General features: G+C 64.0%; 55 protein-coding genes and 1 tRNA gene (2 of these 56 only partly in view). 34 read left to right on the top strand and 22 right to left on the bottom strand.

Annotated elements, in window-relative coordinates; translation table 11 throughout:
* The 4 genes from WN72_RS45430 to WN72_RS45415 form a co-directional block, all read right to left on the bottom strand.
* Positions 1–741: the 5' portion of an ABC transporter substrate-binding protein gene (locus tag WN72_RS45430; RefSeq protein WP_027564134.1), read on the bottom strand. Its footprint begins 390 nt before the window's first position; 741 of the gene's 1131 nt are visible here — the first part of the coding sequence; it begins with the start codon at positions 739–741; the stop codon falls past the left edge of the window.
* Between the two features lie 55 nt (positions 742–796).
* Positions 797–1675 carry a shikimate dehydrogenase gene (locus tag WN72_RS45425; protein WP_027564135.1) on the bottom strand — a complete coding sequence of 293 codons (879 nt, stop codon included), beginning with the start codon at positions 1673–1675 and terminating at the stop codon, positions 797–799.
* Between the two features lie 143 nt (positions 1676–1818).
* Positions 1819–2757: a LysR family transcriptional regulator gene (locus tag WN72_RS45420; protein WP_027564136.1), complete on the bottom strand. Its 939-nt coding sequence runs from the start codon at positions 2755–2757 to the stop codon at positions 1819–1821.
* A gap of 387 nt (positions 2758–3144) precedes the next feature.
* On the bottom strand, positions 3145–3321 hold the full coding sequence (locus WN72_RS45415) for a hypothetical protein (RefSeq protein ID WP_035730623.1): 177 nt from the start codon (positions 3319–3321) through the stop codon (positions 3145–3147).
* 167 nt (positions 3322–3488) lie between these two features.
* On the opposite strand from WN72_RS45415, the gene WN72_RS45410 reads away from it, so the two are divergent.
* The 9 genes from WN72_RS45410 (at position 3489) to WN72_RS45370 (ending at position 12411) form a co-directional block, all read left to right on the top strand.
* Positions 3489–4217, top strand: a complete 729-nt coding sequence (locus WN72_RS45410) for a LuxR family transcriptional regulator (RefSeq protein WP_027564137.1) — start codon at positions 3489–3491, stop codon at positions 4215–4217.
* A gap of 88 nt (positions 4218–4305) precedes the next feature.
* The gene (locus WN72_RS45405; RefSeq protein WP_027564138.1) at positions 4306–4965 is read left to right on the top strand and encodes an acyl-homoserine-lactone synthase; all 660 of its coding nucleotides are present in this window, start codon (positions 4306–4308) and stop codon (positions 4963–4965) included.
* A 1-nt stretch (position 4966) separates the two neighbouring features.
* On the top strand, positions 4967–5185 hold the full coding sequence (locus tag WN72_RS45400) for a hypothetical protein (protein WP_092212087.1): 219 nt from the start codon (positions 4967–4969) through the stop codon (positions 5183–5185).
* A gap of 490 nt (positions 5186–5675) precedes the next feature.
* Entirely contained in the window at positions 5676–6593 is a 918-nt protein-coding gene (locus tag WN72_RS45395; protein ID WP_027564140.1) for a branched-chain amino acid ABC transporter permease, read from the top strand.
* Positions 6590–7534, top strand: coding sequence for a branched-chain amino acid ABC transporter permease (locus WN72_RS45390; RefSeq protein WP_027564141.1), 945 nt, complete (start codon positions 6590–6592; stop codon positions 7532–7534). The genes WN72_RS45395 and WN72_RS45390 overlap by 4 nt, the downstream gene beginning before the upstream one ends.
* Positions 7527–8294, top strand: a complete 768-nt coding sequence (locus WN72_RS45385) for an ABC transporter ATP-binding protein (protein WP_027564142.1) — start codon at positions 7527–7529, stop codon at positions 8292–8294. The genes WN72_RS45390 and WN72_RS45385 overlap by 8 nt, the downstream gene beginning before the upstream one ends.
* Positions 8287–9000, top strand: coding sequence for an ABC transporter ATP-binding protein (locus tag WN72_RS45380; protein WP_027564143.1), 714 nt, complete (start codon positions 8287–8289; stop codon positions 8998–9000). The genes WN72_RS45385 and WN72_RS45380 overlap by 8 nt, the downstream gene beginning before the upstream one ends.
* A gap of 139 nt (positions 9001–9139) precedes the next feature.
* On the top strand, positions 9140–10015 hold the full coding sequence (locus WN72_RS45375; protein WP_092212089.1) for a helix-turn-helix transcriptional regulator: 876 nt from the start codon (positions 9140–9142) through the stop codon (positions 10013–10015).
* A 104-nt stretch (positions 10016–10119) separates the two neighbouring features.
* Positions 10120–12411, top strand: coding sequence for a TonB-dependent siderophore receptor (locus WN72_RS45370; RefSeq protein WP_244553642.1), 2292 nt, complete (start codon positions 10120–10122; stop codon positions 12409–12411).
* A gap of 4 nt (positions 12412–12415) precedes the next feature.
* Here WN72_RS45370 and WN72_RS45365 read toward each other — a convergent pair whose 3' ends face one another.
* Positions 12416–12772 carry a hypothetical protein gene (locus WN72_RS45365; RefSeq protein WP_092212091.1) on the bottom strand — a complete coding sequence of 119 codons (357 nt, stop codon included), beginning with the start codon at positions 12770–12772 and terminating at the stop codon, positions 12416–12418.
* Between the two features lie 384 nt (positions 12773–13156).
* On the opposite strand from WN72_RS45365, the gene WN72_RS45360 reads away from it, so the two are divergent.
* Both WN72_RS45360 and WN72_RS45355 read left to right on the top strand, forming a co-directional pair.
* On the top strand, positions 13157–13621 hold the full coding sequence (locus WN72_RS45360; protein WP_092212093.1) for a MarR family winged helix-turn-helix transcriptional regulator: 465 nt from the start codon (positions 13157–13159) through the stop codon (positions 13619–13621).
* A gap of 15 nt (positions 13622–13636) precedes the next feature.
* A complete protein-coding gene (locus tag WN72_RS45355; protein WP_092212095.1) occupies positions 13637–15082 on the top strand; it encodes an MFS transporter in 1446 nt (481 codons plus the stop codon).
* Positions 15083–15091: 9 nt separating this feature from the next.
* On the opposite strand, the gene WN72_RS45350 is transcribed toward WN72_RS45355, so the two are convergent.
* Positions 15092–16528: a glutamine synthetase family protein gene (locus WN72_RS45350; RefSeq protein ID WP_092212097.1), complete on the bottom strand. Its 1437-nt coding sequence runs from the start codon at positions 16526–16528 to the stop codon at positions 15092–15094.
* Between the two features lie 130 nt (positions 16529–16658).
* Complete coding sequence (locus tag WN72_RS45345; RefSeq protein ID WP_092212099.1) at positions 16659–18017, bottom strand: aromatic ring-hydroxylating dioxygenase subunit alpha; 1359 nt, start codon at positions 18015–18017, stop codon at positions 16659–16661.
* A gap of 128 nt (positions 18018–18145) precedes the next feature.
* Between WN72_RS45345 and WN72_RS45340 the strand changes: the two genes are divergently transcribed.
* The 4 genes from WN72_RS45340 (at position 18146) to WN72_RS45325 (ending at position 21368) form a co-directional block, all read left to right on the top strand.
* On the top strand, positions 18146–18931 hold the full coding sequence (locus tag WN72_RS45340; protein ID WP_092212101.1) for an IclR family transcriptional regulator domain-containing protein: 786 nt from the start codon (positions 18146–18148) through the stop codon (positions 18929–18931).
* 60 nt (positions 18932–18991) lie between these two features.
* Positions 18992–19324 carry a PRC-barrel domain-containing protein gene (locus WN72_RS45335; protein WP_027564151.1) on the top strand — a complete coding sequence of 111 codons (333 nt, stop codon included), beginning with the start codon at positions 18992–18994 and terminating at the stop codon, positions 19322–19324.
* A gap of 84 nt (positions 19325–19408) precedes the next feature.
* Positions 19409–21145: a YbaL family putative K(+) efflux transporter gene (gene ybaL, locus WN72_RS45330; protein ID WP_092212103.1), complete on the top strand. Its 1737-nt coding sequence runs from the start codon at positions 19409–19411 to the stop codon at positions 21143–21145.
* Positions 21096–21368 (top strand): hypothetical protein, encoded by a 273-nt coding sequence (locus WN72_RS45325; protein ID WP_092212105.1) that lies wholly within the window; start codon positions 21096–21098, stop codon positions 21366–21368. Before ybaL ends, WN72_RS45325 begins: the two co-directional genes overlap by 50 nt.
* Before the next feature lie 25 nt (positions 21369–21393).
* Here the strand turns inward: WN72_RS45325 and WN72_RS45320 are convergent, their stop codons facing one another.
* The 3 genes from WN72_RS45320 to WN72_RS45310 form a co-directional block, all read right to left on the bottom strand.
* Complete coding sequence (locus tag WN72_RS45320) at positions 21394–22074, bottom strand: transglutaminase-like domain-containing protein (RefSeq protein WP_092212107.1); 681 nt, start codon at positions 22072–22074, stop codon at positions 21394–21396.
* Positions 22075–22188: 114 nt separating this feature from the next.
* On the bottom strand, positions 22189–22584 hold the full coding sequence (locus tag WN72_RS45315; protein WP_092212109.1) for a group II truncated hemoglobin: 396 nt from the start codon (positions 22582–22584) through the stop codon (positions 22189–22191).
* A gap of 200 nt (positions 22585–22784) precedes the next feature.
* Complete coding sequence (locus WN72_RS45310; protein ID WP_027564156.1) at positions 22785–23693, bottom strand: helix-turn-helix transcriptional regulator; 909 nt, start codon at positions 23691–23693, stop codon at positions 22785–22787.
* Positions 23694–23843: 150 nt separating this feature from the next.
* Between WN72_RS45310 and WN72_RS45305 the strand changes: the two genes are divergently transcribed.
* The 5 genes from WN72_RS45305 to boxB all read left to right on the top strand — a co-directional run bounded on the left by WN72_RS45305 (position 23844) and on the right by boxB (position 30352).
* Positions 23844–25385 carry a benzoate-CoA ligase family protein gene (locus WN72_RS45305; RefSeq protein ID WP_027564157.1) on the top strand — a complete coding sequence of 514 codons (1542 nt, stop codon included), beginning with the start codon at positions 23844–23846 and terminating at the stop codon, positions 25383–25385.
* A 252-nt stretch (positions 25386–25637) separates the two neighbouring features.
* The gene (locus WN72_RS45300; protein WP_027564158.1) at positions 25638–26450 is read left to right on the top strand and encodes an alpha/beta fold hydrolase; all 813 of its coding nucleotides are present in this window, start codon (positions 25638–25640) and stop codon (positions 26448–26450) included.
* 18 nt (positions 26451–26468) lie between these two features.
* Positions 26469–26993 carry a DUF309 domain-containing protein gene (locus WN72_RS45295; RefSeq protein ID WP_027564159.1) on the top strand — a complete coding sequence of 175 codons (525 nt, stop codon included), beginning with the start codon at positions 26469–26471 and terminating at the stop codon, positions 26991–26993.
* Between the two features lie 118 nt (positions 26994–27111).
* On the top strand, positions 27112–28800 hold the full coding sequence (gene boxC / locus WN72_RS45290) for a 2,3-epoxybenzoyl-CoA dihydrolase (RefSeq protein WP_092212111.1): 1689 nt from the start codon (positions 27112–27114) through the stop codon (positions 28798–28800).
* Between the two features lie 100 nt (positions 28801–28900).
* The gene (gene boxB, locus WN72_RS45285) at positions 28901–30352 is read left to right on the top strand and encodes a benzoyl-CoA 2,3-epoxidase subunit BoxB (protein WP_027564161.1); all 1452 of its coding nucleotides are present in this window, start codon (positions 28901–28903) and stop codon (positions 30350–30352) included.
* A 109-nt stretch (positions 30353–30461) separates the two neighbouring features.
* On the opposite strand, the gene WN72_RS45280 is transcribed toward boxB, so the two are convergent.
* The 3 genes from WN72_RS45280 to WN72_RS45270 are packed head-to-tail and all read right to left on the bottom strand — an operon-like array spanning position 30462 to position 33538.
* The gene (locus WN72_RS45280) at positions 30462–31280 is read right to left on the bottom strand and encodes an enoyl-CoA hydratase/isomerase family protein (RefSeq protein WP_027564162.1); all 819 of its coding nucleotides are present in this window, start codon (positions 31278–31280) and stop codon (positions 30462–30464) included.
* A gap of 16 nt (positions 31281–31296) precedes the next feature.
* The gene (locus WN72_RS45275; RefSeq protein ID WP_027564163.1) at positions 31297–32457 is read right to left on the bottom strand and encodes an acyl-CoA dehydrogenase family protein; all 1161 of its coding nucleotides are present in this window, start codon (positions 32455–32457) and stop codon (positions 31297–31299) included.
* Between the two features lie 16 nt (positions 32458–32473).
* On the bottom strand, positions 32474–33538 hold the full coding sequence (locus WN72_RS45270) for an acyl-CoA dehydrogenase family protein (RefSeq protein ID WP_092212114.1): 1065 nt from the start codon (positions 33536–33538) through the stop codon (positions 32474–32476).
* 244 nt (positions 33539–33782) lie between these two features.
* On the opposite strand from WN72_RS45270, the gene WN72_RS45265 reads away from it, so the two are divergent.
* Complete coding sequence (locus tag WN72_RS45265) at positions 33783–34568, top strand: SDR family NAD(P)-dependent oxidoreductase (RefSeq protein ID WP_027564165.1); 786 nt, start codon at positions 33783–33785, stop codon at positions 34566–34568.
* Between the two features lie 151 nt (positions 34569–34719).
* Here WN72_RS45265 and WN72_RS45260 read toward each other — a convergent pair whose 3' ends face one another.
* Positions 34720–34992: a GlsB/YeaQ/YmgE family stress response membrane protein gene (locus WN72_RS45260; RefSeq protein ID WP_027564166.1), complete on the bottom strand. Its 273-nt coding sequence runs from the start codon at positions 34990–34992 to the stop codon at positions 34720–34722.
* Positions 34993–35111: 119 nt separating this feature from the next.
* Positions 35112–35714, bottom strand: a complete 603-nt coding sequence (locus WN72_RS45255) for a YidB family protein (RefSeq protein WP_027564167.1) — start codon at positions 35712–35714, stop codon at positions 35112–35114.
* A 165-nt stretch (positions 35715–35879) separates the two neighbouring features.
* Here WN72_RS45255 and WN72_RS45250 point away from each other — a divergent pair, with 165 nt between their 5' ends.
* Both WN72_RS45250 and WN72_RS45245 read left to right on the top strand, forming a co-directional pair.
* Positions 35880–36887, top strand: a complete 1008-nt coding sequence (locus WN72_RS45250; RefSeq protein WP_092212119.1) for a 2-dehydropantoate 2-reductase — start codon at positions 35880–35882, stop codon at positions 36885–36887.
* 17 nt (positions 36888–36904) lie between these two features.
* A complete protein-coding gene (locus WN72_RS45245; protein ID WP_092212121.1) occupies positions 36905–37108 on the top strand; it encodes a hypothetical protein in 204 nt (67 codons plus the stop codon).
* A gap of 154 nt (positions 37109–37262) precedes the next feature.
* Here WN72_RS45245 and WN72_RS45240 read toward each other — a convergent pair whose 3' ends face one another.
* Positions 37263–37880, bottom strand: coding sequence for a hypothetical protein (locus WN72_RS45240; protein ID WP_167380585.1), 618 nt, complete (start codon positions 37878–37880; stop codon positions 37263–37265).
* Between the two features lie 230 nt (positions 37881–38110).
* Here WN72_RS45240 and WN72_RS45235 point away from each other — a divergent pair, with 230 nt between their 5' ends.
* A complete protein-coding gene (locus WN72_RS45235) occupies positions 38111–39628 on the top strand; it encodes an AMP-binding protein (protein WP_092212123.1) in 1518 nt (505 codons plus the stop codon).
* A gap of 65 nt (positions 39629–39693) precedes the next feature.
* Here WN72_RS45235 and WN72_RS45230 read toward each other — a convergent pair whose 3' ends face one another.
* Positions 39694–41385 (bottom strand): caspase family protein, encoded by a 1692-nt coding sequence (locus tag WN72_RS45230; RefSeq protein ID WP_092212125.1) that lies wholly within the window; start codon positions 41383–41385, stop codon positions 39694–39696.
* 28 nt (positions 41386–41413) lie between these two features.
* Positions 41414–41935 carry a DUF1353 domain-containing protein gene (locus WN72_RS45225; protein ID WP_167380586.1) on the bottom strand — a complete coding sequence of 174 codons (522 nt, stop codon included), beginning with the start codon at positions 41933–41935 and terminating at the stop codon, positions 41414–41416.
* A gap of 180 nt (positions 41936–42115) precedes the next feature.
* On the opposite strand from WN72_RS45225, the gene WN72_RS45220 reads away from it, so the two are divergent.
* The 3 genes from WN72_RS45220 to WN72_RS45210 are packed head-to-tail and all read left to right on the top strand — an operon-like array spanning position 42116 to position 44158.
* Positions 42116–42754 (top strand): RraA family protein, encoded by a 639-nt coding sequence (locus WN72_RS45220; RefSeq protein ID WP_027564171.1) that lies wholly within the window; start codon positions 42116–42118, stop codon positions 42752–42754.
* Between the two features lie 28 nt (positions 42755–42782).
* The gene (locus tag WN72_RS45215) at positions 42783–43154 is read left to right on the top strand and encodes a dimethylsulfonioproprionate lyase family protein (protein ID WP_027564172.1); all 372 of its coding nucleotides are present in this window, start codon (positions 42783–42785) and stop codon (positions 43152–43154) included.
* 47 nt (positions 43155–43201) lie between these two features.
* Complete coding sequence (locus tag WN72_RS45210; protein ID WP_092212129.1) at positions 43202–44158, top strand: tripartite tricarboxylate transporter substrate-binding protein; 957 nt, start codon at positions 43202–43204, stop codon at positions 44156–44158.
* 38 nt (positions 44159–44196) lie between these two features.
* Here the strand turns inward: WN72_RS45210 and WN72_RS45205 are convergent, their stop codons facing one another.
* The gene (locus WN72_RS45205; protein WP_092212131.1) at positions 44197–44931 is read right to left on the bottom strand and encodes an adenylate/guanylate cyclase domain-containing protein; all 735 of its coding nucleotides are present in this window, start codon (positions 44929–44931) and stop codon (positions 44197–44199) included.
* 298 nt (positions 44932–45229) lie between these two features.
* Between WN72_RS45205 and WN72_RS45200 the strand changes: the two genes are divergently transcribed.
* Together WN72_RS45200 and WN72_RS45195 are read left to right on the top strand one after the other, a co-directional pair.
* Positions 45230–46465 carry a YcaO-like family protein gene (locus WN72_RS45200; RefSeq protein WP_092212133.1) on the top strand — a complete coding sequence of 412 codons (1236 nt, stop codon included), beginning with the start codon at positions 45230–45232 and terminating at the stop codon, positions 46463–46465.
* Between the two features lie 94 nt (positions 46466–46559).
* Positions 46560–48599 carry a BTAD domain-containing putative transcriptional regulator gene (locus WN72_RS45195; RefSeq protein ID WP_167380587.1) on the top strand — a complete coding sequence of 680 codons (2040 nt, stop codon included), beginning with the start codon at positions 46560–46562 and terminating at the stop codon, positions 48597–48599.
* Between the two features lie 9 nt (positions 48600–48608).
* On the opposite strand, the gene WN72_RS45190 is transcribed toward WN72_RS45195, so the two are convergent.
* Positions 48609–49109, bottom strand: coding sequence for a hypothetical protein (locus WN72_RS45190; RefSeq protein ID WP_027564176.1), 501 nt, complete (start codon positions 49107–49109; stop codon positions 48609–48611).
* A gap of 29 nt (positions 49110–49138) precedes the next feature.
* Positions 49139–50668, bottom strand: coding sequence for a peroxidase family protein (locus WN72_RS45185; protein ID WP_167380588.1), 1530 nt, complete (start codon positions 50666–50668; stop codon positions 49139–49141).
* Positions 50669–51126: 458 nt separating this feature from the next.
* On the opposite strand from WN72_RS45185, the gene WN72_RS45180 reads away from it, so the two are divergent.
* Positions 51127–51525 carry a hypothetical protein gene (locus WN72_RS45180; RefSeq protein ID WP_092212138.1) on the top strand — a complete coding sequence of 133 codons (399 nt, stop codon included), beginning with the start codon at positions 51127–51129 and terminating at the stop codon, positions 51523–51525.
* Between the two features lie 232 nt (positions 51526–51757).
* Positions 51758–51834 (top strand) — tRNA-Arg (locus tag WN72_RS45175).
* A gap of 58 nt (positions 51835–51892) precedes the next feature.
* Here the strand turns inward: WN72_RS45175 and WN72_RS45170 are convergent.
* Positions 51893–52876, bottom strand: coding sequence for a GlxA family transcriptional regulator (locus WN72_RS45170; RefSeq protein WP_092212405.1), 984 nt, complete (start codon positions 52874–52876; stop codon positions 51893–51895).
* Positions 52877–52981: 105 nt separating this feature from the next.
* Here WN72_RS45170 and WN72_RS45165 point away from each other — a divergent pair, with 105 nt between their 5' ends.
* From WN72_RS45165 to WN72_RS45155, 3 genes are all read left to right on the top strand, one after another.
* Positions 52982–53623: an HD domain-containing protein gene (locus WN72_RS45165; protein WP_092212407.1), complete on the top strand. Its 642-nt coding sequence runs from the start codon at positions 52982–52984 to the stop codon at positions 53621–53623.
* Between the two features lie 115 nt (positions 53624–53738).
* Positions 53739–55199, top strand: a complete 1461-nt coding sequence (locus tag WN72_RS45160; protein WP_027564181.1) for a catalase — start codon at positions 53739–53741, stop codon at positions 55197–55199.
* A 187-nt stretch (positions 55200–55386) separates the two neighbouring features.
* Positions 55387–56134, top strand: partial view of an amidohydrolase/deacetylase family metallohydrolase gene (locus WN72_RS45155; RefSeq protein ID WP_092212140.1) — the 5' portion only. The gene runs 392 nt beyond the window's last position; 748 of the gene's 1140 nt are visible here — the first part of the coding sequence; the start codon lies at positions 55387–55389; its stop codon lies off the right edge, out of view.

The raw sequence follows: 56134 nt of genomic DNA, 5'->3' as shown, positions 1-56134 counted from the left end.
CGTGGTCTCGCCCATCAGCGGTGCGGTGACGCCCTGGCGCTTCAGCTCCTTGAGGATGCGCGCGCTCTCTTCCTCGTTGAGATAGACGAAGACAGCGTCGGGATTGGCCGCCTTGATCTTGCCGACGTCGGCGGCGAAGTCGGCCTGGCCAGCTTCGGTCGAGAGGTCGGCGACCACCTTGGAGCCGAGCCGGTCGAGCTCCTTGACGACGACGTCGCGGCCGCCGCGGCCAAAATCATTGTTGACCCAGACCACCGCGACCGACTTCGCCTTCATCTCGTCGTGGATGTATTTGGCGACCTTCGGCATCGAGGATTGCTGGCCGAACGAGGTGCGGAACAGGAACTTGTTGCCGGCCTGTGTCAGCTCGGCGGCTTCGCCGCCCATGATCTGCGCGATGCCGGCTTCGGCCGCGAGCGGGGCGGTGACCTTGACCGAGCCGGAATAGCCGGGCCCGAGCAGCACGTAGGGTTCAGCATCGAGCGCTTTTTGCACCTGGGCGCGGGCGACGCCGGGGTTGGACTGCGAGTCGGCGTGGGTGACCTCGAGCTTGCGGCCGAGCACGCCGCCCTTGGCGTTGATCTCCTCGATGGCGAGGTCGATGCCGTTCTTCCAGTTGGTGCCGACGGTGGCGCCGCCGCCCGAGAGTTCGGCGACGTCGGCGAGCTTGATCGCCTGGGCGAAGGCGCCCGCCGTCGTGATTGCGGTGAGCAGCGCGCCCACCAGTAGCGTTGATTTCATCGTCCTCTCCTCCCGGTTCAATTTTGCAAGCGGCCTTGTGTCCGTTCGCTTCGCTTCAAGCGGCCTGATACGCGGCGCTGCGCGCGGCCATCACGGCGTCAAAAGCCTCTCCCATGACTTCAGTCGAGGGGGCAAGGCCTGTGAACAGTTCGAATGCGTCAGCGGCTTGGTAGATCGCAAGCTCGCGGCCGGTCATGATCTTCGCACCCTTCTCTTGCGCTGCGGCAAGGAGCGGCGTGATCAGCGGAGAATAGACGGCGTCGGCGACCCACAGGTTTTCGCGCAAAAGCGCCGGCGCGACCGGGGTGTCCCGGTTCGGCAGCATGCCGACCGGCGTGCCGTTGACGAGGCCGGTTGCACCGTCGAGCGCCTCCTCGACACTTCCGGCCACCCGCGCGCCGCCATGCCTGGCCAGCAGCGCGGCGAGTTTCTCGGCCCGCGCCGGCTCGCTGTCGAAGATGCGGAGATCCGCAACCTTCAGGCTTGCCAGCGCAAAGGCGATCGCCTTGCCGACGCCGCCGGTGCCGATGACGGCCACGGCATTTCCGGCAGGAGCCAGCAGCGGTTTGACGGCGCGCGCAAAGCCTGTCGTGTCGGTATTGTGGCCGATCAGTCGGCCCTCCCTAACGACGACGGTGTTGACCGCCGCCATGGTCGCCGCAGCCGGTGCCAATTCGTCGAGCAGCGGCACCACGGCCTCCTTGTAAGGAAAGGTGACGTTGACGCCGGCGAAGCCGAGCCGGCGCACGCCCTCGAGCATCATGCTGAGGCCGGTCGCGTCCGCACCGGCGACCTCGATGAGCTGGTAATGGCCGCGCAGCCCAAGCGCCTCGGCGGCGCGCTCATGCATCGCAGGGGACGCGGAATGCGCGATCGGCGCGCCGATCAGGCCGGTGAGGAGCTTCTTGCTGGCGGCGTATCCGCGCTTTGACATGGTTCGCTATCGTCTCGTTGGGAGCGTTCGGTATCGGCCATTAGCGGGGAAACCCGCGCAATTCCAAGGGGCTTCCAACCGTAACGATAGCCTTTCCTCCGCCTAACACAATTACCCATTTATCCAGCAAACCTAACATCATGTTATTTCTTGCGTCCGCGTGCCGAGGCGGTCTTGCCGTTGCCGCGGGACGGCTCGACCGCGCGCATCTCGGCGCGCAGGGATTCGATGAAATATTCGACATGGAGCGACAGCGGTGCGCCGCGTTTGACTGCGATATAGGTATCGAAGCGCGTCGGCTCGGTGATCTTCAACAGCTCGATGCCGGGATAGCCGCCATGGGCCACGGTGAACTGGTCGATGATGGCGATGCCGAGCCCCGCCTTCACCAGCGCGCAGACCGTGGTGCCGAAGCGCGCGCGGATGGTGATGTTGTAGTCGAGCCGGTGGCGCGCGAAGATCTCGGCCATGATCCGGCCGTAGGGGTCGTTGGGATCGATGCCGATCAGCGGATAGCGGGTGATCTCGGCGGCGGAGACCTGCTTGCGGCCGGCCAGCTCGTGGCCGGGCGGCACGATGCAGTAGAGCTCGCCCGAGGCGAGCGGCATGAAGTCGAGCCCGGAATGCTCCAGGCGGTAGCTCATCGCCACGCACTCGCCGCGGCCGAGCAGGAGATAGTCGATCGCTTCCTCGAGCTTGAGGATGTTGATGTCGATGCCGAGATCGGGATAGCGACGCCGGACCCGCTCGATCGCGCGCGGCACCATCACCTGCGAGATGCTCGGCACCGAGCCGATGCGCAGCTCCGACAATCCGCCGCGGCCGATCTTGGAGATGATCTCGGAGAGATCGTCGACCTTCTTGTAGACGCCGTTGATCTGCTCGAAAATATTCTCGGCTTCCGGCGTCGGGAAGTAGCGCCCGTTCTGGCGCTGGAAGAAGCGAATGCCGAGCGAGCGCTCGGTGTATTTGACGAGGCGGCTGATCCCCGGCGCCGACACGTTGAGCAGCTTGGCCGCGCCGCCGATGGTGCCCGTCACCATCACGGCACGGATCACTTCCACCTGGCGCAGCGTCATCATGGTCGTGGCATCCGAGAGGATTGGCATCCGAAAGAGATCGTGGCGGCGATCATCTCACGAGAGCCGCGGTGTCATCCAGCGGCAAGTGTGTGGTGGTGTGGATGATGGCGCGTTGCGCTCGCTTACCCTCTCCTCTTGTGGGAGAGGGTGGCTCGCCGCGGAGCGGCGAGACGCGTGAGGGGGTATTTCTCCGCAACATTCAGATGCGGGTTTGGGTTCGTGGAGAGAGGCCCCTCATCCGGCGCTTCGCGCCACCTTCTCCCACAAGGGGAGAAGGAGGGATAACTTCGCGGTCAGAGTGTTTCGACTAAAATCTGCGCGTTCAAATGGAAGGGTGGCGTTGTCGCGCGATCTGTTCCATCGGCGTCGTTGCTTCAACTGCGTGGACTAGCTCGCCGGGCCTTCGGGCGAGGCGGTGTCTGCCGGTTTGGTGCGCTCGCTTTGCAGCACCTCGCGCGCGAACTCGATGATCTTCTGCTTGTTTGCCGTTTCACGGACGGCGAAAAACACGCGGTTCAATTCCAGGCCGAGCACGCTGTTGAGGGCGATGTCCTCGTCTTCCATCGTGGTTTTCCCGCTTCAGACGCTTGCAGGTGTATCTTGACGTCACTTCTTCCACAAGTAGATTAAACGTTCAGAGCGCGTGGGCACCGGAAAACTACGGGAGCGGCGAATTGAGGGAGCCCCCAAATACGTGCTATAGCGGACGTCGAGGGTCAGGAAACGCACCGATGTCCGCCGTAGATTATGGCCGGGAAGCGCTCGACTTCATCGAGGGTCTGGGAGCCCATACCAAGGTTCCAGACACCATGGACGCGCTTGCGACCGCGTTCAGCCGGTATGGTTTCGAGCACATCATCGTCACCGGTCTGCCCAATCCCGATCAGCGCTTCGCCCAGATGGTGCTTGCCAAGCGCTGGCCGGCGGAGTGGTTCAGCCTCTACACGGAAAAGAGCTACGACCGCGTCGATCCCGTGATCCGCAAGTGCCGGCACACAGTGAATCCGTTCGAATGGTCGGAAGCCCCCTACGATGCGGAGTTCGAGCCGGGTGCTGCGGAAGTGATGCGGCGGGCGGCCGATTTCCGCATGTCGCGGGGTTTCGTGGTGCCGATCCACGGCTTGACCGGCTATGAAGCGGGCGTCTCGCTCGGCGGCGTCCACCTCGATCTCAACGCCCGCAGCAAGCCGGCGCTGCACCTGATCGCGATGTATGGCTTCGACCACATTCGTCGTCTGCTCGCGCCGGCGCCGCATCCGTCAGCGCGTCTCACCCCGCGCGAGCGCGAGGTGCTCGCCTGGGCCTCGCAGGGCAAGTCGGCCTGGGAAATCGGCGAGATCCTGCACATCACGCAGCGCACCGCCGAAGAGCATCTTGCAACTGCCGCGCGCAAGCTTGGCGCCGTCAACCGCACGCACGCGGTTGCGCTCGCGATCCGGCAAAGAATCATCACGCCCTGAAATCGGCGCGTACTGGGAAATTTCCCAATAGTCGCTCCCGGCGTTTTCCATGAGGATTCCCCCATTATTTCAAGCCATGGGGGAGTCGATGATTCATGTGATCTCTGCCGCAAACCGGCACCTCTACGAGGATGTCCTCGAGCAGCATTTCAGGCTGCGCCACGAGATTTTTGTCGAGGAACGGAAGTGGGAGGCGCTGCGCAAACCCGACGGCCGCGAGATCGACGCCTACGACAATGACGATTCGATCTACCTGCTGTCGCTCGAGAACCGCCGCGTGCTCGGCGGCTATCGGCTGTACCCTACTACCAAGCCGACCATGATGAGCGAGGTGTTCCCGCATCTGGCCGCAGTGCGGGGATGCCCGGCGGACGCGCTGGTCTGGGAGTGGTCGCGCTTCTTCGTGTCGCGCGAGCGCCGCGACGGCGCGCTCAATCTGCAATTGATGGCGGCGGCGCAGGAGTTCTGTCTCGATCAGGGGATCGAGCGGCTCTGTCTCGTCATGGAGACGTGGTGGCTGCCGCGCTTCCACGACATCGGCTTCGTCGTCACCCCGCTGGGATTACCGGCGCTGATCGAGGATTCCTGGACCATGGCGGCGACCATCGAGGTTCGCCAGGAATCGCTCGATGTCGTGCGCGAGCGGATCGGGATGAAGGATGTCGTGCGCCAGGACGGTCCGCGGATCGACTGCATCGCCCGTGCCAACCTTTGCGGCCTCGCTGCCGCGCAACGAAAGAGCGCCTGAGATGTCGAACATGATGCGGGACAGCCAGATCATGGCGCAGACCAAGGACGAGAATCTCGGCTACATGTCGGACATGGCGCTCGAGCTGGCGCAGATGGCGGACGATTCCGGATTGGCGACGCTCGCCTATCTGTTCCGGATGGCGGCGCTGGAGGCTTCGACGGCCAACAGCGTGCTCGCCGAACCGGACGATCTTCCCCAGCAGATGACGTCGCACTAGGCGCATCGCCCTACATTCCGACGAAGCACACGCCCTCTCCCCGGCAACGGGAGAGGGCGATCGCATATGGTTTCCGGCGACAGTCTTCGCGCGCCTCGTCCTTTGAGACGCTTGCTTCGCAAGCTCCCAAGGATGAGGCTGGGCAGCCTCGGTGCCCGTTGAGATGGTTGCCGCGCACGCCGTCCTTATCCTGAGGAGCCCGCCAAAGCGGGCGTCTCGAAGGATGGACCGCAGGGAAGAACCCGCTTCTCGTCCGCGGTAAGCCTGCGGCAGGTTGACCCATCCTGCGCGGCAGCCTTCTTGCAAGGCAGCATTTGATCGCATGCATCGGCATGCAACAAAGTGCATGTTTGGTGTCGAATCGCTCTTGCCTCGGAACGATACTGCCATTACCCATTTTTCCGCCTTGAAGAGGCAGGGGGAGCTCTTTCACTGATGGCGACTGTGTTCGAACATCGGCGCGATATCGCGTGCGCCTGAAAGAGTTTTGATGCTGCTGGTCGTCGAACAGTTCTTGAACGGATTGCAGTTCGGCCTGCTGCTGTTCCTGCTCGCCGCCGGCCTGACGCTGGTGTTCGGGATCATGGATCTCGTCAACCTCGCGCACGGCTCGCTCTACATGATGGGCGCGTATTTCGCCGCGACCTTCGCGGCGTGGACCGGCAGCTTCCTACTCGGCGCGCTGATGGCGTTAGGGGCGACGCTCGTGCTCGGCATCGTGCTGGAGATGACGGCGCTGCGGCATCTCTACGGCCGCGATCATCTCGACCACGTGCTCGCGACCTTCGGTCTGATCCTGTTCTTCAATGAAGCGGTGCGGCTGATCTGGGGGCCGGCGGGCCTCGCGCTGCCGCTGCCGGCTTGGCTCACCGTGCCGGTGCCGATCCTGCCCGGCATTCATTATCCCGCTTATCGACTCGCCATCATCATCGTGGCGCTGCTGGTGGCGCTGCTGCTCTATCTCGGCGTGATGCGCACGCGCATCGGGATGCTCATTCGCGCCGGCGCCTCCAATCGCGAGATGATCGGGGCGCTCGGCATCAACATCAAGCTGCTCTACACGCTGGTGTTCGGCCTGGGTGCCGCGCTCGCCGGCCTTGCCGGGCTGATGCAGGCGCCGATCCTCACTGTGCAGATCGGCATGGGCGAGAACATTTTGATCCTCGCCTTCGTCATCATCGTGATCGGCGGCATCGGCTCGATCCGCGGCGCCTTCCTCGCCGCGATCTTCGTCGGCATGATCGATACGCTCGGCCGCGCCTTCCTGCCCAATCTGCTGCGGCAGGTGCTGAGCGGCGCCGCCGCCTCCACCGCCGCCCCCGCGCTGTCGTCCATGCTGATCTATCTCCTGATGGCGATCGTGCTGGTGGTGCGGCCGGAGGGGCTGTTTCCGGCCAACCGTCGATGAAGGGTTTGAGCGTGAGCAAGGCCGTCACGGCCCTGATGCTGGCGGGTCTCGTGCTGCTGCCGCTCTATTCGTACCTCTCCGGCAACATCTTCATCCTGACGCTGTTCACCCGCATCGTCATCCTGGCGCTGGCGGCCGCGAGCCTCAACCTCATCATGGGTTTTGGCGGCATGATGAGCTTCGGTCACGCCGCCTATCTCGGTATCGGCGGCTACGCGGTCGGCATGCTGGCGCAGGAAGGTGTGGGCTCCGGCTTCATCCAGTTTCCGGTCGCGCTGGCAGCGTCCGCGATCTACGCGCTCGTGATCGGCGCGCTCTCCTTGCGCACGCGCGGCGTCTATTTCATCATGATCACGCTCGCCTTTGCGCAGATGGCCTATTACGTCGCCTCGGGCCTCGCACGCTACGGCGGCGATGACGGCCTCACCGTCTACAAGCGCAGCGATTTCTCCGGGCTGATCAACCTGTCGGACCGCACACAGTTCTATTATCTGTGTCTCGCCTGCTTGTTCGCCGTGATCTTCCTGATCTGGCGCATCGTCAATTCGCGCTTCGGCCTCGTGGTGCAGGGCCTGCGCTCCAACGAGCAGCGCATGCAGGCGATCGGCTTCCCGGCCAAGCGCTACCAGCTGGTCTGCTTCGTCATATCGGGCACCATGTGCGGCCTCGCCGGTGCGCTGCTCGCCAACAACACCGATTTCGTCAGCCCGGCCGTGATGTACTGGACCCGTTCCGGCGACCTCATGGTGATGGTGATCTTAGGGGGCATGGGCACGCTGTTCGGTCCCGTCATGGGCGCGGTGGTGTTTTTGCTGCTGGAAGAATTCCTGTCGCAGATCACCGAATATTGGGCGCTGATCATGGGGCCGCTGCTGCTCCTGATCGTGCTGTTCGGCCGCGGCGGCATCATGGGCATGCTGGGGAGGGCGGGCCGTGGCTGAACCCTTGCTCCGCGTCGAGAAGCTGGTGCGCCGCTTCGGCGGCATCACTGCGACGGACAACGTCTCGCTCGACGTTTCGGCCGGCGAGCTGCACGCCATCATCGGCCCGAACGGCGCCGGCAAGACCACGCTGATCAGCCAGCTCACCGGGCATCTCGAACCGCATTCCGGCAGTGTCTCGCTGGCGGGACGCGATATCACCTACTTGCCGGCCTATCGCCGCTGCGCGCTGGGGCTTGCACGCTCGTTCCAGATCACCTCGCTGCTGCTCGACTTCACCGCCGCCGACAATGTCGCGCTGGCGGCACAGGCGCATGCCGGCACCTCGTTCCGCTTCTTCGCCAATGCGCGCAAGGAGAGGAGCCTGCGCGATGCCGCGCACGCCGCGCTCGATCGCGTCGGCCTCGGCCATCGCGCCGATGTCGTGGTGAACAAGCTCAGCCATGGCGAGCGGCGCGAGCTCGAGCTTGCCGTCGCGCTGGCGAGCAAGCCAAAGCTTTTGCTGCTGGATGAGCCGATGGCGGGTCTCGGTGTCACCGAATCCCAACGCATGGTGAAACTGCTCCAGGAGCTGCGCAAAGAGGTTTCGATCGTGCTGGTCGAGCACGACATGCCGGCCGTGTTCGCGCTGGCCGATCGCATCTCGGTGCTGGTCTATGGCCGCGTCATTGCCTCCGGCGATCCGGCCGCGATCCGCGCCAATGACGAGGTCAAGCGCGCCTATCTCGGCGACCAGCATGTGGTGACGCACCATGGCTGACACCCTGCTCGACGTCGACGGCATCGAGACCTGCTACGGCCTCAGCCAGGTGCTGTTCGGCCTGTCGCTGTCGGTCAAAGCAGGCGAGATGGTCTCGCTGATGGGCCGCAACGGCATGGGCAAGACCACCACCATCCGTTCCATCATGGGCCTGACGCCGGCGCGATCGGGCGCGATCCGATTTGCAGGCGCCGAAGTGCGGCAGCTTCCGTCGTATCGGATCGCAAAACTCGGCGTCGGCCTCGTGCCCGAGGGACGCCAGATATTCCCGAACCTCACCGTGCGCGAAAACCTGGTCGCAGCCGCCGCCGATCGCTTCGATAGCCCCAATCCCTGGACGCTTGCCGCCATCTACGTGATGTTCCCGCGCCTTGCCGAGCGCGCCGCCAACATGGGCAACCAGCTCTCCGGCGGCGAGCAGCAGATGCTTGCGATCGGCCGCGCGCTGATGACCAATCCCAAACTGCTGATCCTCGATGAAGCGACCGAGGGCCTTGCGCCGCTGATCCGCGAAGAGATCTGGAACTGCCTGTCGCTGCTCAAGAGCCGCGGGCAGTCGATCCTGGTCGTCGACAAGAACGTCGATCACCTCGCCCGCATCTGCGACCGCCACTACATCATCGAGCGCGGCAAGACGGTGTGGAGCGGCACGTCAAACGAGCTGATGGCCGAGCAGGATCTGCAGCACAAATATCTGGGCATCTGACGCGTCTCCTGATCCGCAGCGCGCGCCGATCTGCCGCAGGCGTAGAGGTCGAGCACAATCCAGAAGCTCTCCAAACTGGACGCAGAGGTCTTGAGCGCGTCGCCGCCAGCGGCCAAAGTCCGCGGCGTAAGCGGATGCAATGCAGGACTTCTACGATCAAATTGTCGGACGGCCTGAAGATGACATCATCGGCTCCGCAGCAGCCCAATGGCTGAATTTTCCGGGCTGTGTGTTCGTCAAAGGTGAGTTTCGAGCCGACCCTGACGGGCGCGCGGTCGTGGCCCCCGGCCTGTTCATCACCGTGACGTTCGACGACGGCGCTGGCCGCGGCATTCTGACGCGCGTGCCCGGCGGTGAAAGGCAGATGACGGCAATCGCCGTACGCGAAGCTCTCGCCGTCGAACGCTCGGTGCACTGTGCCGAGCATCCTGCGATCGGCCTGGCGCTTCCCCGGGCCTCCATCGACGAGCTTGGACTCGGGGACGAGTTTCGAGCGCTGTTCGCGAGCGACGGGTCGGATACAGCCACCGTCGCTTTGGCGGCGTCTGCGCGCATACAGGCCGTTGCAGCCGAGATGTTCTCGCCGCCGGTCGCTGGAAACGCCGCGCAATTGCTGCGGTCGGCGCATGCGGCCGAGATCGTCGTCCACGCCTTGTTCGGCGAGCGCGGCCGGATTGCGGTCGATCCGGCAGCCGACCTCCAGCGGATGCGGTTGCAATCGGTGAAGGAGCGGATGGACGCCGATCTCGCCTACCCCTGGAGCATCGACGAGCTGGCGCGGAGCGCAGGGCTCAGCCGCCGGTCCTTCAACCAGAAATTCCAGATGGCTTACGGCGTCAGCGCAATCGACTATCTGAGGGGCCAGCGGCTCGATGCCGCGCGTGCCCTCCTGATTCGCCAGCGTCTGTCGGTCACCGAGGCGGCCTATCGGGTTGGCTATGCCCATCCGGCAAATTTCGCGACGGCCTTCCGCAGGCGCTTTGGCTATTCGCCGAGCCGCTGTCAGCAGACTTGAAAGCCTCCACGCGCGATCAAAGGTGATTTGCGCGCGCGCAAAGGCGGCGGCTGCCCCGATCTGGTTACTCCCCGGTTGTTCGAACACGGAGCTCGGGGAAGACGATGAAGCGGAACGACGGCCAGACGCTCGGCTGGGAATGGATGGTGAGAACTGGTCTGGGAGCGGCCGGCCTGGGAATGCTCCTGCACGCGGCCCCGTCGGCCGCACAGGTCTCGACGGCCAATTCGGGTCAGACGGCGGCGACATTGCCGCCGGTCACGGTGGAGGCACCGAGCCAGCCGCGTCCGCGTGCCCAGTCTTCACAGCGCACGTCGCAATCGCAGCGCGGCCGCGTCGCGGCACAGCGCAATGCCGGCTCCGGCCCAGCCAGAAATCCGGACCCGCGCGAGGGCGATGCCGGTCGCGGCAACGCGTCGAGCGAGCACAGCTATGTGGCGAACAGCAGTTCCGCAGGCACGAAGACCAACACGCCATTGCTCGAGACGCCACAGTCGATCTCGGTCGTGACGCGCAAGGAGCTCAACGACCGCGCCGTGCAGACGCTGACGGAAGCGGTCGGCTATGAGCCGGGCGTCCGCATCGATGCCGCCGGCTACGATCCACGCTTCGACGCTATCTCGATCCGCGGCTTCGACATCACCTACAACGGCATCTATCTCGACGGCTTACGCCTCGTCGGGGCCGGTCTCGGCGTGTTCAAGACCGAGCCTTACGGCGTCGACAGCATCACGGTGGTGCGCGGGCCGAGCTCGGCGCTCTATGGCCTCGGCTCGCCCGGTGGATTGATCGACCTGCAGAGCAAGCTGCCGACCAGCCAACCGTTCCACGAGGTGCAGACGCTGTTCGGCGACCGTGATCGCGTTCAGGGCAATTTCGATCTGTCGGGTCCGGTCGATCCTGGCGGCCAATTTTCCTATCGGCTGACCGGCGTGGTACGCGACGCCGACGTGTTCGTGCCCGGCGGCAAGGACAATCGTGTCTATGTCGCTCCCGCCGTCACCTGGAAGCCGGATCAATCGACGACCCTGACGGTTCTCGGCGCCTACCAGAAATCGAAGACGCCCGGATCCATGTTCACCTACTCGACGGGGACAGGGACGACGACCGACATCTTCACCGGCAGTCCATCCTACAACTCCCTGGACCAGGAGCAGGGACGCGTGGGCTATCTGTTCGAGCACGCGTTCAACAACGCCGTCACCGTTCGTCAGAAATTCCGCTACGTCGATGTCGATGCAGTCACCCGCTACGTGGGCTTTCTCGGCGCTCCCGTGGGCGACGTGGTCTCACGCTACACCGGCTACGTCCACGACACGCTGCAATCGGCCATCATCGACAACCAGGTCGAGGCGAAGCTTTCCACCGGCCCCGTGCAGCACACCCTCCTGGTCGGCACCGACTACACCGCGTCGACGTTCAACGACAAGCAGGGCTTCGGCTTCGGCGTTTCCTCGCTCAATCTGGCCGCGCCGGTCTATGCGCCGGAATCCATTCCCGATCCCGCAATCTCGTCCTCCACAGCCCAGCGGCAGACCCAATCCGGCGTCTACGTCCAGGACCAGGCCAAGCTCGACCATTGGATCCTGACACTAAGCGGCCGCAGCGACTGGGTCCGCACCACGGGCGAGGATCTGTTCGCGCTGACCCATCAGACGCAGTCCGATCAGGCCTATAGCGGGCGAGCCGGGCTGACCTATGTGTTCGATTCCGGAGTTGCGCCCTACGTCGCCTATTCGACGTCGTTCTTTCCCAATCTCGGCGTCGATCCGTCGGGCGCCTTCTTCAAGCCGACCACGGGCAAGCAGACCGAGATCGGCGTCAAGTATCAGCCGCAGGGGACGCGGAGCTTCATCACGGCTGCGGTCTTCGACCTGACCCAGGATGGCGGCCTGGTCACGACCGGCACGGGCGTGACGGTCCAGCGCGGCGAGATTCAAAGCCGCGGCTTCGAATTGCAGGGGCTCGCGAGCCTCGGCAATGGCTTCGACATCACCTCGTCCTACACCTATCTCGACATGGTGACCAAGCAGGCCGGCGACAGCTCGCTGGTCGGCAAGTTTCCCTCGGGCAATCCTCCGCATACCGTGACGCTCTGGGGCAATTACGCCCTGCCGCTGGCCGGCCCGTTCGCGGGATTGAGCGTCGGCACTGGTGTGCGCTACATGTCCTGGAGCTATGGCGACGACGCCAACACGTTCAAGAACAGCTCGGTGACCCTGGTCGACGCGGCGCTGAAATATGATTTCGGCCAGGCGGCGAAGGAGCTGAAGGGACTTCAGTTCCAGGTCAACGCGAAGAACCTGTTCAATCTGCACTACACCACGTGCCAGGTCGGATATTGCTACCGCGGCGCGCCGCTGACCGTCATCGCAACGCTCGGCTACCGCTGGTGAGCGATCACCAATAGATCCCGTGGCGGTGCAACTCACGCACCACGCGGGTTTCGACGGAAGGCTGGTGGCGCTTCGGTTTGGTTGTTCCGGTCGTGCTTGTCGCCGCCGGTGATTGTGCAGCTGGACCCGTTGCGGCCGGTGACGTCGTGGCCGCCAGAGCGGACGTTGGCGCGGTGGTCGCTGTCTGGGCATTTGCCGGCTGCGATGGCGCCTGAGAGGTCTGCGGTGAGACCGTTGCCGCGGGCTGCTCGGTCGCTTGCTGGCTCGCATTGGTGGCGGCAAGGCTCAGACTTCGCGATCCGCCCGCATAGGCTTGGCTTGCCAGCACCGACATTGCGAAGATCAGGATCAGCTTGCGCATGGCAATCCCCGTTATCGGACAGTCGGTCTTACCCAAATCGCTTTGCTACCGCGCCAGCCGGTGCGTCCCGATTTCGATCAGGGTGGCCCGACAGGACAGGCGATAGATCAGGCTGAACAATTGACCGAACATGATCGAACTCCAGTGTTGATCATCAAAGCTACCAATAGCCCTCCTGTCTTTCCGGCCGTTTTCGCGGCTTGAGGAAAATGGCTTCGTCCGCGACCGACGTGATGTCGTCGGAACAAGCTTGACGAAGTCGCCTCACAGGGGCGTGAGGCGTGAACCGCCAAGTGCAGAAAAACCCAGCCCCAGTTGACGTCGGAATAATATCGGGATATCCATCCATCCAATTTATCGGGATATCCCGCTATTGGAGGCGAGATGGCTGAGCAAGATCTGCCTGTTGTCGAACGAAACCGCTGCAATTGCTTGGCCCTCCGCAAGGCATCGCGCCACATGACGCTGTTCTACGATGCCGCGCTGGAGCCTTCGGGCCTTCGTTCGACGCAGTATGCCCTTCTGACCGAGATCCATCGGCGCGGCGATGCTCCCCCCTCGATCGGCGACCTCGCGGAAGCGCTGGTGATGGACCAGTCGACCATCGGCCAGAACCTGCGGCCGCTGCAGCGCGATGGTCTGGTTACGCTCGAGCGTGACGAGGCCGATCGCCGAAGCCGGTTGGCGAAGCTAACGCGGGCAGGGCGCTCGCGCCTTGCCGATGCGCGGCCGCTCTGGCTGGCGGCGCAGGAGAAATTCGAAAACGGGTTTGGCAAGCGAGCTGCCGCCGAGCTGCGGAACGTGCTCGCCGGTATCGCCGGCGATCAGTCGCTGATCGCCGACCGGTAAGAAGAGGCATAATCCATGAACAGTATCGAACGCGCGACGTTTGCTCGCGCCGTGCCGCTTGACGATCTCTCGCTGCGGCCCAAGCCTCCCCGTCCGCCGACATCGCCGAACACGGTGCTGGCGATCGTCTGTGTCGGCATCTGCCTTGCCAATCTCGACCTCTTCATCGTCAACGTCGCGCTCCCGAGCATCGGGCAGGATTTCAAGGGTGCCTCCCTCGACGACATGTCGTGGGTCCTGAACGGCTACGCCATCGCCTATGCTGCGCTGCTGGTGTTCTTCGGTCGGCTGGCGGAGCGTCATCGCAGAAATCTCAGCTTCCTGCTCGGCGTCGGCCTCTTCACGGTGGCATCGGCCGCCTGCGCCGCCGCCAGCAACGTCGAGATGCTGACCGCGTTTCGCATTGTGCAGGCCGCGGGCGCCGCGTTGATGACGCCGACCTCACTCGGTCTGCTGCTGGCGGTGTTTGCGCCGGAGAAGCGCGGCGGTGCGGTGCGGACCTGGACGGCGATCGGCGGCCTTGCCGCCGCGCTCGGGCCCGTCGTCGGCGGCGTGCTCGTCGCCGTCAACTGGCGCTGGATCTTCTTCGTCAATGTCCCGATCGGCCTTATCGCCATGGTGATCGGCTGGTGGAAGCTGCCGGAGATCGAGGGCCATGACGCGCCTCGTCCCAAATTCTTCGATGCGGTGCTGGTGACCGGCGGCATCGGTGCGCTGACCTTCGCCATCGTCAAGGTCAGCGACTGGGGCCTGCGCGCACCGGCCATCGGCTACAGCTTTGCGGCCGCGGCCATCCTGCTCGCATTGTTTGCCTGGCGTTGCCTTCGCCTGAAAAATCCCTTTGTCGATCCGGCGCTGTTTCGCATCCGCCAATTCACTGGCGCGGCCCTGGTGATGGCGCCGTACTCGGCTGCCTTCGGCGCCATGCTGCTGTCGGTCGCGCTGTGGGAGCAGACGGCGTGGGGATGGTCTGCGTTGCAGACCGGGCTTGCGATCGCGCCGGGGCCGCTGATGGTGCCGATCACCTCGCTGCTGTTCGCCGGGCGATTGATCGCGCGCTTCGGCGCTGCGCCCGTCGTCACGGCCGGCATCGTGGTGTTCGCTGCCGGTCTGGTCGCCTGGGCGAGCCTGATCGGCCCCGAGCCGCATCCGGCCTTCGTGATCCTGGGCATGATTCCAACCGGCATCGGCGTCGGCTTGACGTTCCCGACCTTGATGGGCGTCAGCGCCGCGGGCCTGCCGCCCTCGTCGTTTGCGACGGGCTCGGGCGTGATCAACATGATCCGTCAGGCCTCGCTCGCGATCGGGGTTGCGATCTTCGTCGCCATCATCGGCTCACCTTCATCGTTGCCGGAGCGCCTCGTGGCGTTCCAACGCGGATGGTGGGTGATGGTCGCGATCGTCGCGCTCGGCCTCGTGCCGACTTACTTCTACCTCAGGCAGAAGCCGAAGGCGCCCTGACGAGGCGCCTCAAAACACCTCGAAATATTCGCGGTGCTCCCAGTCGGTCACCTCTGCGAGGAAGCGGTCGATCTCGGCGTTCTTGATGTGGGTGTAGTAGTCGACGAACTCGGCCCCGAGCTTCTCGCGGAAGAATGGATCGTCCTTCAGCGCACCGACCGCATCGCGCAGCGACTTCGGCAGCAGCGGCGCCTTGGTTTCGTAGGGCGTATCAGCGGAGGGGCCGGGATCGAGCTTGCGGTCGACGCCGTCGAGGCCCGAGAGAATCTGCGAGGCCATGTAGAGATAGGGATTGGCGGCGGGCTCGCCGATGCGGTTCTCCAGGCGCGTGGCGGCATCATTGGTGCCGCCGAGCACGCGGATCATCACGCCGCGATTGTCGCGGCCCCAGATCGCGCGATCCGGCGCCAGCGAATAGGAGCGATAGCGCTTGTAGCCGTTGATGGTCGGCGTCGTGAACACGGTCGAGGCGCGGGCGTGGTCGAGCAGGCCGGCGAGGTAGGACTTGCCGAACGCGCTGAGCGGCTCCGCACCGTCCTTCGCCATGAACTGATTCTCGCCGGTCGCGCGCGAGACGATCGACTGGTGCAGGTGCCAGCCGCTCGCGAACACGTTCGGCAGTTTTGGGCGGCACATGAAGGTAGCGTGGTAGCCGTGGCGACGCGCAATCTGCTTCACGGCGCTGCGAAACAGCACCATGTTGTCGGCGGGCTCCAGGCCCTTCCTCGGCGCGAAGGTGAACTCGCACTGGCTGGGGCCGAACTCGACCTCGACGGAGCGCAAGGGCAGCCCGAGCGCGACGATGTCGCGGCGCAAGATCTCCAGCACCGGCTCCATCTGATCGAACCGCTGCTCGGTGAGATATTGATAGCCGTGGCTGAGCAGGCTCACCGAGGGCGGCGTGCCCGGCTGTCCGGCGTCTTCCGCGCGCATATGCGGATCGTCGAGCTTGAAGATGTGGAATTCGACCTCGAGGCCTGCGACAAAATCGTGGCCGCGCGCGCCGAGCTCATCGAGCACGCGCCGGTAAAGGTTGCGCGTCGCGAACGGCACCGGGCGGCCATCGCCAAAATACAGGTCGCACAGCACCCAGCCCGTCGCCGGCGCCCACGGCAGCACGCGAAACGTGGTGGGGTCGGCGACCATCAGCACGTCCGCCGCGCCTTCCATCTCCTTCATGCCGAAGCCGCCGCCTGCCGTGAACACCGGAAACACCGTGCGGTGCGAGGTGTCCTTGGCGAGCATGGTGGTGGTGATGGAGCAGCCGCTCTCCAGCGAGGCAATCGCTTCAGTGGCGATGATGGTCTTGCCGCGCAGGATGCCGTGCTGGTCGGGGAAGGCGAGGCGGATGACCTCGAGGTTCTTTTCCTCGACGAGACGACGCATGCGCTGGGCTGCGTCCTTCTGCTCATCCGACCACAGCCCATGACGCACGACGAAAGTCACTTCACCACTCCCTCAACTGCCGTAGGGTGGGCAAAGCGAAGCGTGCCCACCGCGTCTATCGTCGCAACGGAAGAATCGTGGGCACGGCGCGTTGCGCCTTTGCCCACCCTACGAGAGCCGGGCAAAGTCGTCACTCCGCCGCCGTCAGCCGGTGCACGTTGTCAGCGATCTCCTTCGGCACCGGCGCTGTCCACGGCGCGCCGCGGCGGCGCTTGACGTCGACTTCCATCCAGTAAGTCTCCCAGCCGCGCGTTGGGCCGATGCCATCCATGGTCGCCGGGCCCTGGATGCTGCGCGCGTTGGCCTCGTCCAGGAACAGCATCGGCTTCTCGCCGCCTGAGACCTTCTCGATCTCCTGCCGCAGCAGGCGGCGATATTGCACGATCGCCTTGTCGGATTGCCCGAGATGCTCCTTGGTGCGGTCCTGGATCGCGCCCATCGATTCCACCGCCCACTGATCGTGGACGTTGATGTCGGTGCCCATGCCGGTATAGGTCGCGGTCTGCTGCTCATGCGGATCGAAGCCGTAATCGTTGGCCTTGTTCTTACGCGATTTGTAGTCGGGCAGCTCATAGAGCTCGAGCCGCTGGTCGCGCATCTTCTGCTTGTCGACCGGGTTCGAATAGCTCGTGAAGATCGCGTACCAGTAGCAGTTCTCGTCGTCGACCGGCGCGTGCCACTGCGTGATCGTCATCTCAGTGCTCATGGGGATGACGAAGCCGTGCGGGAACAGCTGGTTGGTGACGCGCACATGGGTGCGCTCCTCGTCGATCTCGCGGAGCGCAATCAGGCGCAGGCCGTATTCGGTGTGCTCGACATTGATGATCGGGCGATCGTATTCGCGCAGGATCTTCGTCATCGGCAGGTCGCTGCCGGCGGACGCGCCGCGGAACTGCTTGCCGTAAGCGGTGGAGGTGTCTTCGTCCTCGAAGAAACGATGCAGATAGGAGGCGTGCGCGGGATCGATGCCGACCTCGAGTGCCTGCAGCCAGTTGCAGGCCATGTGGCCCTTGAACGCGAAGGTGTGCGTGTCAGGTGCAACGAAGCAGTCGATCTCCGGAAATGCCGGCGGCTCGCCTTCGCCGAGATAGGCCCAGAGGATGCCGCTCTTCTCCACCACAGGATAGGAGCGCTGGCGGATGTTCTGGCAGAGCTTTGAGTCCTTCGGCTCGGCCGGCGTCTCGATGCACTGGCCGGTGGCATCGAACAGCCAGCCATGGAAGGCGCAGCGCAGGCCGCCATGCTCCAGCCGCCCGAAAGCGAGGTCGGCGCCGCGATGCGCGCAATGGCGGTCGATCAGGCCGTAACGTCCCGTCTCGTCGCGAAACAGCACCAGGTTTTCGCCGAGCAGTTTGACCGGACGGATCGGCCGCTCGCCCTCGAGTTCGTCGACCAGCGCCGCCGGCTGCCAGTAGCTCCGCATCAGCTTGCCGCATGGGTCTTTCGGCCCGGTGCGGGTGATCAGGTCGTTCTGCTCCCGGCTCATCATGGCGGTCGCGTCCTTTTTCTGGAAAGCGCTTTTCTGGAGAGATGTTTTGTTCGTCTATTGAACGAATGGGCGAATTATGACATGCCTTGGATCAGCAGCAAGCACTATTTTGCAGGATTGTCCCGGCGATGCCCAAGCTTAAGCGAAGCGATAGCGAGGAGCGCGCGACGGATTTCGTCGAAGCCCTCGATCGCGGCCTGCGCCTGCTCCAGTGCTTCGGCATGACGGCCGGTCCGATGACGCTGAGCGATCTCGCCCGTGCCGCCGATCTGCCGCGTGCGACCGCACGGCGCATGCTGTTCACGCTCCAGCGCGGCGGCTACGTCTCCGGTGATGGAAAACTGTTCTCGCTGACGCCGCATGTGCTGACGCTCGCGGCGTCCTATTTGCGATCCAACCAGCTCGTCTCCGTGCTCCAGCCCGTGCTCGACCGTGTCGCGACTGCGGCCAACGAAATCTCCTCGCTCGCTGTGCTCGATGGCGACGAGGTCGTGTTCATCGCGCGCAGCAGCCCGGCGCGGATGTTCTCGGGCGGCCTCGAAATCGGCTACCGCCTGCCGGCCTTCTGCACCTCGGTCGGCCGCGCCATGCTCGGCCAGCTCGACGATGCCGATCTCGCCGCGCGCCTGAAGGCGATGAAGCGCGAAGCGCTGACACCGCAGACGGTGACCGATACCAAGGCGCTGCTGGCGCGCATCGCCGCCGATCACGAGCAGGGCTATTCGCTGGTCGACCGCGAGGCCGAGCCGCATTTCCGCTCGATCTCGGTGCCGGTGCGTCGCTACGACGGCGTGATCGTCGCCGCCATCAACATGGGCGCCCATGTCGACCGCGTGCCGGCGCAGGAATTGATCGACCGTTTCCTGCCGCTGCTGCGCGAAGGCGCGGAGGCGGTGCGGTCGCAATTGCTGTAGCCCACCTAATCCCTGCCGCCTGTGCTATAATGCGTTCCACGCAAGATCAGGGAGCACGCCATGCAACACACCATGGTTCCCAGTGACCGCGTCGAGCACGTCGCCGTCTATGGTTGCGACGGCACGAAGCTCGGCACGATCGAACGATTGATGCTCGAGAAGGTAAGTGGAACGGTCGCCTACGCCGTGATCAAGACCGGCCGGCTGCTCGGTACGCATCACCATTATCCCGTGCAGTGGAGCGCGCTGAAATATGATCCGGGACGTCAGGCCTTTCAGGTCGATCTGACGTCGGAGCAATTGAGCAGCGGCCCCTGCGAAGTCGATGGCGATGAATTCGACTGGGGCGACCGCTCGCGGCCGTACCAGCATCCGAACTATTGGTCGATCTGACGGCCCGATGGGGCAAGCGTCGCGCGTTGACCCGCGCGCACAGGTCACGGTGCGCCAACGTGCTTGCTGTGTCAAAAGGCAAAAATGCCGCATGACACACCTCTCATCGCCACCATCGTCGTTGGGCTTGGATTAGCCTTCGTACTTGGAACTCTCGCGCAGCGGTTCCGTATTCCGCCGCTGGTCGGATATCTCCTTGCGGGTGTCGCGGTAGGCCCGTTCACGCCCGGCTTCGTCGCCGACCAGGCGCTCGCGACCGAGCTTTCGGAGCTCGGTATCATCCTGCTGATGTTCGGCGTCGGCCTGCATTTCTCGCTGCAGGATCTGCTCAGCGTCCGCAACATCGCGGTGCCCGGCGCCGTGGTGCAGATCGCGGTCGCGACAATAATGGGGCTTGGCCTGTCGCTGCTGATGGGCTGGAGCGTCAGTGCCGGTCTCGTGTTCGGTCTCGCCCTGTCGGTCGCGAGCACCGTCGTCCTGCTTCGCGCGCTGCAGGAGCGGCGCCTGATGGAGACCGACCGCGGCCGCATCGCCGTCGGCTGGCTCATCGTCGAAGACCTCGCGATGGTGCTCGTGCTGGTGCTGTTTCCGGCGATCGCGAGCCTTCAGGGCGGCGCCGACGGCAAGCCGGCGTTCGAGCCGCTGGCCGCGCAGGCTGGCCTCGGGCTCGCCGGCATCGTGATGCTGACGCTCCTCAAGATCGTCGTGTTCATCGGCTTGATGCTGGTGGTGGGACGCCGGGTGATCCCCTGGATCCTGCATTACATCGCGCACACCGGCTCGCGCGAACTGTTCCGCCTCGCCGTGCTCGCGATCGCGCTATGCATCGCCTTCGGGGCGACCAAGCTGTTCGACGTCTCGCTGGCGCTGGGCGCGTTCTTCGCCGGCATGATGCTGCGGGAATCGCCGCTCAGCGCGCGGGCCGCGCAGGAATCGCTGCCGCTGCGCGATGCCTTTGCCGTGCTGTTCTTCGTCTCGGTTGGCATGATGTTCGATCCGATGAGCGTGGTCCGCGAGCCCTGGCCGCTGCTGGCGACGCTCGCGATCATCATGCTCGGAAAATCGCTCGCCGCGTTCCTGATCGTGGTCATATTCCGGCATCCGGCCGCAACCGCCCTGACGATCTCGGCGAGCCTGTCGCAGATCGGCGAGTTCTCCTTCATCCTGGCCGAGCTCGGCGTCGTCTCGCAGATCCTGCCGCGTGAAGGCCGCGACCTGATCATGGCCGGCGCGATCCTTTCCATCATGTTCAACCCGTTGATGTTCGCGGCCGCTAGCTGGCTCGCGCCGCGCCTCGATCCCAGGCGGGATACGCCACAAGCCGCGGCCGCCGTGCCCGAGCCGATCCGCACCACCGATCTCACCGACCATACGATCGTGATCGGCTATGGCCGCGTCGGCGCGCTGGTCGGCGATGCCCTGAAGCAGCGGCGATTGCCTTTCCTCGTCGCCGAGGTCGGAGAGAGCGCGCTCGAGAAGCTGAAGCAGGGCGGCATCGAGACGGTTACGGGCAACGCCGCGCAGCCGGAAATCCTCGGAGCCACCAATCCGTCACGAGCGCGGCATCTGGTGATTGCGATCCCCGAGGCGTTCGAGGCGGGACAGATCGTGCAGCAGGCGCGGGCGGCCAATCCGGATATCCGCATCATAGCGCGGGCGCATGCGGATGCCGAGGTCGATCATTTGAAGGGACTGGGGGCGGATGTCGTCATCATGGGCGAGCGGGAAATCGCGCGCGGCATGATCGAGGAGCTGGAAAGGAGAGTTCCGGATGCTGCCCAGCAAGATTCCCGCGCGCTCGCGGCAGGTTCGGTCGTATGACCTGATTACGCCTGATGGACGCACCTACCGCTTTCCGCCGCCGACCCTGCTGCAGCGGCTGTTGCGGTGGGCGGTTGGGCACGCGGAGACGATGGCGATCTCGGCGGCGATCCTGGCACTGATCTATGTCGCGGGCTTTGTGGCCGAGGCGTTTGACCAATCGGTGTTTGACGCGTGCAATGATCAGGTTGGGATGCGTGGGGTGGGTTACGCCTTCGGCTAAACCGCCCTGCGCACCTTATTCGCCTCTACCGCTCCTCCGCCTCCCGCTCCATATCGCGCCCCGATAAATCCTCGCCCTGCATGTTGGCGTAGTCCCTCGCCATCTCGCGCATCAAAAACTTTGCCGGCACGTCGTGATAGGTGCCGCGGTCGTTGACGTATTGCATGTAAGCACGACCCTCGCCGTCGAACGGATGTAGCAGTGCATCGGTGTGGCCGTCGAAGTCGAGCGGGGCCACGCCGACCTTGGCGCAGAGCGTGTCGTTGAAGGTCGGCGTTGCCTTGCGCCAGGCGCCGTCGACATGCACCTCGGTAAAGCCGTGCCAGGTGAAGATGTCGGTGCCCATGCTCGCCCGCAGCTTTTCGGTGGTGAGATGGTTCTTGACGTCGGCAAAGCCGACCCGGGCGGGGATGCCGTGGACGCGGCAGGCGGCGGCATAGAGCGAGGCCTTGCCGACGCAGTAACCTTGCCCGGCGGCGAGCACGCTCGAGGCACGAAACGTCTCGGCGATGCGCATGCTGACGTAGGGGTTGTAACGGATGCCATCGCGCACCGCCTTGTAGAGCACGCTCGCCTTCTCGCGCGCGCCCGCATCTGCGCGCACGGCGGCTTGGGCGAAGCTCTGCACGGCGGGATGATCGCTGTCGATGTACTCGCCTGGATCGGTGTAGAGGCGGCGGATGGTATCCGGGAGAATGTCTGCCATGGCCGACAGCTTAACAGTTGATCCGCGCGGAACTCAAATCGCCTGACGCATGGAGCGTTGTGCGCAAGCGCATCCATTTGCGTCGAGACGCTGGATGCCATCGCGCCGATGCGATCATTGCCGGTTGCGCATCCAGTCGGCGAGGCCCGATATCGCGCGGTCGAGATCGGCGCGCGCGGCCGCGTCGGTGATTGTCTCTTCCATCGCACCGCGCATGCAGAGCATCCACGCGTCGCGCTCGGCGTCCCCAATGGCAAAGCCGATATGCCGCTGGCGCAGCCGCGGATGGCCCTTCTCGGGCGAATAGAGTTTCGGCCCGCCGGTCCATTCGGTGAGATAGCGCTTCAGCACGTCCCTGATCAGGTCGAGATCGTCCGCGTGCATCGCGCGGACGACTTTTGCCTCCGGCAGCGTGTCCATGCGGTCGTAGAAGCGGTCGACGAGGGCGTCGATCGTGGCCCTGCCGCCAATTCGTTCGAACATGGAGATGGCGACGTCGCTGGAGGTCATCGTGAGTCCCAAGGTTACTGTTCGGCTCCGATATAGTGATCTTGTGGCGCGCCCACAAACTCCGCTGTCGTCCCTGCGAACGCAGGGACCCATAACCCCAGGGAGGAGTTTGGCGAAGATTGGTCGTTCGGGATTAGCAGCGCGAACAATCGAGGGATCACGCGGTATGGGTCCCGCGTTCGCAGGGACGACAGCGAGGCCTACAGCGCCACGCTCCGCAGCCCAAAGCTGCGGGCCTCGTTTTGCAGCACCGGGCGCACCGCATCGATCAGCCTTGCGGCGGCTGCATCGACCGACAGTCCCGCCGTATCCACCACCGCCGTCGCGCGCGAGTACAACGGTTCGCGGCTCAGCAAAATGTTGCGCAGCTCCGCCATGGCGGAGCGATCATCAGCCATCGGGCGCAGATCGCCCTGGCGGCGGACACGGGCCATGTGCTCCTCGGGCTCGGCCTTCAACCAGATCGTGTAGAACGAGGTCAGGATCTGGTCGAAAGTCAGCGGCTCAGAGACGATGCCGCCGCCGGTCGCCAGCACCATCAGCTCGTTGCGCGCGAGCAGCTGTTGCAGCGCCGCCTGCTCCATGCGGCGAAAGCCTTCCTGGCCGTAAAGCGCGATGATCTCGGCGACCGAAAGGCCGTTCTGCTGCTCGACCTCCTTGTTGAGCTCGACGAAGCTCCAGCCGATCTTCTTCGCCAGCATTCGCCCAAGCGTCGATTTGCCGGCGCCGCGCAGGCCGATTAGCGCGATGCCGCAGAACGGCGCGCGCCGTGGCGCGGACGCACTGCCCCCAGTGAGCAGATCTTTTGCCTGCGCGATCTGCGCCGGCGTCGCCTTGCGCAGGAGATCGCGAAACATCTGCCAGTCCGGCGTCGGATCGGCTGAGGGGAGCAGATCTTCGAGATGCGCACCCATCGCGTCGGAGACGCGGCGCAGGAGCACGATGGAAACATTGCCCTTGCCGCTCTCGAGCTGCGCGATGTAGCGCTCCGAAATTCCTGATACCTTGGCGAGCACTTTTCGCGACATGCCGCGCAGCGCGCGCATGGTGCGCACGCGCTGGCCGAGCTGTTCGAGAAAGCGGGATTCGGCGTCGGGACTGTCGGTCATGGATTACAGATCATGGACCTTCTTTAGCGGATGCCTTCTTCAAGAGGTCTTGCGGCGCGTTTTAATGAAACATAGTGCCTGCTGGCATTGACAGCAAGCTGTCACAGTGTCTTTCTATGAATTATAATTCTAAATTCGGGGGAGATGTCCGTGAGCGAGGGATCCTATAACGCGGTGACCTGGCTGCTCGACCGCAACGTCGAGGAGGGCCGAGCCAACAAGCTCGTCTTCGACGACACCGTCTCGCGGCTCACCTATGGCGAGCTCCAGCGCGACACCCGCCGCGCCGCCAACATGCTGCGCCGCCTCGGCGTCCGCCGCGAGGAGCGCGTGGCGATGATCATGCTGGACACGGTCAATTTCCCGATCGTGTTCCTGGGCGCGATCCGCGCCGGCATCGTGCCGGTGCCGCTCAACACGCTGCTGACCGCGGACCAGTACGCCTACATCCTCGCCGACTGCCGCGCCCGCGTGCTGTTCGTGTCCGAGGCGCTCTACCCTGTCATCAAGGACGTCGTCGGCCGCATGCCGGATCTCGAGCATGTCGTGGTGTCCGGCGCCAAGCAGAACGGCCACAAGCAGCTCGCCGAGGAGATCTCGGGCGAGAGCGATCAGTTCACGACCGCCGCGACGCATCCGGACGAGCCGGCGTTCTGGCTCTATTCGTCGGGCTCGACCGGCATGCCCAAGGGCGTGCGCCATCTGCATTCGAACTTGCAGGCGACCGCGGATACCTATGCCAGGCAAGTGCTCGGCATCCGCGAGAGCGACGTGTGTCTGTCCGCGGCAAAGCTGTTCTTTGCCTATGGCCTCGGCAATGCGTTGACCTTCCCGATGTCGGTCGGCGCCACCGTGGTGCTCAACAGCGAGCGCCCGACGCCGGCGCGCATGTTCGACCTGATGAACAGATACAATCCGTCGATCTTCTACGGCGTGCCGACATTGTTTGCCGCGATGCTCAACGACGAGACGATGAAGGCCGAGCGCGGCGGCAAGGCCTTGCGCATCTGCACCTCGGCCGGCGAGGCGCTCCCCGAGTCTGTCGGCAACAGCTGGAAATCGCGCTTCGGCGTCGACATCCTCGATGGCGTCGGCTCGACCGAGCTGTTGCACATCTTCCTGTCGAATGCGCCGGGCGACATCAAATACGGCTCATCCGGCAAGCCGGTGCCCGGCTATGCGGTGCGGCTCGTCAACGAAGCCGGCCGGGACGTCGCCGATGGCGAGGTCGGTGAACTCCTGGTCGATGCGCCCTCCGCCGGCGAGGGCTACTGGAACCAGCGCCACAAGAGCCGCCGCACGTTTGAAGGACCGTGGACCCGCACCGGTGACAAATACATCCGCGACGCCGATGGCCGCTACACCTTCTGCGGCCGCGCCGACGACATGTTCAAGGTCTCCGGCATCTGGGTCTCGCCGTTCGAGGTCGAGAGTGCGCTGATCACGCATCCCGCCGTGCTGGAGGCCGCCGTCGTGCCCGAGGCCGATGCGGAAGGGCTGCTGAAGCCGAAGGCCTTCGTCGTGCTGCGTCCCGGCGCCAAGACGACGGACTTGCAGGAGATGCTGAAGGAGCACGTCAAGCAGAAGATCGGCCCGTGGAAATATCCGCGCTGGATCGATGTGGTGGAGTCCCTGCCGAAGACGGCGACAGGGAAGATCCAGCGCTTCAAGCTGCGGGAAGGGGCGGGTTGAGCGTGACCGTGCGGCGTGTGACTCGCGCTATCGCCGCGAACTCCGCTGCGCTCCCTCCCCCCTTGCGGGGGAGGGCGGGGGAGAGGGGTAGCCCAGCAACCGGTCTTCATGTCGCGCGCCAGATGTTCTTCGTCACAGCGGGAGTCCCCGTGTGGCACCCCTCTCCCTAGCCCTCCCCCGCAAGGGGGGAGGGAACGACTGAGCAAGCGGACACAGCTCGTTCTTACTGCGCGATCGAAGAAGAGTGACAGCATGACCAACCTCACCCCCACCGGCCACCTCACCATCGGCAACGCCAGCCTCGAATACAAATGGCTCGCGCCGCAGGCCGCCGACGCGCCGACCATCGTGATGCTGCACGAAGGCCTCGGCTCGGTGGGCCTCTGGGGTGACTTCCCCGAAAAGCTTCGAGAGGCCACCGGCGCCGGCATCTTCGTCTATTCGCGCGCGGGCTACGGCCAGTCGAGCCCGGTGACCTTGCCGCGGCCGCTAGATTACATGCAGCGCGAGGCGCTCGACGTGCTGCCGAAGCTGCTCGATGCGATCGGCTTCAAGCGCGGCCTCCTGCTCGGCCATTCCGACGGCGCCTCGATCGCGACGATCTATGCCGGTGCGCATCAGGATCATCGCCTGAGCGGCCTCGTGCTGATCGCGCCGCATTTCATCGTCGAGGACGTCTCGGTGCAGTCGATCGCCGCGATCAAGACCACCTTTGAGACCACAGACCTCAAGGCAAAGCTCGCGCGCTGGCACAAGGACGTCGACAACGCCTTCTATGGCTGGAACGGCGCCTGGCTCGACCCCAAGTTCCGCGATTGGGACATCTCGGAATACCTCGCCTATATCCGCGTTCCCGTCTTGGTCCTGCAAGGTGTCGATGACCAATATGGGACACTGCGCCAGGTCGAAATTGCGCAGGAAGAATGTTACTGTCCGGTAGATTTGAAAATTATTTCAGACGCGGGGCATTCCCCGCATCGTGAAGCGCCAGGGGTGACGCTTGACGCGATCGAGCAATTTGCAAAGGCGGCCCTGCGCCACGATCAGGGACTTCACGCCGCATGACATTGCGGAGACACATCGATGAATGTGCCTTCACATGCAGGCGGCCAGTTGTCATGGCCGCGATGGGCCTATGTGCCCGGCGAGGCGGGCGGGGCCGAGGCCGACTACGAAACGCTGGACATGGCCAAGGCGCTGGTGCCTGCGGCCTTCCGCGGCTTCGTGCCGGCGCGGCATCCGGCGCTGCGCTACGGCCTCGCGCTCAACGACCGCGGCTATTTCTGGGAAGCGCAGGAGGTGCTGGAGGCGGTGTGGGCGGCCGCTCCCCAAGGCGGCCGCGAGCGCATTCTGCTGCGGGCCTGCGTCCACATCGCCAACGCCAATCTGCGACTGCGCATGCAGCGGTCGCGCTCGGCCGCGCGCCTGTTCGGAGATGCGCTCGGCGAGTTGCAGGCGCTGAACTCGCGCAAGGTGGCCGCGGGCGGCGACGGCTTCGTCGAGAGCTTTCCGGTCGCGGCCCTGGCGGCGCAGCTCCAGGCCAAGCTCGATGGTCCCGAGCTCTCCAAGGCGGACTGGATCGCCCTCGGCGCCATCGGACGGTCTTGAGCGACGCATGAAACAAAGTGCATGCACCGGTCGTTAAGGGCTAGACGCCTTCCAAAAGATGCACTATTGTGCATCTAACGCTACGGCGAAAATGCATAATCAAGCTTAGGGGTGACCCATGGCCGGGGAAGATCGGCGCCTCGCAGGCGGCGCGACATTCATCGATTTCCAGACCGATCCGTCCCGCTACAAGCACTGGAAGCTCGCGGTCGATGGCGACGTCGCGACGCTGACCATGGATGTCGACGAGAACGGCGGCCTGTTCGAGGGCTACCAGCTCAAGCTCAATTCCTATGATCTCGGCGTCGACATCGAGCTGGCCGACGCGATCCAGCGCCTGCGCTTCGAGCATCCCGAGGTGAAGGTGGTGGTGATGCGCTCGGCCAAGAACCGCGTGTTCTGCGCCGGCGCCAACATCCGCATGCTCGCGGGCTCGACCCATGCCCACAAGGTGAACTTCTGCAAGTTCACCAACGAGACCCGCAACGGTATGGAAGACTCTTCGGAGAATTCCGGCCAGCGCTTCATCACCGTGGTGAACGGCTCGGCCGCCGGCGGCGGCTATGAGCTCGCGCTTGCGACCGACCACATCATCCTCGCCGACGACGGCGCCTCTGCCGTGGCGCTGCCGGAAGTGCCGCTGCTCGCGGTGCTGCCGGGTACCGGCGGCCTCACCCGCGTCGTCGACAAGCGCAAGGTGCGCCGCGACCACGCCGATTTCTTCTGCACCATCGAGGAAGGCGTGAAGGGCAAGCGCGCGGTGCAGTGGCGCCTGGTCGACGAGATCGCGCCGAATTCGAAGTTGGAGGCCAAGATCACCGAGCGCGCCAAGGAGTTCGCCGGCAAATCGAAGCGCGCCGGCAGCGGCAAGGGCATCGCGCTCTCTCCGCTGAAACGGAACATCGACGAGACCAGCATCCGCTACGGCTTCGTCAGCGTGGACATCGACCGCGCCGCCCGCATCGCCACCATCTCGATCAAGGCGCCGGAAGCCGCGCCGCCCGCCGACATCGACGGCATGATGGCGCAGGGCACGTCGTTCTGGCCGCTGCAGGTGGCGCGCGAGCTCGACGATGCCATCCTGCATTTGCGCATCAACGAGCTCGAGATCGCGATGCTCGTGTTCAAGAGCCATGGCGATAGTGCTCACGTGCTCGCCAACGACGCTTTCCTCGAAGCCAACAAGGCGCATTGGCTGGTCAACGAGATCAGGCATTACTGGAAGCGTGTGCTGAAGCGCATCGACGTCACCTCGCGCACGCTGGTGACGCTGATCGAGCCCGGCTCCTGCTTTGCTGGCACGCTCGCCGAACTCGTGTTCGCTGCCGACCGCTCCTACATGCTGATCGGCACGCGCCAGGGCGATAACCGCCCGCCGCCGTCGATCGAACTCTCCGCGATGAACTTCGGCCCGTATCCGATGAGCCATGGTTTGACGCGGCTGGAGTCGCGCTTCCAGGCTGATCCTGCGGACGTCGAGCGCGCGGAAGCAACGCTCGGCACCGCGCTCGACGCCGAGCAGGCGGAAGAGCTCGGGCTCGTCACCTTCGCGCTCGACGACATCGACTGGGACGACGAGGTCCGCGTGTTCCTGGAGGAGCGCGCCAGCTTCTCGCCCGACAGCCTCACCGGCATGGAAGCGAGCCTTCGCTTCGTCGGCCCCGAGACGATGGAATCAAAGATCTTCGCGCGCCTCACCGCCTGGCAGAACTGGATCTTCCAGCGTCCGAACGCGGTCGGCGAGGAAGGCGCACTACGCCGCTATGGCAGCGGGCAGAAGCCGAAATTCGATATGACGAGAGTCTAGCGAATAGGGAGCGGCAAATGGCGAATGGGGATTCCATTCGCTACTCGCCATTCGCCATTCGCGTCCTGCAAACGAGCTAGTCCCCCACGGGAGGTCCCCCATGAACATGAACATCATGAACGTCGACTACTCGACCAAGATTCCCAACAACGTGAATCTCGCTGAAGACCGCCAGGTGCTCAAAGCCCTGGAAGGCTGGCATCCCGGTTACATGGACTGGTGGAGCGACATGGGGCCGGAAGGTTTCCAGGAATCGCTGGTTTACCTGCGCACCGCTTACTCCGTCGATCCACGCGGCTGGGCCAAGTTCGACTATGTTCGCATGCCCGAATATCGCTGGGGCATCCTGCTTGCGCCGCAGGAAGAGAATCGCGTCGTGCCGTTCGGCGAGCACTACGGCGAGCCGGCCTGGCAGGAAGTCCCAGGCGAGCACCGCGCCATGCTGCGTCGCCTGATCGTGATCCAGGGCGACACCGAGCCGGCCTCGGTCGAGCAGCAGCGCCATCTCGGCAAGACCGCGCCCTCGCTCTACGACATGCGCAACTTGTTCCAGGTCAATGTCGAGGAAGGCCGCCATCTCTGGGCCATGGTCTATCTGCTCCAGAAGTACTTTGGCCGCGATGGCCGTGAGGAAGCGGATGATTTGCTGCGCCGCCGTTCAGGCGACGCCGACGCGCCGCGCATGCTGGGTGCGTTCAACGAGGCTACGCCGGACTGGCTGTCCTTCTTCATGTTCACTTACTTCACCGACCGCGACGGCAAGATGCAGCTGCACAGCCTCGCGCAGTCCGGCTTCGATCCGCTGTCGCGCACCTGCCGCTTCATGCTGACCGAGGAAGCGCACCACATGTTCGTCGGCGAGACCGGCATCACCCGCGTCGTGCAGCGCACCTGCGATGCCATGCGCGAAGCCGGCATCACCGATCCCACCGACATCGCAAAAGTCCGCGCACTCGGCGTGATCGATCTGCCGACCATCCAGAAGAAGCTGAACCTGCACTACACCCTGTCGCTCGATCTGTTCGGCTCGGAAGTCTCGACCAACGCGGCGAACGCCTTCAACGCCGGCATCAAGGGCCGTTATCACGAGACCCAGATCGAGGACGATCACCAGCTCAAGAACGCCACCTATCCGGTGCTCAAGTTCATCAACGGCGAGATCAAGCTGGTCGACGAGCCGGCGCTGACCGCGCTCAACATGCGCCTGCGCGACGACTACAGCCAGGATTGCGTCAAGGGCATGCTGCGCTGGAACAAGGTGATCTCGACCGCCGGCTACGATTACAAGCTGACGCTGCCCAACGTCGCCTTCCACCGCCACATCGGCGAGTTCAAGGACATCCACGCCACGCCGGACGGCATTTTGATCGACGAGGCCACCTGGTCCAAGCGCAAGGACGAGTGGCTGCCGTCGACGGCCGATGGCGACTTCATCACCTCGCTGATGCAGCCCGTCACCGAGACCGGCAAGTTCGCCTCCTGGATCTCGCCGCCGAAGGTCGGCATCGATAACAAGCCGGGCGATTTCGAATACGTGAAGATCGAGTCGTAAGGCTACGACCCGGCCGCACTCGACGGTCGTCCCGGACAACAAAGACGCCTGGTAACCTCGTTGCCAGGCGTCTTGCAGTTCGGTGGCCGAAGTGGCGGGATGAGGCGAGCTACCGCCCCTTAAAATTCGCCGCGCGCCGCTCTTCCGTGGCCTTCACGCCTTCCTTGAAGTCCTCCGTCGCGCGCAGGCGGGTCTGCTCGGCGAGCTCGTGATTGGTCGCGGCCATGACGCGGTCGGCGAGGCCATTGCGCATCGTGGCGCGGGTGGAGAGCAGGCCGAGCGGCGAGCATTCGGCGATCTCGCCCGCGAGCTTCATCGCGGCCGCCTTGACCTGGTCCTGCGGGACGAGCTCGTTGGCGAGACCCCATTTCACCGCCTCTTCGCCGGTGACGCGGCGGCTGGTGTAGAACATCAACTCGGCGTTGTTCTTGCCGATCAGCTCGGGCAGCGTCACGGTCAGGCCGAAGCCGGGATGAAAGCCCAGCTTGGTGAAGTTCGCAGAGAAGCGCGCTTCGGGACAGGTGACGCGGAAGTCCGCCGATACCGCAAGGCCCAGGCCGCCGCCGATGGCCGCGCCCTGCACGGCGGCAACGATCGGCTTCTTGGCGCGGAAGATGCGCACGGCCTGGATGTAGAGATGGCTGATCGGCCCAAGATTGTCAGCCGGATCGCCCTTTGCCTTCTTCTCGGCCTCGCGCGCTTCCTGCGCCTGTCGCGCCGGATCGCCGAAATTAGCGCCGGCGCAGAATGCCTTGCCCTGTGCCGAGAGAACCGAGGCGCGGATCTCGATGTCGCGGTCGAACTCGTCGAGCGCGTCCGCGATCTGGTTGATCAGCGAGATGTCGAAGAAATTGAGCGGCGGACGGCGGATTTCGATGGTGCCGACGTGTCCGACCTTCTCGACGCCGATATCTGTATACGTGCTCATGGTGTCCTCGATTGAATTAGCGCAGGCCCAATCCGCGGGCGATGATGCCGCGCAGCACCTCGGTGGTGCCGCCCTGGATGGTGAGTTTCGGCGCGGTCTTGATGGCGAAGTCGAGCTGCCGCTCCAGCGTCTCGCGGTTGGTCGCGGTCTCCTCGACGAAGGCGGCGAGATCGCGCACACGGTGCGGAAGCTGTTGCTCCCAGACCGTGCCGATGTCCTTGACGATGGAGGCCTCGACCACCGGCTCCTTGCCGGCCGCCAGCATGCCGGCCACCGAGACCGACATGCGCCGCATGGTGTGGAGCTGGGCGACGAGACGGCCGATGCCTTCGGCGCTGCGCGTGTCCGGGTTGGGGCCGACCGCGCGAACCAACTCGGTTAGCACATAGTAGGTCTCGAGGAAGCGCTCGGGACCGCTGCGTTCATACGCGAGCTCGCTCGTCGCTTGCTTCCAGGCGCCGTCGACTTCACCGAGCACGTGATCTTCTGGCACGAAGAAGTCCGTAAAGACGACTTCGTTGAACTCGTACTGGCCGGTGATCTGGCCGATCGGATTCACCTTGATGCCCGGCTGCTTCATCTTGACCAGAAATTGTGTCAGGCCGTGACGGCGGTTTTCCTTGGTCGGCTGTGAGGTCCGGAAGATCGCGATCATGTAATCGGCGATATGCGCCGACGAGGTCCAGATTTTTGTGCCGTTGATGAGATAGCCGCCGTCGGTCTTGGTCGCGCGCGTCTTCGCCGCGAACAGGTCCGAGCCGGAGTTCGGCTCGCTCATGCCGATCGCGAAGCAGATCTCGCCGCGGCAGATGCGCGGCAAGATCTCCATCTTGATGTGCTCGGGCGCGTATTTCAGCAGCACCGGCCCGCTCTGGCGGTCGGCGACGAAGAAGCGCCGCGTCGGCGCGTTGGCGACGCGCATCTCCTCGGTGACGACGTAGCGCTCGAGGAAGGAGCGCTCCTGGCCGCCATATTTCTTCGGCCAGGTCATCCCCAGCCAGCCCTTGGCGCCGACCCGGCGAGAGAATTCCGGCGCGTCGGTGTCCTCGCGGTTGGGCTTGTGCGGATCGAAGGTACCGGCGGCGATCTCTTCGGCGAGGAACGCGCGCACTTCCTTGCGCAGTTGCTCGCACTTCTCGGGCAGGCGGATCGGATCGAAACGAAGGGCAGCGGTCATGTGTTTCGTCTCCCGATCAACGCGAAGCCACGAGCGGCCACAATTCGTCGGCGCCGCGGTTTGCCACCAGCTTGCCGAGCTCGACCGCCCAGTGGCTCTCCGAACCAAAGTCGTCGCGCCAGGCCAGCGCGCGCAGCGAATAGCGGTGCAGGATGTGCTCCATGGTGAAGCCGATCGCGCCGTGAACCTGATGGGCGATGCCGCCGCCTTTCTCTGCAGCTTCCGCGCAGCGGATCTTTGCCGAGGCGGCTTCGAGGTAGACCTCGTCGTTAAACGATTTTGCATTCGCGATGGCGTCGGCTGCGGACGTTGCTGCCGCGAGCGCCGCGGCAGATTCGCCGGCGAGGCGTGCGAGATTGTGCTGCACCGCCTGGAATTTCGAAATCTTCTTCTCGAAGGCGACGCGCTCGTTGGAATAGCGCACGGAGATGTCGAGCATCGATTCCAGCGCGCCTGCGATCTGGAGGCTGCGCGCGACGCCGCCCATCAGCATCAGATTGGTCTGGTCAACGCCATCAGGCGCGGCCTTGATGGTGACCGGCTGGACCTTGTCGAGCGTCACGGTATCGCTGTGGTCGTAGCCGACATTGAGCCCGGACTCGATCCGCGCCTTGCTCGCATCGACCAGCGCGATGGAAACGCCGTCCTTGCCGTGCGCCAGCACCGCGAAATGTTTCGCCGCCTTGGCGAAGGGCACGCCGCGGCTGCGGCCAGAGAGCGCGCCGTCGGCATCGATCGTGATGCGATCCTTCGGGCTTGCCGGCAGCACGGTCATCTCGCGCTCGGGCGAGGCGATCTTCGCCTGCGCCAGCAGCCAGCCGGCGAGCATGGTTTCGGCCAGGGGAACCGCGACCGCGAAACGGCCGGCGGCGTTCAGCAAGGCAAAACCGTCGGCAAGGCTCGCGCCGGAGCCGCCGAGATCGTCGGGCACCCAGGACAGCGGCAGGCCGGCTTCGCTCAGCGCCTGCCACAGCGGCGCCTGCCAGGAATTCGTCTTGTCGTTGTTGATGGTTTGCGGATCGGCGAGATCGGCGAAGATTTTCTCCGCGGTCTCGACGACGATATTGTCACTCTCCGCCACAGCGTTCCCCGTGTTTTGCCATTGGCGCGTCCGGCCTGATGGGGCGGCGCGCAGTGTCTTCTTGCGCCCGATGATCGGAAAAAGCCATGGCCCTGACAAGCGTTGATCGCAGGTCAACCTGCGGCGCGGGCATGGGCGATAAGCTAATTCCGCTTAGCGGAGTTTGCTCGATTTGCAGGGCGCGGCAAACTCGCTAAAGAGGGCCAACGAAGGCTTGCATCAGATACAGGGGAAGGACATCCGGATGGCTCAAGACAGTCTGTACGCAATCGTGACGGGATCGGCCTCCGGCCTTGGCGCCGCAACCGCGGAAATTCTCGCGCGGAGCGGGGCGCGGCTCGTCATCAATTATTCGTCGAGCCAGAAGGAAGCCGAGGCAACGGCGGAAGTGTGCCGCAAGGCGGGCGCGGCTGAGGTGCTGGTCGTGCAGGGCGACGTCTCGAAGGACGAGGATTGCCGCAAGATCGTTGCGGCAGCCGGCGGCTGGGGCAAGCTCGATATCCTCGTCAACAATGCCGGCATCACCAAGCATGTCGCCCATGGCAATCTCGACGGGCTCTCGGCGGAAGATTTCCAACGACTCTACGGCGTCAACACCATCGGCCCGTTCCAGATGGTGCGCGCGGCGCGCAGCCTGCTTGAGGCCGGTGCGAACGCGTCGGGGCGCCCATCCGCCGTGGTCAACATTTCCTCCGTCGCCGGGATCAGCGGCGTCGGCTCGTCGATCGCCTATGCTGCGAGCAAGGGCGCGCTCAACACGATGACCCTGTCGCTGTCGCGTGCGCTGGCGCCCTTGATCCGCGTCAACACGGTTTGCCCCGGCTATATCGACACCCCCTGGTTCACCAAGGGCCGTGGCGAGGAACAGGCAAAACAGGTGCGCGACAGCGTGATCGCGAAGGTGCCGCTGAAGGTCGCATCAAGCGCCGAGGACATCGCGCAGCTGGTCTGCTTCCTGGCGATGCCGGCCTCCAGCAACATGACCGGCGAGGTCGTGCGCATGGATGCGGGGATGCATTTGATTACGTGATGGCTATCCCGCTCTCTCCACGTCATGGCCGGGCCTGACCCGGCCGTCCACGTGTCGCCGCGCGAACCGAAAGACGTGGATGCCCGGGTCAAGCCCGGGCATGACGGCGAGGAGGCAGTTTGCCTCTCTCTATTATTGGCGCCTTAGCCCGCTACCCTTTTATCACGCCGCTCGCGACCAGCCGGTGCCAGATGAACAGCACCACCACCGCGCCGATCGTGGCCATGATGAAGCCGGCGCCCTGGTCGGGGCTGTAGTGGCCGATGGCCTGGCCGATGAAGGTGGCGAGGAACGCGCCGGCAATACCGAGGATGGTGGTGAGGATGAAGCCGCTCGGGTTGTTCGGTCCCGGTGCCAGCCAGCGCGCAATGAGGCCGGCGACGAAGCCGACGATGATGATCCACAACAGGCCGCCGAAACTCATGACAGTGCTCCCCTTCGTGAAGGTGTAGAGAGCATGATCCGGACCCGGAGGGCCGCCTTAGCGCAAGGTGTGCAGCGGCCTTCCGAAAGATCATGCTCAAGCCAGGCAGACCAGTTCGATTAAATTCTGCCCGACAGCTCGTTCTCCGTCGGCAGCCGTCCGTCCGGCGTCAGATGGTCGACTACCTGCGGCAGATATTGGCTGAGGCCGGAGAGCAGTTCTTCCCGCGACAGGCCGCTCTGGGAGGACAGGCTCTCGATCTGGTCGGCACCGAGCGCATTGGCGAGATCGCCGGGCGCGATTGCCTTGTTCTCACCCTTGCCGACCCAGGAATTCGCGGCCTCGCCGTGGCCGCCCTGCTGAAGCTGGTTGAGGAGGTCGCCGAGCCCGCCGCTGAGCACGGTGCCGGCCGCGCCGCCTGCGAGCAGGCCGCCGAGGCCGCCCTTGAGCAGGTCGCTGAGACCGCCGCTACCGCCGGGGCCACCGGGAAGCGCGCTGCTGCCGGTATTGACCTGCGTCGGAGGCGGCAGCGGCGAGCGCTGCTGCGATGCCGGCGCTGCGTCGGGCTGGCCTGCGGTCATGTGCTTGAAAGCCTTCCAGGCAAGCAGGCCGAGCAGCGCCATGGTCATCGGCGACATGCCGCCGGAGGATTGCTCGGAGCTTGGCGTGCTCGGGCCACGGGGGCCGTTCTGCATGCCGTTGAGGACGTCGAGTAGACCCATGGTGCTCTCCTTCGTTCTCCGTCGGCGAGCGCTCGCCGCTGACAGCCCCCGGGGCGAAAACATATGAGGCTCTCATGACGGTTACAAGGCGAATGCGTCGCAACCAATGGGCAGCCGACGCTGCCTCTGCTATCGAAGGCGGGTCGTTAAGGGGAGCAAGATCTGGTGGTTACCGATCGACCGATCGTGGTGGCCGGCGCAGGCGCCATCGGCTGTTTCGTCGGCGGCATGCTGGCCGCATCCCACCGCCGCGTCGCGCTGCTGGTGCGGCCGCGGGTGAAGACCGAGATCGAGCGGTCCGGCCTCCGGCTGACCGATTTCGACGGCTCCGAGACAAGGCTCGGTGCCGGCCAGCTCGCGCTGTCGGAAGACCCGGCCATCTTCCACAGCGCCGGCATCGTGCTGGTCACGGTGAAGAGCGCCGACACAGCCGATGTCGCCGACCAGATCGCCCGGCATGCGCCGCCGGACGCGGTGATCGTTTCGCTGCAGAACGGCATCGGCAATGTCGCGGTGCTGCGCGAGCGCCTCGGTGGCCGGCGCGTGCTCGCGGGCATGGTGCCGTTCAACGTGATCGCGATGGGCGAGGGGCGTTTCCACCGTTCGACCTCCGGCGACATCCATATCGGAGAGGATGAGGCGAACACCGCCGCGGCGCTCTCGGTGCCCGGTCTTACGATGCGCGCCAGCGGTGACATCACCGGCGTGCAATGGGGCAAGCTGATCATCAATCTGAACAACGCGCTCAGCGCATTGTCCGATATGCCGCTCGCTGCGCAATTGGCGAACCGCAACTGGCGGAGATTGTTCGCCGACCAGATGGCGGAGGGCCTGGCCGCGCTGAAGGCAGCCGGCATCACGCCGGTGTCGTCGACGCCGATCCCGATGAACTGGTCTCCGACCTTGCTGCGGCTGCCCGACATGATCTTCAACGCGATCCTCGGACGCACGATGAAGATCGATCCCGAGGCGCGCTCCTCGATGTGGCAGGATCTGAAGCAGGGCCGCAAGACCGAGATCGACTATCTCCAGGGCGCGGTCATCGCGCTCGCCGAGCAGAACCATGTCGAGGTGCCGCTGATGCGCCGCATTGTTGCGCTGATCAGGGAGGCGGAAGCCGCAGGCAATGGCCCGCCCCGGCTGACGCCGCAGCAGATCCGCGGGACGGCTTGAGTGCCAGGAGGTGCGCGATGAGGCGTTGTTTGCTGATCGGGTTTGCGCTCGTCGCGCTCGCCGCTTCGACATTCGCCGAGGCAAGGCCGCCGACCGTCATGAACTCACCCGGCTATGACCGGCGATTGCAGGAGAGCAGGTCGCAATTGGGCAGTCCAACACCGCCCGCGACTACGCCGGTCGTCGTACCGAAGCGAAACGGGAAGAAGCGTCCGAGCTGAAGTGACGCTCTCGTAGGGTGGCCAAAGCGACTTGTCCGCCAAAGCTCGAAGAGCGAAGGCGGAAGCGTGCCCACCTTCTCTGTCTCGTCAGAATGTGGTCGGCACGCCGCGCAAAGGCGCGCCTTTGCCCACTCTACCAGTCAGTGCGAGAAGCTCACCCCTTCTTCGCCGGCTTGCTCGGCGCCGGATTGAACAGCTTCTTCAGTTCATTCAAGCTTTCCGACAGGCGCGGCCATTCGCAGGAGAATGAGCCCTTGGTGCAGGGCGCACCCTTTCGCTGGCCGACAGCCTGCTGCACCTTGGGCCGCTCGACCGGCATCGGCACGCGCTCGGCCTCGGTGCGTAGCGCGACCTGCTGGAGTTGCTGCACCTGCTGTTCCTGCTGCTCGCGCTGCTGACGCGCGGTGGCTTGCGCCGCCTCGTTGCTGCGGCGCTGCTTGGCGAGATAGGCGGTGTAGGATTCGTCGATCTTCTTCTGCTCTTCCGGCGTCGGATTGGGGCCGGCGATGTCGAAGGTGCGGTCCTGGAGGAAGTCGTAATAGGAATAGCCGCCGCCCGGTTTGCGTCGGCCGGCGAATTTGGCGTTGCAGTCGGCGAGCTGGGCGGTCTTCTCGGTCTTGTTTGCGGCCTTCTCGGCAGCGTCAGCGCATTCCTCGAAATCGACCGGCGCGCGCTTCCACCATTGCGCCTGGGCATGCGACGCCATCAGCAGAAAAACTCCTGCTGCGGCAACGAGCGGCGCCGCACGACGCGATGCAACTACAACTGACATTTTACGAGAGCATTCCTTACACGACTCAACCCGAACTGAGTCGAGCCGGATTTTTGCCCCTTTATCGCCGGGTTGTCACCCATGGAACTCGGGAATTTCATGGCTGGAATGCTGACATTTTTTGCTTGACGTGGCCCCGAAGTTACAGCGCCCTGTCGGCTCGCTGTTACAGTTCATGCCGCGAGGCCTCGTCATGAGGCGACGCCAAGAAGATAAAGTGGAAACGCCCGATGCTGCTGCCCCTGTCCGATGTGCCGCGCTGGTACGCTGAACGTAAACCGCAAGGCACGATCGCCGTCCAGCATGGACAGGACAGGCTGACATGGGACGAGCTCGAGCGCGGCGCCAATCGGCGCGCGCGGGCGTTTGCGGCCAAGGGCGTCAAGCCCGGCGATTTCGTCGCGATCGGTTTGCCCAACGGCAACGCGTTCTTCGAGACGTCCTTCGCGGTGTGGAAGTGCGGGGCGACGCCGACCTCGCTGTCATGGCGGCTGCCGCGCGGCGAAGCCGCCGCCGTGCTCGACATCCTCAAGCCGGCGCTGGTGGTCGGCGGCGAGGCCGACTGGAACGCGCCGAACCGCTTGCCTGCGGATTTCGTGCCGGAAGGTTTTTCGGACGGGCCGCTGACGCCGCCGGTGGCGCGCTACTGGAAAGCCATGACCTCGGGCGGCTCGACCGGCCGGCCGAAGGTGATCCTCGATCATCAGCCGGCCGTGATCGACACGGCTGCCGCGCCGCCGCTCAACATTCCCTTTGGGGTTTCGCTGCTCAATCCCGGTCCGCTCTATCACAATGCGCCGTTCATCGTGTCGCACTACGCGCTGTTCTTGGGCGGCAAGCTCACTGGCCTGACCAAGTTCGACGCCGAGGAGACGCTGCGCCAGATCGCGCGCGAGCGCGTGCAGTGGGTCAATTTCGTGCCGACCATGATGCACCGGATCTGGGCGCTGCCCGAGCATGTGCGCAACGCCTACGATGTGTCGAGTCTGCAGACGGTGTTCCACATGGCAGCTCCCATGCCGCCCTGGCTGAAGGAGAACTGGATTTCCTGGCTCGGACCCGAGCGCATCTGGGAGCTCTATGGCGGCACCGAGCGGCAGGGCTCCTGCATCATATCAGGCACGGAATGGCTGACGCACAAGGGCTCGGTCGGCAAGATCGGCGAGATGGCGAAACTTCGCATCGTCGGCGAGGACGGCAACGATGTCGCGCCGGGAGAGACTGGCGAGATCTATTTCCTCAACAATGACGGCAGGGACGCCACCTATCACTATCTCGGCGCCGAGCCGAAGCGTCGTGCCGATGGCTGGGAGTCGCTCGGCGACATCGGCCGGCTGGATGCGGAAGGTTACCTCTATCTCGGCGACCGTCTCGCCGACATGGTGCTGCGCGGCGGTGCCAACATCTATCCGGCCGAGGTCGAGGCTGCCGTCTCCGAGTGTCCGGGCGTGCGGTCGTGCGTCGTGGTGGGACTGCCCGATCCGGAATTGGGCCAGCGCGTACACGCCATCATCGAGCCGGAGCCCAATGCCGACGATCAGGCGATTGCCGACGCCATGGCGGACTTCCTGAAGGACCGGCTCAGCCGCTACAAGCACCCTGAGAGTTTCGAGTTCGTCAGCGCCCCGCCGCGTGATGATTCAGGCAAGGTTCGCAGAACATTGTTGCGCGACGAGCGCGCAGCATGGATGAAGCAGGGACGCGCCTTCCGGATCATGCCGGCGAAGGCGCTTGCGCCGGTCGATTGAGGGGCTGGCTGGAGAGCGAGACGCGCGGGGATGTATTGATGTCCCTGCGTCTCTGTCGTTGAATTTCAGTCGAGCACAGGCTTCCTCGACCATCGTTCCGTCAGGATGACGGCGGTGCCGATCACGATTCCCAGGACGATACCGACGGGGATTCCATAGGCTGCGCCGCCTTTTGCCAGGGCGGCCATGTTGTCATAGTTGTCCTCGAGATACGTCTTAACGGCGTCGGCGATGCCGAGCAGATACAGAGGGCTGAAGATGACGACGGCTGCCATCGCGCCGACGCCGAGAGCTATCAGCGAAGCTTTCACACTTTGCCAGATCCTGCGCGCGCTCAATCGCTCGAAATCGAAATTTACGACCGAGAAGATGAAGATGGACGCGCCCAAGATCGTTCCGGGCAGCAACAGATCGGGTGTCATCGGCGGGCGGTCAGGCGTCGGACCGAAACGCATCATGATGAGGGGCGTCGCGATCAAGCCAGCCAGGATGCCGCCGAACGTCGTGCCCAGCAGGATTCGAATGGGTGATGGGGCCGCCAAGATAATGAGGCCCCCAAGGCCAATCGAAGCGCGCGCCCAAAACAGGCTGAGGACACCGAGGAGACCAGCAGCCAGCGTTGTCGCGATGGTGATTTCGAGTGGAACGCTGGCAAATGAATCGTAGTCCATTTCCCAGTTGAGATAGTAAAGTGCGCTCAGAAGCATTGCGCTGACGGACGATCCGAGATACCCGCCCAGGATGCCTTTCTGTGCGGATGTGGTGAGATGGCGCCGAACCGTACCCGCGTCGTCAGCCTCTCTAACATATCGCCCTCGTAGTCGCGAATAGACGCTTTGCATGCCGAACAACAGAACGCATAGCGATATGGTTGGCATGACCAAGCCGCTGGCGACCCATGGCCACGTCGCCTGGCTCCAACCGAGAACCATCGAGTAGGGAATGATGGAAACGATCAAGCTGACCAGCGCCATGAGATTGCCGGTGAACAGCAGGAGGCTGCCAGGATTGAAGTAGAATGGCTCCATCAAGGACGACTGATCCCAGGACTTCTGGTTGTTCTTCGTGCGAGCCAGGACGTCGTACCGCACGCGGCTGGTGAGGTTGGAAATCGGCAAGTCGACGGAATCGATGTATTTCAGGAAACTGGCCGTGAACGGGCTGAGTGATTCACCGACGTTTCCTTCGAAAGCCACCTTGCCCGGCGCAGCTGCAAACGCGATGAACGTGTTGATCTCGGCCTGCATCGACGCAAGGCCGTTTGCCGTGACCAGTTGATCCCCCTGGAAAACGTCCTTGTCGATCTTGAGCCCCTTCGCGGTGGGTACGTTCTCGACAAATGTTTGCGCCTCGGCATTGCTGCGGCAGGCATCGAGCAGAATGATGCGAACGGCCGTCGCGCTCGTCATTTGCTCGACGATCGACTGAACGCTAACGAACGGGATTTCCTGGTACCTTTTGAGCGGGTCGAAATCGACCGGGATCATATAGTTCCGGTCGTTGATCTGCACGCCGTGGCCGGAGTAGTAGAGCAAGGACGTCGTTGTCGCGGGATCGTTCACGAGCCGGATGAAGTTGTCGACGACGGATCGCATCGCGCCGAAATCGAGGTCAACTCCGAACGTGGTGGTCACGTCGAAGCCGAGCTCGGTCAGGCTTTGTCTGATTTGCGCCGCGTCATTTGGGGGGCATCTGAGCGCAAGACGGCCCCGGTAACCGCCGTTGCCGATCACCAGCGCCCGTCTCGACACGGCCATGCCCGCGTCTCCTCATTTCAGGACGAAATCATGTAAAGACGTCCTGGCTCTTCCAGATGGTCCAGCTTGTCAGCGCATTGGTCGGATAAATCTTCAAGACACGCTTCTCTCCCGCCTCGCGCAATGTCGTATTGTTGTCCCACGCCGTTTTGCCGGCAAGGTGGACGGCATTGTAAATGACCGCGATCTTGGCGGCCGGCACTCTCATGTCCTCCATCGCGGCCTTGAATACGGCGTCGGCCTGCGCACGCTCACACGGCTGAAACCAGTAAAGATAATCGTGAATGATGGCAGGATAGGAGTATCGCGCTCCGGGCGGGAGTATGCTCCAGAAGATAGCAGGAATACTCGCAAGATCTGTCACGAAGCCCGTCGGCACGGTCACTGAGGCCGGCATACCTTCGACCGGAGTATTGGCGCGCCATCCCAGGGGTTGGGTCGTGTAGTAGTAGTCCCAATCCGCGAAGGGCACGATGGGCGGCGGTGGCGTTGTGATGTCTTTGGAAGGCCGCAGCTCCAGTTTCATGAACGAGACCTTGTCGGTTGCCATGTTCGGCTCCCAAGAAATACAGGTGTTGTGATATGCAGCGACGGGAATCATCTCTCGGGCCAACCGTCCGAATTGTGAGCTGCTTCACAATTTGCATAAAATCTTCACGGACGCGGGACATCGTTGCAATGCGCGGGCCAGATTTGGCCTTCTTCAAATAGGCATCCAGGAAAAACAACCATGACCATCACCATTGCAGCCAACAGCGTGCCGAAGCCGCCGGCCGAGATCATCGAGGGCTTTCGCGGCGCGCCGACCTCGGTCATCTCGGACAATCTTGCCCGGCTGCCGGGCGCCGTCGGGCTGAAGCCTTATCATCGCGGCGGCAAGCTGGTGGGGACGGCCTTCACGGTGCGCACCCGGCCCGGCGACAATCTCGCCATCCACCGTGCGCTGGAGCTTGTCGGTCCCGGCGACGTCATCGTGGTCGACGGCGGCGCCGACGAGACGCGCGCGCTGGTCGGCGAGATCATGAAGAACATCGCGCAGTGGCGCAAAGCCGAAGGCTACGTCATCGACGGCGCGATCCGCGATGTCGCGGCGTTCGCGGCCGACGACTTCCCCTGTTACGCCCGCGCGGTGATCCATCGCGGCCCCTACAAGAACGGCCCCGGCGAGATCAACGTGCCCGTGACGATCGGCGGCAGCGTGATCTCGCCCGGCGACATCGTGGTCGGCGACGAGGACGGCGTGGTGTCGTTCCCTGCCGCCGGCGCAGCTGCGCTGCTTGATGCCGTGCGCGCCCAGGTCGCGCGCGAGGAGGAGACCATGAAGGCGATCCGCGAGGGCCGCTACCAGGGGTCCTACGGCAAGTCCTGAGCATGATCAGAACAAAGGGGAGGACGGCGTGAGCCAGAAGGACGAATTTCACAATATCGATAATCCGAGCGACGGCCTGTTCCGCGAGCTCGCCGCCGGCGTGACCACGCGCATCTTCTCCGGCGAGCAGGCGATGCTGTCGGTGGTGACGCTGGCCCCGCATGCGCAAGGCACGCTGCATCATCATCCCGAGGAGCAATGGGGCGTGCTGCTCGACGGCTCCGCTATCCGTGTCCAGGGCGATGAGGAAATTCCGGTGAAGAAAGGCGATTTCTGGCGCACGCCGGGCAACGTGCCGCACACCATGCGCGCCGGCCCCGATGGCGCCCGCGTGCTGGACATCTTTAGTCCGCCTCGGCCAGAATACAAAAAAGCGGGGTCGGGCTTCGGAACGACCTGAAGCGCTCAAAAGCAAAAAAGCAAAGCGCAAATACAAGGGAGGGGACGATGACGATCACACGACGGGCGCTGCTGGCCGCGCCCGCCATCCTCGCGATGGCACCGGCAAGCGCACAGGCCTCGAAAATCACGCTGGTCGTGCCGTTCCCGCCGGGCGGCTCGACCGATGCGATGGCGCGGCTGCTCCAGAGCAATCTACAGACCAAACTCAACCGCATCGTCGTGGTCGAGAACAAGTCGGGCGCGGCCGGCGCACTCGGCGCGGCGCAGGTCGCCAAGAGCCCGGCCGACGGCTCGACGTTCCTGGTCACGTTCGACTCGCATGCGGTGATCCCGTCGATTCTCGACAAGCCGCCGGTCGATGTTGAGCGCGAACTCATGCCGGTGCTGCTGGTGGGCACTGCGCCTTACGTGATCGCAGCCGGCGCCGGCCGTCCTTACAAGAGCTTTGCCGATGTGGTCGCCGCCTGCAAGGCGACGCCCGGTGCGGTGAAATACGCCTCCGTCGGCATCGGCACGCTCGGCCATCTCGCCATGACCGTGCTCGGCAACAAGGCCGGCGTCGAGATCATGCACGTGCCCTATCGCGGCGGCGGGCCGGCGATGAACGACGTGCTCGGCGGTCATGTCGATCTGATCGCGGGATCGGCGGCGCTGGTCGCGGCCCAGCTCGGCACCAACATGCTGCGGCCGATCCTGCAGCTCGGGCGCGAGCGGCTGCCGGCGCTGCCGGACACGCCGACCGCGATCGAGGCCGGCTTTCCGGATTTCGAGACGCTGGCCTGGTGGGGCATCTTCGCGCCGACGGGCACGCCGCCCGACGTCATCTCAGCCATGGCGACGGCGTCCAAGGAGATCCTGAGCGAGCCCGCGACCGCCGCCCAGCTCAAGGAGACCCAGCAGATGACGCTGCTGCTCCAGGACGGCCCCGCCTTCAAGACTTTCTTCGACAAGCAGGTCACCTATTGGGGCAAGGTGGTGAAGGACAACAATATCAGGGCGTGAGCGCGCGCATGATCCAAATGGATGCGCACAGCCGGTCTTTATGACAGTCGCATGACCCGCCCGCTCCTGTTGCTCTCCTTGTCGGAGAGGGCGGAGCGCATGACGCGCTGAACCGAACGCCGAAGCGGCTGAGATCCTTTCAACTGCTTCGTCCTCGTTCGAGGCTCGATGGCATCATCATCGAAGCTACATTGAAAGACGCGCACGGGGCGTCCCATGTTGTGAAAATATTGCTCCCCGACGTCATCGAGTTGCATGGCGAGCACACTCTCGACGCGGGTTGCGATTTCGTCGGTCATCGCGATCCCGCCTGCTGGTGCGATCGTTTGCAGACGTGCGGCTACATTGACATCGTGGCCATAGATATCCTCGACGTCGGCCAGGATTGGTCCGCAACTCAGGCCCATGCGAAAGATAATCTGCTTGTCCTTGGCGGCACCTCGGCCGCGCTCGATCATCCCCTTCTGGATGTCGACGGCACAGCAGGTCGCATCAATTGCGGTCTCGAATTCGGCCAGGATTCCGTCGCCGGTCGATTTGAAGAAACGAGCTCCGTACTCCCCAAGCTTCGGGTCGAGCAGCTCACGTCGATGAGATTTGTATAGAAAATAGGCTAATTCCGCGTCCAGGATCGTAAGCCTGGAATAGCCGACGATGTCGACCGCGAGGACCGCGCCCCACCTGCGTTCGAGTGCCGGCAGATCTCGTCGAGCGCGGCGGCCCGGTGTCTCCGGCATCGCAACGCGCGATTCTGTCAACATTCTCAACTTCATGGTGCGCCTCCTGACTGGTGTTGCGACCAATCGTTTGCGTCGGATGCAGGCACCTTAAGCAGGCAGGCGTCATTGCAGCGTGACCTGTCACGAGAGACGGGGTGATCCCGGGAAGCAGTCAGAATTGCCATTCAGCACGATTTTTCACGCTGGTTTGACGAACTCGCTTGTTTTCAGCGGCCAAATTGAGGTTGTGGGATGCGATGACGACACGCGCACTTGGGCGGGTTGTTTGGCTTGCGTGCGTCTTAAGCTAGTATGGCGGTGCGAATGACCGAAAACTGGCCGGGATCGATTCATGAATCTCGCTGCCCTGGATTTGCGTTCCCAAGCTGACGCCAAGCTGCTGGACAGCATTGCTGGTCTCGCATCACCCGAGCTCGTCGCGCTTACGGGACGTCTGAGCCGCGCGTTCTCGATCGCATCGCCGTTTGCCCCGGGCTTTCACTGCATCGGCGGCGAGATCGTCATCGTCCCCGATCCGAGCGCGATGGCTGGCGTGGGGGCGCGACTAAGCGTCACAGGAAATGGCGAGACGCAAGCGACAGCGCTGGTGTCATGTCTGGGTGAGGCAGCCGAGTATCTTTCCCAGTTCGAACGGCCGGGCGACATCGCGGCAACGGTCGCTGCGTGCGATCGAACGCGCCTCGTCTCCGACGGCTGGGTCGGCCAGGCCGTGTCAGGCGCGAACCGACCCATCGACTGCGTCAACGCGGTTGACGCTGCAACCGGAGAAGCCGGACTTTTGCCGGCCGATCTCTGCTTGCGGCGCCCACAGGAGCGAAGGGCGATCGATCCGGTCGTCGCATTGTCGTCGGGTGCAGCTGCGGGACCGAGCTTTGAAGCCGCCACGCTTCGCGCGGTTCTGGAGCTGTGTGAGCGTGACGCGGCCGCGATGTGGTGGCTGGGTGGCCATCGCCCGAAGGGCTTTGCGTTGGAGCATCCGGTTACCAAAGCCGGGGCTGAATTGATCGGGCGATTGCGCAAGGGCGAGTCGACGCGGCGTACCATGTTGCTCGATATCACGACCGACATCGGCGTTCCCGTCGTTGCGGCCGTATCTCTGGGGCGCGACGGCCGGGAAATGGCATGTGGACTGTCGTCAAGGCTGGCCGCGAGCGACGCGGCGAGGGCCGCGGTGCTCGAGATGTGCCAGATGGAGCTGGCTGCACCGGTCGCGGCAGCCAAGCGGGCCGAGAGTGGCGATGCCGCACTCAATGAAGCGGATCGTCGCCATCTGCGTCGCGCAGCGTTCGCGGCAGAGAATTGCGCATTGCTTCAACCGCGGGCGATGTCGGCGGAGGCTGCGAGCCTGCCGACGGCGGCTGACGGACTAAAGGGGCTGGTGAGCCATCTGCGGGACCGAGGTATCCGGCTCTTTCTTGTCGATCATACCCGGCACGACCTTGGCGTTGCCGTCGCAAGGGCCGTTTCGCCTGATTTGCAACCTTTTTCGGCAGCAGTTTCGACGAAGCGATTCTCCCAAGTGCGCGGGAGCTCGGCTCTTGCCCGGCAGGAGATTCCACTATTTTAGAAGCCAAGATATCGCTGGACGCCTGTTGGTTGCGTTTCGTAAGATTGGGTAAGCGTGGTTGACCATGACTCCGGCAATTGGTGGAGCCTCAGAGGTGGCAACGGGGATTCAGGAAGCGCTGGCGAGCGGTCAATTGGCCCTGCGCCTTCTTGGCGATTTCGCCGCCAAGGTCGACGAGCGTGAGATTTCACTTGCGACGCGCAAGGCCAAGGCACTGACAGCCTATCTTGCTCTTTCAGACAACACGCAGGATACGCGCGAACGCTTGGTCGGGCTCTTATGGAGCGAGAGCGACGAAGAACATGCGCGGGCTTCGTTGCGGCAGGTCGTCCATGACCTCAGGCTTGCCTTCGACAATGCCGGCTTTGAGGGATTCCGGGCCGACAAGCAGAACCTGGCGCTCTCCCGCGACCGGCGCCGCTGCGACGTCGACGAGGTGCTTGCGGCTGCAGCGCAAGGCACGGTGCATCCGCGCCTGCTCGATACCCAGCGGATCACCGAGACCCTGCTGTCCGGTCTCGACAATCTCGATCCGGCCTTCCAGGTCTGGCTGCTGACCAAGCGCCAGCTGCTCCATGACAGATTGACGCTCGCGCTCGAGCGCTTGTTGCCCCGCGAGGGGGACTCTCGTGAAGCAAGTGACGCGGCTTTGGCTCTGCTCAACCTCGATCCAACGCACGAAATCGCCTGCCAGCACCTCATTCGGACGCGCGCGGCGCGTGGCGACGTCGGCGGAGCCCTGAAGATCTATAAATCTCTCTGGGACCTGCTGGAGGCCGACTACGACATCGAGCCATCCAAGGAGACTCAAGAGCTGATCGTTCGCATCAAGCAGATGCCGGGTCCAGGCGAGCAACAGCAGGCCCCGGCGATTGCCCAGAGCCTGCACGGAGTGTCGCAAATGCTGGCCCCCGCCCCGAAGCGACTGCTCATATCCGTCTGCGCGTTCCAGGCGAGCGGCGTGCCTGAGGGGATGCGTCACCTGGTCGACGGATTTCGCCACGAGTTCGTTGCCTGTCTCGCGCGTTTTCGCGAATGGTCGGTGCGGACATTGCCGCCGGTCTGGGAATCGGAGCCGAGAACCTGGTCGTCCCCGCCGGAATACATCGTCGAGGGCAGTACCTACGAGTTGAACGGCACGGTTCGGCTCGTCGTCACCCTGCGCGATGCGGCCAATTCCGTCTGCATCTGGAGCGAGCGCCATTCGATCACGCTGACCGAGTGGTTCGAAACGCAGGAGCGGATCGTCCGCCAGATCGCGATGGCGCTGAACATCCATGTCTCGGCCGAGCGGCTGCGGCGCCTTGCAGCCGGAGGCGAGATCACGCTGGAGATCCACGATCGATGGTTGCGCGGCCAGGCCCTGCTGCTGCAAATGGCCTCAAAGGACTGGCCGGCGGCCGCCGCCTTGATCGAGAGCCTGCTCGCCGATGCGCCGGATTTCTCTCCCGCCTTGAGTGGCCTCGTCCAATATCGCAACATCGCGCATATCGCGCTTCCAGGACAATTTCGCGATCGGGCCAAGCATCCCGAGACGCTGCGCATAGCACAGCGTGCGATCCAGCTCGATCCGCTGGATTCGCGTGCGCAGCTGGCGCTGGCATGGACCTACCAGCTGCTCGGCCGCATGGACGAATCGACGCTGCACGCGGCGCTTGCGGTCGATCTGAACGAAAATGATCCCTGGACCTTGATGGCGTCGGGCCAGATCTGTGCGTATTGCGGCGAATACGAGCGTGCAGCGAAGCTCTCGGCCACATCGCTCCGGATCACGCCGGTCCCCACGGCGCCGCAGATCGCCTATTCTGGCGCGATCAAGTTTCTATGCTCCGACTATGCGGGATGTTGCGATGCCTCTCGCGAGGATCTCGGGATGTCGCCAGCCTTCATCATATGGGAATGCGCGGCCAAGGCGCATCTCGGTCGCCTCGACGAGGCGAGGGCAGATCTGAAGATGGCGATGGAGCGCGTTGCTGCAGATTGGCACGGCCAGCAGAAGCCAACGCGCGAGAGCATCACGCGCTGGCTGTTGCACGTCTTTCCGATCGCGATTCGCTCGGATTGGGAGCGTCTGGCCGAAGGTCTTGCCGCGGCAGGCGCCCCCGTCGAGGGTATCGAGTTCGGACCGTGGTGAGCGCGGTCCTCAGCCGCAGGTATTGATGGTGTATTCGCCGACCCGCTCGGCGTGGAGCCTCGCCTTCTGGCTCGGGCTGCTCGTCTCTCCAGGCAGCGGCTTTGTCCCGTGGATGCGCTCGTAGAAGAGCGGCAACGGATAGGGCGGGCCGGCCAACTGCCGAGCTTCGGACTCCGCGATCCTGTCGCGGTGCGGGAGCTTCACGTAGTGCGTATCTAGCGGAACGTCGATCATCTCGAGCTTCAGGCCTTCGTTGCCCGTGACGTCGGCATTTTGCTCGCCGTCGTCGAAGAACAGCTGAACACCGGCAGCCTGGGCCTGCGCGACGAACTCGCGGAAGTCCTTCGGCTTGGGAAATTCGTTCTTGGGGTCGACGTCAGCCGGAAACGGATCCTTGTCGGTGATCACATGGCGGACGTAGTTCTTGCCGGTGGACCAGGTCTTGACCAGCTTGCCCCAATTCTCGTGATTGCCTGGAATGTTTCTGACGTTGATTCTCGGATAGGCCATCGCTTCTCTCCTTTCACGCTACATGGTTGTCATGCTTGGGTGACGCGTTGTCTGTCGTTGAGAAACCGCCGAACGGTGGTCAGGCTGATCTTTGGCCCGGGGCTCTCGATGTCCGCCAGGAATGCGAAGATGTTGGCTTGACCGTTCCCGGCCTTGCCGAGCGTTGCCGCCGACAAGGACGCGAGCTCGCTCTGCAACCCGCCTGCGGGATTGTCTGGCAGCAGCCGATCGGACTGCAAGACACCGCAGATCACGTCGGCGACGACGATCGAGCCCAGGATACCCAGGCGTTCGCCCTGGTTGCCGGAGTCGAGTCCTGCCTCGAAGCGGACGAACAGCGGGATCGGCGGATCGTTCGCGAGTGTCTTGATTTCCTTCTCCGAAAGCTTGTTGAAGGAGCCGAAGGTCGCGTCCGATCGCTTGGCCAACCATTCGGAGATGCGCGCAGCCCATGGCCGCGAACCGATCTTTCCGGCCAGCAATTCAGACTTGTCGAGCAGCGATCCGTGCGTGGTCCTGAGGCGGTCGACGAGAGGCCCGATCGACCAGGGCTGGATCGCAATGGAGCTCAGGAGGTCGCGCGCGATCAGATCGCCTTCGCCGGGGACCTCCTCCCCGATACCGACCTGAGACCATGGGCCGATCCGGATGCTGACGTTTCCGGCATTGGGGTCGCTGGTGAAGAACAGATCCCAATTCACCAGCCATGCGGTTTCCAGAGGAACGTCGGAGGGCGACTTGTCGGAGGTGCGCGCCAGGATCTGCTCGATGGTGAAGGCGTTGCCCGGGCCGCCGTTGAAGCGATAGATCGGCCGGATCATGGAATGGCCGAAACGGAAGAACCCGTTGGTGAACTCGAGTGGAGCCCGCCATTCGCCGCCGTCGAGCGAGGAGGACGGTTTCTGATCGGTGGTGTAAGCCTGCCAGACGTCCTGATGCAGAATGCGCGGAAGCAGGTCCTGACGGATCAGATTCCGGTAGATCAGAACGCAGGCAGTCCGTGCGGTCGTGAACAGTCGTTGCGCGTCAGCGAACGGATTGGCCGTGGGGAGCAGATTACCCCCTCGCACCAGTTCATCCACGATGCAATTGTGCAGTTCGTGGAAGAGAACCACGATCTGCGAGATGATCGCATGGGAATCGTTGCGCGGATCGGCGATCAGGGCTTCGGGATAGCTCGCCGTTCGGGCAAGCTGGGCGGCACTGCTCGTCGTGCCGCGCGCGATGTCCTTTCTCGGGCCGCGATGGTCCTGATCGTCCCGGTCGATCCGGGAATTGCCCAGCCGGAGCTTGCTGCGGAATGCGACCGGGGCGGCCTCATAGGCGTGCGGGCATTCGGTCGGTCCGCCGCCGTAGACGGTCTCGAGGCGTAACGGGGCATTTCGTACGTTGCTGAGCCCGGCCGTCTGCCCCTCGCCGAGCGAGGTCGAGATCGCACTGTGCACGAGGTCGTGCGCGACCATCTGCAGGAAGTAGGTGTAGCCGCTCGGCAGGTTGGGATTTGGCCTCGCTTTATTCTCGTCCGGATTGAACCTGATCAGATGCGCGAGCCTTTTCATCAGGCTCTCGGCCCGCGCCCATTGATCGGGATCCGATGGGTCAAATCGCTCGCCGCCAAGCGTGAAGCGCTGGTCCTCCGTAGGCGTCGAGATGAAGTGGCAGAAGCCGCCGGGGTCTTGCCCAGGCTCCCCCGAGCGTGGCTGAAAATGGGCGGTCCTGCGAAATTGCGTAGAAGAAATGGTCCCATGTGATGCCATGGCGTCCTCGCATCTACCTCGCCGATCTTAAGGATAGGTCCCGTTATTTCACCGTGAAATGATCTTTCGTTGTCGCGATGAGGCCCTTCACGATCCTCTCACACGCAAGCCTTATTCCGGCCAACAGGATGCAACAGCACCAAGAGGCAACGGTGGGATACCTAGAGCTAGATATTTCGGCACCGGGACATCGCCCGGAAAGTTTACCCGCCAGCCCCTGCAATCACTTTCAATTCCAGCCAGTCAGCCGGGGCAACGGAATGGTCGACTTCTCAATCCGAATGAAGAACAAACTTCGTTTCTCAACCTGCGACGCTCCGCACGTTCCGACAAGTAAAACTCACGAGGAGATCATTCTTGTCGAGCTGCGCGGCGACCTTCTGATGATCACCGCGCTTGGCGCGGATGGCAGTCCCGGAAGCCGCGTCTATGCGCAGCGCACGATCGACCTGCCAGAGACGTCACTCTTCATGATCCTCCCTGAACTGCCGTCCCACGTTCGGGACGGCGCTTTTTTCCCAGCGCTCGGCACCGTCGCAATCTTGCAGCTGCCCCCCGGACAACAGCGCCAGCTGCGCGCGGTTGGCACGGACAACAACAGCGGCCAATGTCACGGTTGGATTTTTGACGCAATCGAGGATGCGTCAAGCTCAAATTGACCGCACGGGGGCAGGTCCGGCCGGCAACCGGGGCGGGTGCGCTGATAGGTCGCCTGGAAGCGGCAGCTTCAGGCGAGAGGACACCGGACAGCCGGCGTCCGGCATGGTTCCGGCCTCGCTGCCGCAAGCGTTCGCTTGATGTGCGGCTGCTCTTTCATTAGAGATTGGCGTGTGAAGCGGCGAATTCGGAGCAAGATCTGATGCTCGTAGAATTCGCCAACAACTTCAACGCGGTCCCGTAGCTCAGCCGGATAGAGCGGCGGTTTCCTAAACCGTAGGTCGGATGTTCGAGTCATCCCGGGATCGCCATTCTCGCTGATCGCCAACGCATTTGTCTGTCGGCTACCGCGATCGGGCTGTTCTCACGTCAAGCCACGATCCGCGCAAAGCGCTTGCGGTATTCGGCGGGTGTCACGCCGACATGGCGCACGAATGCGCGGCGCAAGGTGTCCGCGTCGGCAAAGCCGCAATGCAGGGCCACCTGCTTGGGCGCTTCGTTGCCGAGCTCCAGCAGGCGCCTCGCCGCGTTGACGCGGGCTTCCTCGACCCAGGTCGCGGGCGTGATGCCGACTTCGGCGCGGAACAGCCGCGCGAAGTGACGCGGACTTAATTCCATGCGCGCCGCGAGGCTCGCGACGCTGTGGTCGAGTCCGGGATTGGCGGCGACCCAGCGCTGCAGCTCCTGCAGCGCGGCGCGACCGGCGGGGACAGTCTCGCCCTTGCGGGTGAATTGCATTTGCCCGCCCGGGCGCTTGAAGAACATCACGAGCTGGCTCGCAACCTTCATCGCGATCTCGCGGCCGAGGTCTTCCTCGACAAGCGCGAGTGCGAGATCGAGTCCCGCGGTGACGCCGGCGGCGGTGCGGAGCCTGCCGTCGGTGACGTAGATCGCGTCCTTGTCCACTCTGACCGACGGGAATTTTTCGGCGAGCCGGTCTGCCACCGCCCAATGCGTCGTGACTCGTTTGCCATCGAGCAGGCCCGCTGCGGCAAGGAAGAAGGCGCCCGAGCAGACCGACCCGAAGCGCCTTACCCTGGCCGCCCGCCGGCGAAGCCAATCGATCACCAAGCCATCGGCCGGCACATCGGCGGCGTTCGGGCATCCCGCGATCAACAAGGTGTCGATGCTCTCCTGGAAGCCGCGATCGATGATGCGGTCAGGCATCAGCCGGACCCCCGAGGAGCTGTGGACTGGGCCCGGCTCCGCTGCCGCGACCAGCAGCGCATAGGCTTCATAGCCAGCCTGCAAATTCGCCTCGGCGAAAACGTCGAGAGGGCCCGCGACGTCGAGCAGCTGCACGCCCGGCAGCGCCACGATCACGACAGTCCTCGGTTTCGGCTTTGCGCTCATGTCCGCCTCGGTCGGCATTTGTCCGTTTTCGACGTATTACGTCGATTGAGGACAGGATAGCCCAGATTTATGTTGCCGGCGACCCGAGATTTTCAGGAGACCGTCATGCAAGAGATCACCGAGGCCGCCGCCATTCCCGACAGCAGGTTGGCGCGCGCCATCACCGAGTACATCCGCGATAACGAAACGGAGCTGCTCTTCAACCATTCCAGCCGCGTTTATCATTTCGGCGCGCTGGCCGGCATCCGCCGCGGGCTCAAGTTCGACCGCGAGCTGCTCTATGCCGGCGCGATGTTTCACGACATCGGGCTGATGCCGGGCCATGGCAGCAAGCATGAACGCTTCGAAGTCGACGGCGCGCACGCCGCCCGTAACTTCCTGCGCAGCCAGGGCATCTCCGAAGCGGACGCCTACACAGTCTGGACCGCGATCGCGCTGCACACCACGCCGGGCGTGCCGCAACACATGCATCCCGTCGTCGCGCTGGTGACCGCCGGTGTCGAGATGGATGTCCTCGGCCTCACCTACAAGGACTATTCCGACGCGGAACGCGAGGCGGTGGTGAAGGCGTTTCCACGAACGCCGTACTTCAAGGAAGACATCATCCAGGCGTTCTACGACGGCATCAAGTACAGGCCGGACACGACGTTCGGCAACGTCAAGGCTGATGTCATCGCCGACAAGGAGCCGCATTTCCATCGCGGCAATTTCTGCAGCGTCATCCGCGGCTCGCACTGGCACGGTTGACCAGCGTTTCCGCAACCAAGGTGCGATCTCGAAACCGACAGGCGTGAACACGTGCGATCGTGAGACTTCGCGCGCGGGCAGCCATAGCCAATAGCCCCATATCCAGGACCATCCCATGACCGATGAACCGAAACGTTTGACCCATGCGACGGGCGCACCCGTCAGCGACAATCTGAACATCATGACCGCGGGCCGCCGCGGCCCCGCGCTTCTCCAGGACGTCTGGCTGATCGAGAAGCTGGCCCATTTCGATCGCGAGGTGATTCCGGAGCGGCGGATGCATGCCAAGGGCTCCGGCGCCTTCGGCACCTTCACGGTGACCCATGACATCACTCGCTACACCAAGGCGAAGATCTTCTCGCAAATCGGCAAGCAGACGCCGATGTTCGCAAGGTTCTCGACCGTGGCCGGCGAGCGCGGTGCGGCCGACGCCGAGCGCGACATCCGTGGCTTTGCGCTAAAGTTCTACACCGAGGAAGGCAATTGGGACATGGTGGGCAACAACACCCCGGTGTTCTTCTTCCGCGATCCCCTGCGCTTCCCCGACCTCAATCACGCGATCAAGCGCGACCCGCGCACCGGCATGCGCAGCGCCGACAACAATTGGGATTTCTGGACGCTGCTGCCGGAGGCGCTGCATCAGGTTACCATCGTCATGAGCGAGCGCGGCATTCCGAAGAGCTATCGCCACATGCATGGCTTTGGCAGCCACACCTACAGCTTCATCAACGCTGCCAACGAACGGACCTGGGTCAAGTTTCACTTCCGCACCCAGCAGGGCATCGCGAACCTGACGGACGCCGAGGCCGAGACGCTGGTCGGCAAGGACCGCGAGTCGCATCAACGCGATTTGTTCGGCAGCATCGACCGCGGCGAATTCCCGCGCTGGACCCTGTTCGTCCAGGTTATGACCGACAAGGAAGCCCTGGCGTTTCCGTTCAACCCGTTCGACCTGACCAAGGTCTGGCCCAAGGCGAGCTTTCCACTGATCGAGGTCGGCTATTTCGAGTTGAACCGCAATCCGGAGAACGTCTTCGCCGAGGTCGAGCAGGTCTCGTTCTCGCCCGCCCATGTCGTGCCCGGCATCAGCTTCTCGCCTGACAAGATGCTGCAGGCGCGCCTGTTCTCTTATGGCGATGCGGCGCGCTATCGGCTCGGCGTCAACCATCACCTCATTCCGGTCAATGCCCCGAAATGTCCGTATCACAGCTACCACCGCGATGGCGCCATGCGGACGGACGGCAATCTCGGGCGGACGCCGACCTATTTCCCGAACAGCCATGGCGAATGGACCGACCAGCCCGATCTCAACGAGCCGCCGCTGGAGATCGACGGCGCGGCCGCCCATTGGGATCACCGCGTCGATGACGACCACTATCAGCAGCCCGGCGATCTGTTCCGCAAGATGAACGCGACGCAGCGGCAGGTCCTGTTCGACAACACGGCACGCGCCGTCGGCGGTGCCGCGGTCCACATCCAGGAGCGGCATATCGCGAACTGCACCAAGGCCGATCCGGCCTACGGCGCCGGTGTCCGCAAGGCGCTGGAGCGCCTCGCCACGGTCCGCTCCGAATAGCCGTATCGAGGCGATCCCGGGGAGAAACGGCGTCCGATGCCGCAGCTCTTCTCGGGATCGCCATTTTGTCATGGGCATCGTCTCCGTTTGCCAAGGACTCCGGCGCAAAAATTGCTAGAAGTCGGGTCTTCCTTCCTTTTCGGCTGACGGATGGTCAGCCGCCTCACTGCTACATCCGGAGACCAGAATGCCTTTCGACCTGATCCTGCGCGGTGGGCGGGTGATCGACCCTTCCCAAAAGCTTGACGCCGTGACGGATGTCGCATTTTCGGGCGGCAAGGTCGCCGCGATCGGCAGCGGGCTCAAGGCGGATCCGGGCACCGATGTGCGCGACGTCTCGCGGTTCATCGTCACGCCGGGACTGATCGATCTCCACACCCATGTCTATTGGGGCGGCACCTCGCTCGGCATCGATGCCGAGGAATTTTGCCGCCTCTCCGGCGTAACCACGGCGGTGGACACCGGCAGCGCCGGGCCGGGCAATTTCGCAGGCTTCCGCAAGCATGTGATCGAGCCGAGCCAGGTCCGCATCCTCGCTTATCTGCACGTCTCCCATGCCGGCATCTTCGGCTTCTCGCACCGGATCATGGTGGGCGAGAGCGAGGAGCTGCGGCTGATGAATCCGATCGAGGCGGCCAAGGTCGCCGATGCCAACCGCGATCTCATCGTCGGCATCAAGGTCCGCGTCGGCCTGCATTCCTCAGGCACGTCAGGCGCGGTGCCGCTCGACATCGCGCTGGAGGTCGCCAACGAGGTCGGCATGCCGCTGATGGCGCATATCGACCATCCGCCGCCGAGCTATGAGGACGTGCTCGCCCGCCTGCGTCCCGGCGACGTGCTGACCCACGCGTTCCGTCCGTTCCCCAATACGCCGGCGACGGCGCAGGGCACGGTGAAGAAGGCCGTGCTGGACGCGCGCGAGCGCGGCGTGCTGT

It is taken from the genome of Bradyrhizobium arachidis (genome assembly GCF_015291705.1).
Classification (GTDB): domain Bacteria; phylum Pseudomonadota; class Alphaproteobacteria; order Rhizobiales; family Xanthobacteraceae; genus Bradyrhizobium; species Bradyrhizobium arachidis.
Note: the sequence above shows the minus strand (reverse complement) of the source record. Positions and strands in the feature narration are given on the sequence as shown.

Coding starts and splice junctions, on each gene's coding strand:
- WN72_RS45335 (WP_027564151.1), top strand. CDS start 18,992: ATGCAACACACCATGGTTCCCAGTGACCGCGTCGAGCACGTCGCCGTC.
- WN72_RS45160 (WP_027564181.1), top strand. CDS start 53,739: ATGACCGATGAACCGAAACGTTTGACCCATGCGACGGGCGCACCCGTC.
- WN72_RS45365 (WP_092212091.1), bottom strand. CDS start 12,772: ATGCGCAAGCTGATCCTGATCTTCGCAATGTCGGTGCTGGCAAGCCAA.
- WN72_RS45355 (WP_092212095.1), top strand. CDS start 13,637: ATGAACAGTATCGAACGCGCGACGTTTGCTCGCGCCGTGCCGCTTGAC.
- WN72_RS45300 (WP_027564158.1), top strand. CDS start 25,638: ATGACCAACCTCACCCCCACCGGCCACCTCACCATCGGCAACGCCAGC.
- WN72_RS45420 (WP_027564136.1), bottom strand. CDS start 2,757: ATGATGACGCTGCGCCAGGTGGAAGTGATCCGTGCCGTGATGGTGACG.
- WN72_RS45410 (WP_027564137.1), top strand. CDS start 3,489: ATGTCCGCCGTAGATTATGGCCGGGAAGCGCTCGACTTCATCGAGGGT.
- WN72_RS45165 (WP_092212407.1), top strand. CDS start 52,982: ATGCAAGAGATCACCGAGGCCGCCGCCATTCCCGACAGCAGGTTGGCG.
- WN72_RS45170 (WP_092212405.1), bottom strand. CDS start 52,876: ATGAGCGCAAAGCCGAAACCGAGGACTGTCGTGATCGTGGCGCTGCCG.
- WN72_RS45320 (WP_092212107.1), bottom strand. CDS start 22,074: ATGGCAGACATTCTCCCGGATACCATCCGCCGCCTCTACACCGATCCA.
- WN72_RS45325 (WP_092212105.1), top strand. CDS start 21,096: ATGCTGCCCAGCAAGATTCCCGCGCGCTCGCGGCAGGTTCGGTCGTAT.
- WN72_RS45345 (WP_092212099.1), bottom strand. CDS start 18,017: ATGATGAGCCGGGAGCAGAACGACCTGATCACCCGCACCGGGCCGAAA.
- WN72_RS45180 (WP_092212138.1), top strand. CDS start 51,127: ATGGTCGACTTCTCAATCCGAATGAAGAACAAACTTCGTTTCTCAACC.
- WN72_RS45375 (WP_092212089.1), top strand. CDS start 9,140: ATGCAGGACTTCTACGATCAAATTGTCGGACGGCCTGAAGATGACATC.
- WN72_RS45415 (WP_035730623.1), bottom strand. CDS start 3,321: ATGGAAGACGAGGACATCGCCCTCAACAGCGTGCTCGGCCTGGAATTG.
- WN72_RS45235 (WP_092212123.1), top strand. CDS start 38,111: ATGCTGCTGCCCCTGTCCGATGTGCCGCGCTGGTACGCTGAACGTAAA.
- WN72_RS45395 (WP_027564140.1), top strand. CDS start 5,676: ATGCTGCTGGTCGTCGAACAGTTCTTGAACGGATTGCAGTTCGGCCTG.
- WN72_RS45260 (WP_027564166.1), bottom strand. CDS start 34,992: ATGAGTTTCGGCGGCCTGTTGTGGATCATCATCGTCGGCTTCGTCGCC.
- WN72_RS45240 (WP_167380585.1), bottom strand. CDS start 37,880: ATGTCAGTTGTAGTTGCATCGCGTCGTGCGGCGCCGCTCGTTGCCGCA.
- WN72_RS45185 (WP_167380588.1), bottom strand. CDS start 50,668: ATGAAAAGGCTCGCGCATCTGATCAGGTTCAATCCGGACGAGAATAAA.
- WN72_RS45245 (WP_092212121.1), top strand. CDS start 36,905: ATGAGGCGTTGTTTGCTGATCGGGTTTGCGCTCGTCGCGCTCGCCGCT.
- WN72_RS45315 (WP_092212109.1), bottom strand. CDS start 22,584: ATGACCTCCAGCGACGTCGCCATCTCCATGTTCGAACGAATTGGCGGC.
- WN72_RS45405 (WP_027564138.1), top strand. CDS start 4,306: ATGATTCATGTGATCTCTGCCGCAAACCGGCACCTCTACGAGGATGTC.
- WN72_RS45265 (WP_027564165.1), top strand. CDS start 33,783: ATGGCTCAAGACAGTCTGTACGCAATCGTGACGGGATCGGCCTCCGGC.
- WN72_RS45255 (WP_027564167.1), bottom strand. CDS start 35,714: ATGGGTCTACTCGACGTCCTCAACGGCATGCAGAACGGCCCCCGTGGC.
- boxB (WP_027564161.1), top strand. CDS start 28,901: ATGAACATGAACATCATGAACGTCGACTACTCGACCAAGATTCCCAAC.
- WN72_RS45360 (WP_092212093.1), top strand. CDS start 13,157: ATGGCTGAGCAAGATCTGCCTGTTGTCGAACGAAACCGCTGCAATTGC.
- WN72_RS45275 (WP_027564163.1), bottom strand. CDS start 32,457: ATGACCGCTGCCCTTCGTTTCGATCCGATCCGCCTGCCCGAGAAGTGC.
- WN72_RS45210 (WP_092212129.1), top strand. CDS start 43,202: ATGACGATCACACGACGGGCGCTGCTGGCCGCGCCCGCCATCCTCGCG.
- boxC (WP_092212111.1), top strand. CDS start 27,112: ATGGCCGGGGAAGATCGGCGCCTCGCAGGCGGCGCGACATTCATCGAT.
- WN72_RS45190 (WP_027564176.1), bottom strand. CDS start 49,109: ATGGCCTATCCGAGAATCAACGTCAGAAACATTCCAGGCAATCACGAG.
- WN72_RS45310 (WP_027564156.1), bottom strand. CDS start 23,693: ATGACCGACAGTCCCGACGCCGAATCCCGCTTTCTCGAACAGCTCGGC.
- WN72_RS45380 (WP_027564143.1), top strand. CDS start 8,287: ATGGCTGACACCCTGCTCGACGTCGACGGCATCGAGACCTGCTACGGC.
- WN72_RS45390 (WP_027564141.1), top strand. CDS start 6,590: ATGAAGGGTTTGAGCGTGAGCAAGGCCGTCACGGCCCTGATGCTGGCG.
- WN72_RS45200 (WP_092212133.1), top strand. CDS start 45,230: ATGAATCTCGCTGCCCTGGATTTGCGTTCCCAAGCTGACGCCAAGCTG.
- WN72_RS45295 (WP_027564159.1), top strand. CDS start 26,469: ATGAATGTGCCTTCACATGCAGGCGGCCAGTTGTCATGGCCGCGATGG.
- WN72_RS45225 (WP_167380586.1), bottom strand. CDS start 41,935: ATGGCAACCGACAAGGTCTCGTTCATGAAACTGGAGCTGCGGCCTTCC.
- ybaL (WP_092212103.1), top strand. CDS start 19,409: ATGCCGCATGACACACCTCTCATCGCCACCATCGTCGTTGGGCTTGGA.
- WN72_RS45220 (WP_027564171.1), top strand. CDS start 42,116: ATGACCATCACCATTGCAGCCAACAGCGTGCCGAAGCCGCCGGCCGAG.
- WN72_RS45400 (WP_092212087.1), top strand. CDS start 4,967: ATGTCGAACATGATGCGGGACAGCCAGATCATGGCGCAGACCAAGGAC.
- WN72_RS45230 (WP_092212125.1), bottom strand. CDS start 41,385: ATGGCCGTGTCGAGACGGGCGCTGGTGATCGGCAACGGCGGTTACCGG.
- WN72_RS45205 (WP_092212131.1), bottom strand. CDS start 44,931: ATGAAGTTGAGAATGTTGACAGAATCGCGCGTTGCGATGCCGGAGACA.
- WN72_RS45425 (WP_027564135.1), bottom strand. CDS start 1,675: ATGTCAAAGCGCGGATACGCCGCCAGCAAGAAGCTCCTCACCGGCCTG.
- WN72_RS45340 (WP_092212101.1), top strand. CDS start 18,146: ATGCCCAAGCTTAAGCGAAGCGATAGCGAGGAGCGCGCGACGGATTTC.
- WN72_RS45370 (WP_244553642.1), top strand. CDS start 10,120: ATGAAGCGGAACGACGGCCAGACGCTCGGCTGGGAATGGATGGTGAGA.
- WN72_RS45280 (WP_027564162.1), bottom strand. CDS start 31,280: ATGAGCACGTATACAGATATCGGCGTCGAGAAGGTCGGACACGTCGGC.